58 protein-coding genes, 1 tRNA gene and 1 pseudogene are annotated in these 57,149 nt (G+C 53.7%); 36 read left to right on the top strand and 24 right to left on the bottom strand.

The features are described from left to right. Window positions 1-179 precede the first annotated feature (179 nt). From DHN12_RS21505 to DHN12_RS24525, 4 genes are all read left to right on the top strand, one after another. Complete coding sequence (locus DHN12_RS21505; protein WP_108862020.1) at window positions 180-695, top strand: integrase arm-type DNA-binding domain-containing protein; 516 nt, start codon at window positions 180-182, stop codon at window positions 693-695. Window positions 696-943: 248 nt separating this feature from the next. After that, window positions 944-1,798: a methyltransferase domain-containing protein gene (locus tag DHN12_RS21500; RefSeq protein ID WP_108862019.1), complete on the top strand. Its 855-nt coding sequence runs from the start codon at window positions 944-946 to the stop codon at window positions 1,796-1,798. 565 nt (window positions 1,799-2,363) lie between these two features. Continuing rightward, window positions 2,364-2,449: transfer RNA gene (locus tag DHN12_RS21495), tRNA-Leu, on the top strand. 484 nt (window positions 2,450-2,933) lie between these two features. After that, window positions 2,934-3,536 carry a hypothetical protein gene (locus DHN12_RS24525; protein WP_159090127.1) on the top strand — a complete coding sequence of 201 codons (603 nt, stop codon included), beginning with the start codon at window positions 2,934-2,936 and terminating at the stop codon, window positions 3,534-3,536. Here the strand turns inward: DHN12_RS24525 and ureG are convergent. From ureG to DHN12_RS21455, 9 genes are all read right to left on the bottom strand, one after another. Further along, the gene (ureG, locus tag DHN12_RS21490; RefSeq protein WP_108862018.1) at window positions 3,533-4,162 is read right to left on the bottom strand and encodes an urease accessory protein UreG; all 630 of its coding nucleotides are present in this window, start codon (window positions 4,160-4,162) and stop codon (window positions 3,533-3,535) included. The genes DHN12_RS24525 and ureG overlap by 4 nt on opposite strands. Continuing rightward, window positions 4,159-4,830, bottom strand: coding sequence for an urease accessory protein UreF (locus tag DHN12_RS21485; RefSeq protein ID WP_234416734.1), 672 nt, complete (start codon window positions 4,828-4,830; stop codon window positions 4,159-4,161). Before DHN12_RS21485 ends, ureG begins: the two co-directional genes overlap by 4 nt. After that, a complete protein-coding gene (gene ureE, locus DHN12_RS21480; RefSeq protein ID WP_108862016.1) occupies window positions 4,796-5,248 on the bottom strand; it encodes an urease accessory protein UreE in 453 nt (150 codons plus the stop codon). The genes DHN12_RS21485 and ureE overlap by 35 nt, the downstream gene beginning before the upstream one ends. Before the next feature lie 28 nt (window positions 5,249-5,276). Then, window positions 5,277-5,501, bottom strand: coding sequence for a hypothetical protein (locus DHN12_RS21475; RefSeq protein WP_108862015.1), 225 nt, complete (start codon window positions 5,499-5,501; stop codon window positions 5,277-5,279). 121 nt (window positions 5,502-5,622) lie between these two features. Further along, window positions 5,623-7,383, bottom strand: coding sequence for an urease subunit alpha (ureC, locus tag DHN12_RS21470; RefSeq protein WP_108862014.1), 1,761 nt, complete (start codon window positions 7,381-7,383; stop codon window positions 5,623-5,625). Continuing rightward, the gene (locus tag DHN12_RS21465; protein ID WP_108862013.1) at window positions 7,358-7,690 is read right to left on the bottom strand and encodes an urease subunit beta; all 333 of its coding nucleotides are present in this window, start codon (window positions 7,688-7,690) and stop codon (window positions 7,358-7,360) included. The genes ureC and DHN12_RS21465 overlap by 26 nt, the downstream gene beginning before the upstream one ends. Further along, window positions 7,687-7,848: a hypothetical protein gene (locus tag DHN12_RS24520; RefSeq protein ID WP_159090125.1), complete on the bottom strand. Its 162-nt coding sequence runs from the start codon at window positions 7,846-7,848 to the stop codon at window positions 7,687-7,689. Before DHN12_RS24520 ends, DHN12_RS21465 begins: the two co-directional genes overlap by 4 nt. Before the next feature lie 18 nt (window positions 7,849-7,866). Beyond that, complete coding sequence (locus DHN12_RS21460; protein WP_108862012.1) at window positions 7,867-8,169, bottom strand: urease subunit gamma; 303 nt, start codon at window positions 8,167-8,169, stop codon at window positions 7,867-7,869. Window position 8,170: 1 nt separating this feature from the next. Next, complete coding sequence (locus DHN12_RS21455; RefSeq protein WP_108862011.1) at window positions 8,171-8,986, bottom strand: urease accessory protein UreD; 816 nt, start codon at window positions 8,984-8,986, stop codon at window positions 8,171-8,173. 395 nt (window positions 8,987-9,381) lie between these two features. On the opposite strand from DHN12_RS21455, the gene urtA reads away from it, so the two are divergent. The 6 genes from urtA (at window position 9,382) to DHN12_RS21425 (ending at window position 16,289) form a co-directional block, all read left to right on the top strand. Further along, on the top strand, window positions 9,382-10,662 hold the full coding sequence (gene urtA / locus DHN12_RS21450) for an urea ABC transporter substrate-binding protein (protein WP_108862010.1): 1,281 nt from the start codon (window positions 9,382-9,384) through the stop codon (window positions 10,660-10,662). A 59-nt stretch (window positions 10,663-10,721) separates the two neighbouring features. After that, complete coding sequence (gene urtB / locus DHN12_RS21445; RefSeq protein WP_108862009.1) at window positions 10,722-12,674, top strand: urea ABC transporter permease subunit UrtB; 1,953 nt, start codon at window positions 10,722-10,724, stop codon at window positions 12,672-12,674. A 3-nt stretch (window positions 12,675-12,677) separates the two neighbouring features. Continuing rightward, window positions 12,678-13,907 carry an urea ABC transporter permease subunit UrtC gene (urtC, locus tag DHN12_RS21440; RefSeq protein ID WP_108862008.1) on the top strand — a complete coding sequence of 410 codons (1,230 nt, stop codon included), beginning with the start codon at window positions 12,678-12,680 and terminating at the stop codon, window positions 13,905-13,907. Beyond that, a complete protein-coding gene (gene urtD, locus DHN12_RS21435) occupies window positions 13,904-14,644 on the top strand; it encodes an urea ABC transporter ATP-binding protein UrtD (protein ID WP_108862007.1) in 741 nt (246 codons plus the stop codon). Before urtC ends, urtD begins: the two co-directional genes overlap by 4 nt. A gap of 3 nt (window positions 14,645-14,647) precedes the next feature. Next, window positions 14,648-15,343, top strand: a complete 696-nt coding sequence (gene urtE / locus DHN12_RS21430) for an urea ABC transporter ATP-binding subunit UrtE (protein ID WP_108862006.1) — start codon at window positions 14,648-14,650, stop codon at window positions 15,341-15,343. Window positions 15,344-15,770: 427 nt separating this feature from the next. Next, on the top strand, window positions 15,771-16,289 hold the full coding sequence (locus DHN12_RS21425) for a redoxin domain-containing protein (protein ID WP_108862005.1): 519 nt from the start codon (window positions 15,771-15,773) through the stop codon (window positions 16,287-16,289). Window positions 16,290-16,313: 24 nt separating this feature from the next. On the opposite strand, the gene DHN12_RS21420 is transcribed toward DHN12_RS21425, so the two are convergent. After that, window positions 16,314-16,982 carry a GntR family transcriptional regulator gene (locus DHN12_RS21420; protein ID WP_108862004.1) on the bottom strand — a complete coding sequence of 223 codons (669 nt, stop codon included), beginning with the start codon at window positions 16,980-16,982 and terminating at the stop codon, window positions 16,314-16,316. A gap of 322 nt (window positions 16,983-17,304) precedes the next feature. On the opposite strand from DHN12_RS21420, the gene DHN12_RS21415 reads away from it, so the two are divergent. The 14 genes from DHN12_RS21415 (at window position 17,305) to DHN12_RS21350 (ending at window position 29,712) form a co-directional block, all read left to right on the top strand. Continuing rightward, window positions 17,305-18,279, top strand: a complete 975-nt coding sequence (locus DHN12_RS21415) for a TRAP transporter substrate-binding protein (RefSeq protein ID WP_108862003.1) — start codon at window positions 17,305-17,307, stop codon at window positions 18,277-18,279. 76 nt (window positions 18,280-18,355) lie between these two features. Next, complete coding sequence (locus DHN12_RS21410) at window positions 18,356-18,889, top strand: TRAP transporter small permease (protein ID WP_108862002.1); 534 nt, start codon at window positions 18,356-18,358, stop codon at window positions 18,887-18,889. A gap of 2 nt (window positions 18,890-18,891) precedes the next feature. Then, the gene (locus tag DHN12_RS21405; RefSeq protein ID WP_058272447.1) at window positions 18,892-20,178 is read left to right on the top strand and encodes a TRAP transporter large permease; all 1,287 of its coding nucleotides are present in this window, start codon (window positions 18,892-18,894) and stop codon (window positions 20,176-20,178) included. 19 nt (window positions 20,179-20,197) lie between these two features. Beyond that, window positions 20,198-20,617: a heme-binding protein gene (locus tag DHN12_RS21400; protein ID WP_108862001.1), complete on the top strand. Its 420-nt coding sequence runs from the start codon at window positions 20,198-20,200 to the stop codon at window positions 20,615-20,617. A 25-nt stretch (window positions 20,618-20,642) separates the two neighbouring features. Continuing rightward, the gene (locus DHN12_RS21395; RefSeq protein WP_108862000.1) at window positions 20,643-21,515 is read left to right on the top strand and encodes an NAD(P)-dependent oxidoreductase; all 873 of its coding nucleotides are present in this window, start codon (window positions 20,643-20,645) and stop codon (window positions 21,513-21,515) included. Between the two features lie 66 nt (window positions 21,516-21,581). Then, window positions 21,582-22,325 (top strand): SDR family NAD(P)-dependent oxidoreductase, encoded by a 744-nt coding sequence (locus DHN12_RS21390; protein ID WP_108861999.1) that lies wholly within the window; start codon window positions 21,582-21,584, stop codon window positions 22,323-22,325. 72 nt (window positions 22,326-22,397) lie between these two features. Next, window positions 22,398-23,321: a sugar kinase gene (locus DHN12_RS21385; RefSeq protein WP_108861998.1), complete on the top strand. Its 924-nt coding sequence runs from the start codon at window positions 22,398-22,400 to the stop codon at window positions 23,319-23,321. 16 nt (window positions 23,322-23,337) lie between these two features. Then, window positions 23,338-24,081: a ribonuclease activity regulator RraA gene (locus DHN12_RS21380; RefSeq protein ID WP_108861997.1), complete on the top strand. Its 744-nt coding sequence runs from the start codon at window positions 23,338-23,340 to the stop codon at window positions 24,079-24,081. A 323-nt stretch (window positions 24,082-24,404) separates the two neighbouring features. Further along, complete coding sequence (gene eda / locus DHN12_RS21375) at window positions 24,405-25,058, top strand: bifunctional 4-hydroxy-2-oxoglutarate aldolase/2-dehydro-3-deoxy-phosphogluconate aldolase (protein ID WP_108861996.1); 654 nt, start codon at window positions 24,405-24,407, stop codon at window positions 25,056-25,058. Next, on the top strand, window positions 25,055-26,194 hold the full coding sequence (locus DHN12_RS21370; RefSeq protein WP_108861995.1) for a mandelate racemase/muconate lactonizing enzyme family protein: 1,140 nt from the start codon (window positions 25,055-25,057) through the stop codon (window positions 26,192-26,194). Before eda ends, DHN12_RS21370 begins: the two co-directional genes overlap by 4 nt. Further along, window positions 26,191-27,060 (top strand): amidohydrolase family protein, encoded by an 870-nt coding sequence (locus DHN12_RS21365; RefSeq protein WP_108861994.1) that lies wholly within the window; start codon window positions 26,191-26,193, stop codon window positions 27,058-27,060. Before DHN12_RS21370 ends, DHN12_RS21365 begins: the two co-directional genes overlap by 4 nt. Before the next feature lie 31 nt (window positions 27,061-27,091). Next, window positions 27,092-27,892, top strand: a complete 801-nt coding sequence (locus DHN12_RS21360) for an NAD(P)-dependent oxidoreductase (RefSeq protein WP_108861993.1) — start codon at window positions 27,092-27,094, stop codon at window positions 27,890-27,892. Between the two features lie 49 nt (window positions 27,893-27,941). Continuing rightward, the gene (locus DHN12_RS21355) at window positions 27,942-28,709 is read left to right on the top strand and encodes an HpcH/HpaI aldolase/citrate lyase family protein (protein WP_108861992.1); all 768 of its coding nucleotides are present in this window, start codon (window positions 27,942-27,944) and stop codon (window positions 28,707-28,709) included. Beyond that, a complete protein-coding gene (locus tag DHN12_RS21350; protein WP_108861991.1) occupies window positions 28,696-29,712 on the top strand; it encodes a YbfB/YjiJ family MFS transporter in 1,017 nt (338 codons plus the stop codon). Before DHN12_RS21355 ends, DHN12_RS21350 begins: the two co-directional genes overlap by 14 nt. A 109-nt stretch (window positions 29,713-29,821) precedes the next feature. Here the strand turns inward: DHN12_RS21350 and DHN12_RS21345 are convergent, their stop codons facing one another. The 4 genes from DHN12_RS21345 to DHN12_RS21330 all read right to left on the bottom strand — a co-directional run bounded on the left by DHN12_RS21345 (window position 29,822) and on the right by DHN12_RS21330 (window position 34,211). Then, window positions 29,822-31,474 (bottom strand): NAD-dependent malic enzyme, encoded by a 1,653-nt coding sequence (locus tag DHN12_RS21345; RefSeq protein WP_108861990.1) that lies wholly within the window; start codon window positions 31,472-31,474, stop codon window positions 29,822-29,824. 551 nt (window positions 31,475-32,025) lie between these two features. Beyond that, window positions 32,026-32,490, bottom strand: a complete 465-nt coding sequence (locus DHN12_RS21340) for a CoA-binding protein (RefSeq protein ID WP_108861989.1) — start codon at window positions 32,488-32,490, stop codon at window positions 32,026-32,028. 3 nt (window positions 32,491-32,493) lie between these two features. Beyond that, window positions 32,494-32,859, bottom strand: coding sequence for a 2Fe-2S iron-sulfur cluster-binding protein (locus tag DHN12_RS21335; protein ID WP_108861988.1), 366 nt, complete (start codon window positions 32,857-32,859; stop codon window positions 32,494-32,496). Next, window positions 32,856-34,211 (bottom strand): selenium-binding family protein, encoded by a 1,356-nt coding sequence (locus DHN12_RS21330; RefSeq protein WP_108861987.1) that lies wholly within the window; start codon window positions 34,209-34,211, stop codon window positions 32,856-32,858. The genes DHN12_RS21335 and DHN12_RS21330 overlap by 4 nt, the downstream gene beginning before the upstream one ends. Window positions 34,212-34,281: 70 nt before the next feature. On the opposite strand from DHN12_RS21330, the pseudogene DHN12_RS24930 reads away from it, so the two are divergent. The 5 genes and pseudogenes from DHN12_RS24930 to DHN12_RS21305 form a co-directional block, all read left to right on the top strand. After that, window positions 34,282-34,419 (top strand): annotated as a pseudogene (locus DHN12_RS24930) (helix-turn-helix domain-containing protein); the annotation flags it as partial. Window positions 34,420-34,464: 45 nt separating this feature from the next. Continuing rightward, a complete protein-coding gene (locus DHN12_RS21325; RefSeq protein ID WP_234416738.1) occupies window positions 34,465-35,043 on the top strand; it encodes an IclR family transcriptional regulator C-terminal domain-containing protein in 579 nt (192 codons plus the stop codon). 53 nt (window positions 35,044-35,096) lie between these two features. Further along, a complete protein-coding gene (locus DHN12_RS21320) occupies window positions 35,097-35,498 on the top strand; it encodes a putative quinol monooxygenase (RefSeq protein ID WP_108861985.1) in 402 nt (133 codons plus the stop codon). 228 nt (window positions 35,499-35,726) lie between these two features. Then, entirely contained in the window at window positions 35,727-36,224 is a 498-nt protein-coding gene (locus DHN12_RS21315) for a hypothetical protein (RefSeq protein WP_108861984.1), read from the top strand. Between the two features lie 568 nt (window positions 36,225-36,792). Beyond that, on the top strand, window positions 36,793-37,725 hold the full coding sequence (locus DHN12_RS21305) for an adenylate/guanylate cyclase domain-containing protein (RefSeq protein WP_159090123.1): 933 nt from the start codon (window positions 36,793-36,795) through the stop codon (window positions 37,723-37,725). Window positions 37,726-38,208: 483 nt separating this feature from the next. Here the strand turns inward: DHN12_RS21305 and DHN12_RS21300 are convergent, their stop codons facing one another. From DHN12_RS21300 to DHN12_RS21285, 4 genes are read right to left on the bottom strand one after another with little or no spacing between them, the layout of a single operon-like run. Further along, entirely contained in the window at window positions 38,209-40,008 is a 1,800-nt protein-coding gene (locus DHN12_RS21300; protein ID WP_159090121.1) for a DUF3604 domain-containing protein, read from the bottom strand. A gap of 5 nt (window positions 40,009-40,013) precedes the next feature. After that, the gene (locus tag DHN12_RS21295; protein WP_234416730.1) at window positions 40,014-41,924 is read right to left on the bottom strand and encodes a DUF3604 domain-containing protein; all 1,911 of its coding nucleotides are present in this window, start codon (window positions 41,922-41,924) and stop codon (window positions 40,014-40,016) included. Window positions 41,925-41,963: 39 nt separating this feature from the next. Further along, window positions 41,964-42,701: a hypothetical protein gene (locus DHN12_RS21290; protein ID WP_108861979.1), complete on the bottom strand. Its 738-nt coding sequence runs from the start codon at window positions 42,699-42,701 to the stop codon at window positions 41,964-41,966. Between the two features lie 26 nt (window positions 42,702-42,727). Further along, window positions 42,728-43,705: a transporter gene (locus DHN12_RS21285; RefSeq protein ID WP_159090119.1), complete on the bottom strand. Its 978-nt coding sequence runs from the start codon at window positions 43,703-43,705 to the stop codon at window positions 42,728-42,730. 203 nt (window positions 43,706-43,908) lie between these two features. Between DHN12_RS21285 and DHN12_RS21280 the strand changes: the two genes are divergently transcribed. The 3 genes from DHN12_RS21280 (at window position 43,909) to DHN12_RS21270 (ending at window position 45,374) form a co-directional block, all read left to right on the top strand. Next, complete coding sequence (locus tag DHN12_RS21280) at window positions 43,909-44,487, top strand: Crp/Fnr family transcriptional regulator (protein ID WP_159090117.1); 579 nt, start codon at window positions 43,909-43,911, stop codon at window positions 44,485-44,487. 258 nt (window positions 44,488-44,745) lie between these two features. Further along, on the top strand, window positions 44,746-44,955 hold the full coding sequence (locus DHN12_RS21275; RefSeq protein ID WP_159090115.1) for a hypothetical protein: 210 nt from the start codon (window positions 44,746-44,748) through the stop codon (window positions 44,953-44,955). 98 nt (window positions 44,956-45,053) lie between these two features. Continuing rightward, window positions 45,054-45,374 (top strand): hypothetical protein, encoded by a 321-nt coding sequence (locus DHN12_RS21270; RefSeq protein ID WP_108861975.1) that lies wholly within the window; start codon window positions 45,054-45,056, stop codon window positions 45,372-45,374. 56 nt (window positions 45,375-45,430) lie between these two features. Here DHN12_RS21270 and DHN12_RS21265 read toward each other — a convergent pair whose 3' ends face one another. From DHN12_RS21265 to DHN12_RS21250, 4 genes are all read right to left on the bottom strand, one after another. Next, window positions 45,431-46,441 (bottom strand): DUF2955 domain-containing protein, encoded by a 1,011-nt coding sequence (locus tag DHN12_RS21265; protein ID WP_108861974.1) that lies wholly within the window; start codon window positions 46,439-46,441, stop codon window positions 45,431-45,433. Then, window positions 46,431-47,495, bottom strand: a complete 1,065-nt coding sequence (locus DHN12_RS21260; protein WP_108861973.1) for an HlyD family secretion protein — start codon at window positions 47,493-47,495, stop codon at window positions 46,431-46,433. Before DHN12_RS21260 ends, DHN12_RS21265 begins: the two co-directional genes overlap by 11 nt. Then, the gene (locus DHN12_RS21255) at window positions 47,492-48,571 is read right to left on the bottom strand and encodes an AI-2E family transporter (RefSeq protein ID WP_108861972.1); all 1,080 of its coding nucleotides are present in this window, start codon (window positions 48,569-48,571) and stop codon (window positions 47,492-47,494) included. Before DHN12_RS21255 ends, DHN12_RS21260 begins: the two co-directional genes overlap by 4 nt. Window positions 48,572-48,747: 176 nt before the next feature. Further along, entirely contained in the window at window positions 48,748-49,017 is a 270-nt protein-coding gene (locus DHN12_RS21250; protein WP_234416729.1) for a potassium channel family protein, read from the bottom strand. 422 nt (window positions 49,018-49,439) lie between these two features. On the opposite strand from DHN12_RS21250, the gene DHN12_RS21245 reads away from it, so the two are divergent. Beyond that, window positions 49,440-52,088 carry an AsmA family protein gene (locus DHN12_RS21245; protein ID WP_108861971.1) on the top strand — a complete coding sequence of 883 codons (2,649 nt, stop codon included), beginning with the start codon at window positions 49,440-49,442 and terminating at the stop codon, window positions 52,086-52,088. A gap of 262 nt (window positions 52,089-52,350) precedes the next feature. Continuing rightward, window positions 52,351-52,677, top strand: coding sequence for a glutathione S-transferase family protein (locus DHN12_RS21240; protein WP_234416728.1), 327 nt, complete (start codon window positions 52,351-52,353; stop codon window positions 52,675-52,677). Here DHN12_RS21240 and DHN12_RS21235 read toward each other — a convergent pair. Then, window positions 52,651-53,595: a LysR substrate-binding domain-containing protein gene (locus tag DHN12_RS21235; protein WP_159090111.1), complete on the bottom strand. Its 945-nt coding sequence runs from the start codon at window positions 53,593-53,595 to the stop codon at window positions 52,651-52,653. The genes DHN12_RS21240 and DHN12_RS21235 overlap by 27 nt on opposite strands. 30 nt (window positions 53,596-53,625) lie before the next feature. Between DHN12_RS21235 and DHN12_RS21230 the strand changes: the two genes are divergently transcribed. Both DHN12_RS21230 and DHN12_RS21225 read left to right on the top strand, forming a co-directional pair. Then, window positions 53,626-55,194, top strand: coding sequence for a trimethylamine methyltransferase family protein (locus tag DHN12_RS21230; RefSeq protein WP_108861968.1), 1,569 nt, complete (start codon window positions 53,626-53,628; stop codon window positions 55,192-55,194). Between the two features lie 11 nt (window positions 55,195-55,205). Continuing rightward, window positions 55,206-56,297: an aminomethyltransferase family protein gene (locus tag DHN12_RS21225; RefSeq protein WP_108861967.1), complete on the top strand. Its 1,092-nt coding sequence runs from the start codon at window positions 55,206-55,208 to the stop codon at window positions 56,295-56,297. 526 nt (window positions 56,298-56,823) lie between these two features. Here DHN12_RS21225 and DHN12_RS21215 read toward each other — a convergent pair. Next, window positions 56,824-57,149: dienelactone hydrolase family protein (locus tag DHN12_RS21215; RefSeq protein ID WP_159090109.1), on the bottom strand; the 326-nt coding region annotated here is incomplete at its 5' end.

The raw sequence follows: 57,149 nt of genomic DNA, 5'->3' as shown, positions 1-57,149 counted from the left end.
TCTGTTAGGTTTTGGTGGAGCCTAGGTCCATCAAAACCTTCCTAGATCGAAGTCAGGCGCCTTTGTTTGCTGCCCGCTTCATGTGCCAGTCTTTCTCAGCCCCAAGGAAACTTGGGCTCCGCTAGCACGACCTCCTATGGGGGTGAGTTTGGGGTTCGCCAGTGAGAAAGTATGCAGGAATGACCAAGCTTACGGACTCAAAGATCAAGGCCGCGAAACCACGTGACAAGAAGTACCGGCTTGCCGATGGAGGTGGGCTTGCCATTATTGTTAACCCCGGTGGCAGCAAGATGTGGCTAGGGTGCTTCCGGCTCGACAAGGCAGCCAAAGAAATGACTTTGGGAACCTACCCCGCGACAGGCCTTAAAGATGTCCGTCAGCGTGTTGTGGAACAGAGGGGCCTGCTGCTGGCCGACATTGACCCGCAATTCGCAGCGATGCGCGAAGAGGTAAAGGAACGGTCTGCACTGTCGGACACCACCTTTGCCGGTGTAGCCCGCGCATGGCTGGATCGTGAGCGCGAACGCTGGGCTGAAAAGACCTTCGCACGCGCAAGACACAGGATCGAAAAAGATGCCATTCCTCTGCTGGGGTCTGTGCAGATAGCGAACATCACAGCGCCTGACATCAAGGCGGTCAAAGGCCCAGTTGAGCTCCTTGTGGCGCAAAACCCAAACTGGGGCCGCTGGAGTTGATCAAGCGGCACCCGAAGTAAAAACACTTGATCCAGTGGTTTAGTTGGGCGATATCGTCGACGAGTGGTAAGCTAATTGGAAAATTTCAGCTAACATGATCTTTCAGCGCTAGGCGTTTTGGTTACATACAGTTCTCGACGCGTTTTTTCGGCCATTTCTGGAGTATTGAGTTAGAAGAGCAGTTATTTGCAAAAGTTAGCAACACATAAAGATCCTCTTGTTAGTGAAGCGGCCTTAGGAGTGATACTATGACACCGGAGTATTTGGCGGTTCTAGAGCGGAAGCGCGGACGATTATTCTCGGACTGGAGTCCACTCGGTAAGCGTGGAGCAGAGATCGGACCACTCAATCGTCCAATCGTTAGGCGATCTGACAGCGATGTAATCTATGTCGATCATTGTTCTACAGATGAACTGCGCAAAAAATACCACAAAGAGGAAGACACCAAAGACTTGGAACACATCGACTTAGTTTGGAGTGATCAGCCTTTAAGCCGAATGCTTGGAGATCGCCAACCTCTGGACTTCGTTGTGGCTTCACATGTGATAGAACATGTTCCTGACCTCTGTGGTTGGCTTCATGAAATGCATGATTGCCTGTCAGTTGGGGGGGTGCTGTTACTGATAGTTCCAGATAAGCGCTTTACGTTCGACGTACATAGAGCCGTTTCTAATCCTCAAGAAGTAAGGGAAGCATATAAGGAACGGCGCAGGCGGCCAAGCAAGCGTTTGATTGCTGACCACTTTGCAAATGTCGTGTCTGCAGATACATGGCGTCTCTGGGATGACTATACAAGCATAGATAATCTAGAGTATTGCCACCCTCCAGAATTCATCGATGAAGGCCTTAGGGCTTTTGAAAGGGGACAATATGTTGATGTCCATTGCTGGGTGTTCACTCCTTGGCACTTTATGCGTTTGATGGGCCTTATTGTAAGTGAAACTGGCTTGTGTTTTGACTTGCGCTACTTCCTAACTACGCAGGACCACGATCTTGAGTTCTACGTTCAATTGGAGCGTACGAATTCACCGACTACGAACTGGAGTATTGAGGCCACTAGAGCACGACTCGATGCGCTATGGCCGTCACAACTCAATGCCTAGTCTACAACGCAGTCGAACTCTACGAGTCCTCCGTAACCTATGAGCTTCAAATTGCGCCAACCGCTCTCATCGACAAACGGATGAACAACAGCATCGCTGACTGACTTAAGCGTTTTAAACGTCTCTGTTTCAGCCAACTTTATCAAACAACCAAGGGCGCCGACGGACGCGGGGTATCAAAGCATACGTGTCGAACTTTGAGTTCTTGCGGGAGCAGTTCGCCTGTAAAGATGACAGGTTCGACCTTTAGTGGTCAGCTTCGGCCGATTGTGGTGCCAAAGACGTAAAGGGTGGAGCGCTCGATAATCTTTTGCATGAATTCGACCCAGTCCTCACTATATATCTGTTCGAAGTGAGTGGGGTAGGCTCAAACCAGATAGTGGAACGTGAAAGTTGTTAGCAAAACCCCCACTGTAATGGAACTTGCAAATTCTTTTTGCTTGTTCCTGAGAAACATCGAAATCCCGACGATTTGAAGTCGAAGTTTCCCGGGCAAAACGCATTGAATTCATGATCTGATGGCCTTACTGAGTTCCTACGGCCCAACAGAGGCCCGGCACGCTGAGCGGGCGTGATGGAATGGTAGACATATCAGACTTAAAATCTGAAGGGCGTATGCCCGTGTGGGTTCGAGTCCCACCGCCCGCACCAAAATATTTAATAATCTGATTTTAAACAATAAAAGAAAAAATTTGGGGGACTCGAGCTTACTTCTTAAGAGTTGTTTTTTGCAATTTTTCTCATCGATTACGCAAAAATTTACGCTCGCATTACGCACAAATTACGCATCAGGAAACGCGTTAGGTTTGTGTGTCGACTCAAAAGAGTCAGCACTTTGTGGTTAGGTTGGCCACCAAGCAGACCTTCCCTGCCTTTGCGGTGCATGGAGCTAGCAATTCAGCTATGCACAGGATGCGGAATTTGGATCAAGGATGCAGTGTTTTAGAGCCATGGATAGCAACTATGCGGGACAAAGGTACCGTTGCCCGATGCGGACCTTCAATTGCGACCTTTGCGATTCCAGTTTTGCAGAGAGGCTGTGTGAAAACTCTCAGAGGCCAGCGCAACTCGTCGATAATGTCCTCTTTGTGCATTCTCTCACGTTATCGAGAATCCATTTGCACAGATGCTGAAAATGAGTGAAACGAGAGAGAGGTTATGGGGCGGAGTTTCCACACAGCCTCCGGACAAAGTCGTGCGATGTAAATGCGGCATTGGTTATCGTAAGTCCCTGACTAAAATTTCTAACGCAGAGAATGCACCGCCGCGTTGCAGCGTGAAATCCCAAGAGCAGGCATTTAAGATAGTTTCTGTAGCTCATAAGAAAGCAACCCTGTCGCAGATGTCTGCTAGCCAACATATCTTGACCAAGTGCAATTCGATTTGTTTTGCTTCGGCCAATCTCAGGCAACCACCGACAACATTTTTGCACCCACGCCTAGTCTTCGCAAAAAAGTGCAATGTCAGGCCTCCTGTGCCGAATATGACATTACTCATTTTAAATCACGCCTTTTGCCCCATCGGCGTTCGCCACGTGGCAGATCAGCAGGAACAGGCGACTTCAGCGTCTGATCCGCAAATCAGCCCTGATTTTCCCAAAAGGAAGTCAGGATCAATGAAATCGGTTGGAGTGCTGGATAAAAGGAGTGAGGCAATGCTATTCGACAATAGTAGTGCGGCCCGCAGACGCAGCCGAGGATCGGTGCCGACAAGTTGGCATCTTCGTACTGAGAGCTAAGTCCCTTCTGAAACCATTAATCCCCCCTGTTTCACCAAGAGGTCAACAATTGCACCGACCCCTTTTTTGTGACGAAGGGACGAGAACAAAAAAGGCTGTCCTTTGCGCATCCTGGCTGCATCTCTTTCCATGACCTCCAGTGAAGCGCCAACATGCGGCGCCAGATCGGTTTTGTTTATGACCAGGATGTCGGATTTTGTTATTGCCGGCCCGCCTTTTCGCGGGATTTCCTCTCCAGCGGCGACGTCGATCACATAGATTGTAAGGTCTGCGAGTTCCGGGCTGAAAGTAGCCGACAGATTGTCGCCGCCGCTTTCGATCAGAACGATATCAAGATCGGGATGGCGTTCCTGCATTTCGGCGACAGCTGCAAGGTTTATCGATGCATCCTCGCGGATTGCTGTATGTGGGCAACCGCCCGTTTCGACGCCGATAATCCGATCTTGGGGAAGGACCTGCATGCGCACCAGCGCTTCGGCATCCTCCTGCGTATAAATGTCATTGGTGATGACGCCCACTGAACAAGCATCGCGCAGGGCTTCAGACAAGGCAGCGGTCAAAGTGGTCTTTCCGGCTCCAACCGGACCACCGATGCCAACGCGAAGAGGGCCGTTCATACTGCTCATGTTCGGAATATCCTTGAATACTGTATTTCGTGTCTCATCGACGCGATGTCCGTCAGGAACGCAGTCGAACTCAATTCTTCCAAGCCTGCCATTTGCGTCTTATCGGCGATATGAGCACATAGCGGTGTCAAATTACGGATCAGTTTCTGAGCGTCGGTTTGCCCCAAAGGTACAAGGCGCGTTGCGCAAGCGACCAAGTTGCTTGCGAATGCTTGTAGATACATCTTCGTCGTCAGCAGTAGGGGGAGGTTCTGCAGACGCGCGGCGTGGCCTACTGAAACTGGGTAGGAAAGCTGTTGGATGTCTAAATCCCAGACATCTCCTGTGACAGTCCCGAACGCCTGTCCCAGCAGTTCGGTTTCCATTTTCCTTTCGGATGACGCGCAGATAGCCCGTGCCTTGGCATCGATGCTGACAAGTTCATCTATGTCCTGCGCGTTGTATGCGGACACTACGAACAGAGCATCATTCCATCCAGATCCGTGTTCCAGCGCATCTGAAATCCAGGCTTCGGCGTCTTGGGAACTGGCGACCGCTCCTTCATCAATTGCAGCTTCCAACCCATGAGAATAAGCAAAGCCCCCCACAGGGTATGCCGGAGACAACCACTGGGTCAGCGTCAGGATATCGGCGTCAGTGGGCGTGGCCATGTGTCCTGCCGTGGCCATAGGCTCCGCCTTCGGGGGTGAACGGTTCGTGCACCTCGCGCACTGTGGCTCCGATTTTCAAAAGCATGTCTCGGATCACATGATCGACCTGGATCAGCAGACGATCCTTTTCGATCTGGCACGGCGTGTGGCGATTGCCGATGTGCCACGCCACGCGCGTCAGGTCCGGAGCGGAAACCTCTAGCAGTGCTTCAGGTGCAGCCTGTATTTCCACTTCGCGACCGTCGTCCAGAACCAACGTGCCACCGTGGTTCAACGAGGTCGTTTGCGACAGATCGACGAGGATTTGTTCGCCACTTTCACAGGTCAGAACCTTGCGACGCAAAAAACGATCGTCATAAGTCAGCGACAGGCAATCTGCAGAGTCGCTGTGCATGTGATCCGAGTAACGGCGTGCGGTGCAGAGCAGTGCGGTCATACCGTCGCCTCCTCTGGAGCAGAAATGGTCAGAGCCAGATTGAATCCGCAAACACCCGGTGCACGATCCGTTCGCGTGATAGGCCGCGTTTTGTCAGCTCTTCGTCGCTGAGCGATTGCAGGAATTCGACTTGCCGTACGCGCGATTGAGCTTCGGCCACACAGATCAGAGCCCTGTAGACTGATGCTGCGATGGACGCGACCAGACCGGGCAGCGAAAAGCGTGCGTGAGATTGTGTTGCTGAGTGTGCCATTTGGACCCTCGTAAACGTTGGTCCTCCCTTGGGCATTAATATCTGTCATATCGGCCTCACTTTGAAGTGGGTGTTTGGTCATTTCTGGGTTGCGCGCGGTGCAATGCAGCATAATTTTTAGTCAGAACATAAAGTATCGCTGTGCCATTGGCAGCACTTCGGCGGGTTGGCAGGTCAGCAATTCGCCATCTGCCCGGACTTCGTAGGTTTCTGGATCAACTTCGACATGAGGTGTCGCGTTGTTGAGCAGAAGATCCTGTTTGCCAATCTCTCGCGTGTTTTGGACAGCGACGGTCTGCTTTGCCAATCCAAGTGTATCACCGATCCCGTCCGCCAGCGCGGCTTGCGACACAAAGGTGATGGCCGAGTTTTCAACGGATCGACCATAGGCACCGAACATTGGCCGACTATAAACCGGCTGCGGGGTGGGAATCGAAGCATTCGGATCACCCATCTGTGCACAAACGATGGTGCCGCCCAGCAAAACCATCTCAGGCTTCACTCCAAAAAAGGCTGGGTCCCATAGGACCAGGTCGGCGCGTTTTCCTTCCTCGATACTGCCAATCTCGTGGCTGAGGCCATGAGCAACGGCAGGGTTAATCGTGTACTTGGCGATGTAACGGCGAACGCGCAGGTTGTCGTTGTCACCGGATTCCTCCGGCAGGCGGCCTCGCTGTTTCTTCATCTTGTCAGCCGTTTGCCAGGCGCGAATTAGAACTTCGCCAACGCGCCCCATCGCCTGACTGTCAGAAGCGATGATGCTGAAGGCGCCCATGTCGTGCAGGATATCTTCAGCCGCGATGGTTTCACGCCGGATGCGGCTTTCAGCAAAGGCCACGTCCTCGGGGATGGATTTGTCAAGGTGATGGCAGACCATCAGCATGTCGAGATGTTCCTCGACTGTGTTCACCGTAAAGGGCCGCGTCGGGTTGGTAGAGGAGGGTAGGACATGGTTCTCACCGCAGATTCTGATGATGTCGGGGGCGTGGCCGCCGCCCGCGCCTTCGGTATGGAAAGCGTGGATAGTACGCCCTTTTATCGCGGCAATTGTATTTTCAACAAACCCGGATTCGTTGAGCGTGTCGGTGTGGATCATCACCTGAACGTCCATCGCATCAGCGACCGAAAGGCAGCAATCGATGGCCGCAGGAGTCGTGCCCCAGTCCTCATGCAGTTTCAGGGCACAAGCCCCAGCTCTGACCTGTTCCTCCAGTGCAGCGGGAAGCGAAGCATTTCCCTTGCCCGCAAAAGCAAGATTCATGGGAAAAGCGTCCGCCGCCTGCAACATGCGTCCGATATGCCATGGGCCCGGGGTGCATGTGGTCGCCAGAGTGCCATGTGCCGGGCCGGTGCCACCACCAAGCATGGTCGTCAGGCCAGAATGCAGCGCGTCCTCTATCTGTTGAGGGCAGATGAAGTGAATGTGGCTGTCGAATCCGCCAGCCGTCAGGATGCGACCCTCGCCCGCGATGGCCTCTGTGCCGGGGCCAATGATGATGTCTACGCCGGGCTGCGTATCTGGATTTCCGGCTTTGCCGATCTTCGCGATGCGCCCGTCTTTCAGGCCCACATCCGCCTTGTAGATACCCGAGTGATCCACGATCAGAGCATTGGTGATCACCGTGTCCACGGCGCCTTCGGCACGCGTGGCCTGAGACTGCCCCATCCCATCTCGAATGACTTTGCCACCACCGAACTTGACCTCTTCACCATAGACATCTTCGCGATGGCCGGTTTCGCTGAAACGCGCAGTCGTTGCACGCTCCACGATAAAATCTTTCTCAACCTCGATGATCAGCTCGGTATCTGCCAATCGTACTTTGTCGCCGACCGTAGGGCCGAACATGGAGGCATAGTCACTCCGACTGATCTTGCCCGGCATCTTTCAAAGCCCCCATGATGTGCATATTGAAACCGTAGATGTGCCGGCGACCCTCAAATGGCACCAGTATAACTTCGCGAGTTTGCCCTGGCTCAAATCGCACCGCAGTGCCCGCCGGGATGTCCAGCCGCATACCCAAAGCTGCATACCGATCAAAATCCAGAGCCGGGTTTGCTTCGGAAAAATGGTAGTGGCTGCCGACCTGTATTGGTCGGTCGCCGGTATTGGCGACAATAACAAGACGGCTGCTGCGTCCTGCGTTCAGCGTCAGTGAGCCTTCGGCCGGAATGATCTCACCCGGGATCATTTCGGCAGCTTCAAAATCACGGTAATGGCGATGACCGCAATCAAAGCCAACCCAGCTGCGAGCGCGGCGTAATCACTGCCATGGGCGTGAACTTGGGTATCCGAATGGGCCATGGCCGGACCAGCCAGAATGAGAGCGGGAAACAGCATACGGTTCATGGAGAACTCCTTTGGAAATTAGCGAATGGGGTTGTGGACAGTCACAAGTTTTGTGCCATCCGGGAAAGTGGCTTCGACCTGTACCTCGTGGATCATCTCGGGCACGCCTTCCATGCATTGGTCACGGGATATCACTTCAGCCCCGGCTTGCATCATGTCGGCGACCGAACGGCCATCGCGCGCGCCTTCGACCACGGCGTCGGTGATCAAGGCGATAGCCTCGGGGTGGTTCAGCTTGACGCCACGGGACAGCCGTTTTCGAGCGACCTCGGCTGCCATTGCAACCAGCAATTTGTCTTTTTCACGAGGGGTCAGGTTCATGTCAGAGCATCCAGCATCGGGGCAGTGTGTCTTTGTTCAATCGGCGCAGAACTGGTATCAGCGTTCGGCGCAGAGCAAAGCTGTTGCTGGCCAGAATGCGAATGACCAATAGGTCTTTCCGGATCAGGGTTGCCCCGGCGATGTCCGGTAGTATTTCCCGGACAGGTTTCAGATGACCTTCGGCGGAACTCGACGCTAAGACGATTAGCGCCATCGCCCCTGCGCCGTTCGCAATATGCGGCTTGGACAAATGCGTATGCCAATCACCAGAGAACCTAATAGCATCGAGAAACACTGGCGTGTCTTCGCGCCGAATCTCGATCCGATCGCGCAAGCGGATGCCGGTCAGCGTCTCGCCCATGGCAACGCGCCCAAAGACAAGCGGCTCGACCATCAGCATTTCAGCATCAAGCCCCACGTCGATCCTGAGGCGTCGGTCCAAAGCACTGCAGTTGTACAGGATGGTTTCCTGCGGCAGCCAGTTCAGCCGGGCGCCATCCTCAACCGTCAAATGGTTTGTAATCTGGCCCCATTCTTTGGGCTGGGCTTTGTAGGCGCGCTCGCAGGCTTGTGTCGTCAAGGTCAGCGCCGTGCATTTTGCTGCCTTGCAAGAAAACCGGAATGAATCGCCTCCGGTCACGCCTCCGGCCGTGTTCAGAAGAACCGCATCAAGATCAGGTGTGATCGTTCTGGGGAACAGGCATTTAAAGGACCCGGACTGGCGAAATCTGTCCAGCACAGTTCTGTTGCCCAATTGCTTGGTGCTTAAGCTGACAGTGCCTGCAGCACGTGGCGGTACCGCGCTGTGCGTGGGCAATATGGCTGCAACTTGTGTAATAGGGCACCTTTAGCGCGTCGTTTGGTGCCTCCTGTTTCTCTGTTGAAGTGTCGGAACACTAATCTGCAGTGTCGGAATCTGCCTATTTCCACATCGTGTGTCTAAATTTTAGACAGCACCCTCCGACTTAGATGAAAAAATATGCGCTTCTCGCCGATTTTCCAAATTGGGCTAAAGGTAAGTTGCCAACCTTGCTGCAATGCAGAAACCGTATGGGTGCCACCGCGGAGATGACCCGGGGGTGTGTGACGGCTGCGCGAATTGGACCTCGAACACAACCGCCACACGGAACGCAACAACAGTTGCGGGGATCAGGTAGAAGAAGAGTGTGCCTTTGCGCAAGCCCTCTCTCCCGGCCCCGCCAGGAGGATTACATGAAATCGCTCAAATCCACGCTCGCCGGATCGGTTGTCTTTGCTGCCATAGCCACCGCTGCCTTATCTGCCGAAGACACGATCAAGGTAGGCGTGCTGCATTCGCTGTCGGGTACGATGGCAATCTCGGAGACTACTCTGAAAGACACCATGCTGATGCTGATCGACCAGCAAAACGCTAAAGGTGGTCTTTTGGGCAAGCAGCTTGAGGCCGTTGTTGTGGATCCCGCATCGGATTGGCCGCTGTTCGCGGAAAAAGCGCGTGAGCTGCTGACCGTCCACGAGGTGGATGTGATCTTTGGCAACTGGACTTCGGTCAGCCGCAAATCAGTACTGCCTGTGATCGAAGAGCTGAATGGTTTGCTGTTCTATCCGGTTCAGTATGAGGGCGAAGAAAGCTCTAAAAATGTCTTTTACACCGGTGCGGCCCCGAACCAGCAGGCGATCCCAGCGACCGATTATTTCCTGGAGGAACTGGGGGTTGAGAAGTTCGCTCTGCTCGGCACGGACTATGTCTATCCCAGGACCACCAACAATATTTTGGAAAGCTACCTTAAGCAAAAGGGTATCGCGGACGCGGATATCTTCGTCAACTACACCCCCTTTGGCCATTCTGACTGGTCCAAGATCGTATCTGACGTCGTTGCACTAGGCGAAGATGGTAAAAAGGTTGGTGTGATCTCGACCATCAACGGAGACGCCAACATTGGTTTCTATAAAGAACTGGCCGCAGCTGGCGTTTCGGCAGATGACATTCCTGTCGTGGCCTTTTCGGTTGGTGAGGAAGAACTGTCCGGTCTGGATACCGCGAACCTCGTCGGCCATTTGGCGGCTTGGAACTATTTCCAGTCGGCGGATACTGATGTGAATGCCGAATTTGTCGAAACTTGGAAAGCGACCATGGGTGACGAACGGGTGACCAACGATCCTATGGAGGCGCATTTTATCGGCTTCAACATGTGGGTGAATGCCGCGACCGAAGCCGGCTCGACCGAAGTAGACGCTGTGCGCGCCGCCATGTACGGGCAGGAATTCCCGAACCTGACCGGAGGTACTGCTGTGATGTTGCCGAACCACCATCTGGCTAAGCCGGTTCTGATTGGTGAGATTCAGGAAGACGGCCAGTTCGACATCATCAGCGAAACAGACGTTGTGCCGGGTGATGCATGGACCGACTTCCTGCCTGAATCCGCAGTGCTGAAATCGGATTGGAAAGATCTCGGCTGCGGTATGTACAACACTGAGACCGAGAGCTGCGTTCAGACTTTGTCGAATTACTAAATCGTACGCAAGGCGGGTGTGATCGCCCGCCTTGCCCAAAGACACGCGGGTTTCACCACATGTTAAGACTTTTCCTTGCGGGCCTGGCAATTCTCTTCGCCTGCCTGAACGCCAACGCGCAAGACGGTGGCCTGCAGCCGATCTTGCAGGATCATCAGGAGATCATTGTCAAAAGTTCGCGCAAGACGATCAAACCGGCGATTGATGCGCTTGCCGCCAGTGGGCTGCCGCAAGCGCAGGTGATGCTTGAGACATGGGTCGCCAAAGACATGTGGATGCGCAAGTCTGACGGTCTGTTCTTTGCCGGAAAAATGGCCGAAGGACGGTCGTACGAACTGACCGATTTCGACACAGGCAAAGTGGTCGGTACCTTTGAGAAATCAGACTTGAAGCAATTGAAACCCAACAGCGGTGTCCGCGCTATGATCGGGACAGCTCTGGTGCAGTTTCAGTTGACCGACCCGGATCGAAAGAAGCGCCTAGCCGCACTAAAATCCATTCAACGTGATCCCGAAGGCGCGCTGCTCGAACCTCTTCGTGCCTCGATCGAGGACGAGCCAGATGTGGATTTGAAGGCCCAGAAGCAACGGCTCGAACGGCTGCTAACTATTGGATATGACGAAGACGTTGCGGCCCGCGTGGCTGCAATTGAAGAAATGTCGAACGATCTGGGTGTCGACGTCCGCGCGGCGCTAAACCCGCTAGTGGCTACCTCACGGAAGACCGCTGCGGACCTGCCATCGGATGTTAACGTCGCCATCATTTTGGAACCTGGTTCAGAGGCCTTGTCGCGGGATGACGCATACCACCTGTTGGTCGCGAGTGACTTGGCTGCGCCCCATGTGTTGCCTGATGACATCCGCCTGGCTTTGGCTGCGAACATTGACGGTGGTCGCGTAGGGGGTGTCCCGGTCGCACAACTGAACAAGACTACTGCGCGCGCTCAAGCCTACAGCACTCTGGCCGAAGCCGGAATCGTGCCTGCGTTGGTAACTGAGGCCGATATCGACATGGCGCTGGGTGCGCATGTGTTCTTTGAGACTTATGCCGAGCCGTCCGTCGAAGTAACCGCCGCTGCCGAAAAAGCGCTAAAGAAGATCGAACGGAAAGTTGGCCTAAACCAAACGCTCGACCTGACGTTGGACGCGGTCTCTCTGGCCTCGATTTATTTCCTAGCCGCAATTGGTTTGGCCATCACTTTCGGAGTGATGGGTGTAATCAACATGGCCCATGGCGAATTCATCATGATGGGCGCCTATACGGGCTATGTCGTTCAGCAGTACGTCCCCGACCATACGGTATCGATCATCGTTGCCATCCCAATGGCCTTCGCCGTCACGTTTGCCATGGGCGTCGCCATGGAGCGCCTGGTGATCCGTTGGCTTTATGCCCGCCCGTTGGAAACACTGCTGGCGACCTTTGGTATCTCGATTGCCTTGCAGCAACTGGCAAAGAACATCTTTGGTACACAGGCCCGCCCTCTGACTGCTCCGGGTTGGCTGGACGGTGCCTGGGTGATGAACGATGTGGTTTCGATCAGCTATATCCGCATTGCGATCTTCGTGCTGGCGCTGATTTTTCTGGGGATGTTCCTTTACATCATGAAACGGACAAGGCTGGGGCTTGAGATGCGTGCGGTCACGCAGAACCCGCGCATGGCCGGATCAATGGGTATCAACCCGGGGCGGGTGAATATGCTGACCTTCGGTCTCGGCTCCGGCATTGCTGGGATCGCGGGTGTGGCCATTGGCCTATTCGCCAAAGTCACATCGGATCTGGGCAACGACTACATCGTGCAAAGTTTCATGACCGTGGTTGTCGGTGGTGTTGGCAACATCTGGGGCGCGCTGGCAGGCGCGGGGATGATCGGGTTCCTGCAAAAAGGGATCGAGTGGATGAACCCGTCGAATACCCTCGCGGCGCAAACCTACATGATCATCTTCATTATCATTTTCATCCAATTTCGACCACGAGGCATTATTGCCCTCAAAGGTCGCGCGGCGGGGGATTGAGTTATGGAACGTAGTTTTGTTGCTAAGAACCCATCTGTGCTGGTCTTCCTGACCATCCTGTCGCTGTTTACGCTGGGTGTAACTGTCCTGTCCGAAGGGTTCGGGATCGGTGTGATCTCAACCAGTTTCGTCAAAACGCTGGGCAAGACCCTGTGCCTGTGTTTGATCGCTGTCGCGATGGATCTGGTTTGGGGTTTCACCGGCATTCTATCACTAGGCCATTTCGCTTTCTTCGGGCTCGGTGGCTATATGATCGGCATGTGGCTGATGTACGAACGCACTCGGCTGATCGTGGTCGAGTCATTGTCACAAGCCGACATCCCGCCAACGCCTGCCGAAGTTGTGGACGCCATCGGCACTCAGATTTTCGGCGTAGTCGGATCATCCGAATTCCCGCTGATCTGGTCGTTTTCGCACAGCTTGACGCTGCAGTTGATACTGGTCGTTGTGGTGCCTGGCCTGCTGGCACTGATCTTTGGTTGGCTGGCCTTCCGCAGTCGAGTGACTGGCGTCTATCTGTCGATCCTGACGCAAGCAATGACGCTGGCTCTGGCTTTGTATCTGTTTCAGAACGACAGCGGTTTGCGCGGCAACAATGGCCTGTCCGGCTTGCAGAACCTGCCCGGTGTCACTGTCTCTCAAGACGTTGTTTCGCTCTGGTTCCTATGGGCTTCGGCTTTGGCGTTGGGACTGGGTTACATGCTGGCGGCATGGATCGTGTCGGGCAAGTTCGGCTCAGTCCTGCGCGGCATTCGAGACAACGAGGCGCGAGTTCGGTTCCTCGGCTATTCGGTCGAAGCCTACAAGTTGGCTGTCTTCACCCTGACGGCTTGCATCGCCGCAATCGCGGGCGCGCTCTATTACCCGCAGGCTGGCATTATCAACCCCGAGGAGATGGCTCCCATCGCCTCAATCTATCTAGCCGTCTGGGTCGCCATCGGCGGGCGGGGCCGCTTGTACGGCGCGGTGATTGGTGCAGCTTTTGTCAGCCTGCTGAGCACTTGGTTCACGGGCGGGCAAGCCCCGGATATCCCGCTTGGCTTTTACACGATCAAATGGGTCGACTGGTGGCAAGTGCTGCTGGGGGTGTCGTTTGTGCTGGTTACGCTGTTTGCTCCGCAAGGTATCGGAGGGTTGTTCGACTTGTATTCCAACCAGCGTCATCCCGATCGGCATGGTGCCAATCTGGGACCCGATGAAGGCGCTTTGCGTGAGAAAGAGGCCAGCCTATGAGCACCTTGTTAGAAGTAAGTGGCGTATCGGTTACCTTCGACGGGTTCCGCGCTATCAACAACTTGTCCTTCCAGATTGGTGACGCGGAGCTACGTTCCGTGATTGGCCCGAATGGGGCCGGCAAGACTACGTTTATGGACATCATCACCGGCAAGACCCGACCAGATGAGGGGCGGGTCATATGGGGTGAAAAGTCCGTATCTTTGTTGGATATGACCGAGGCAAAAATCGCGCAGGCGGGAATCGGGCGGAAGTTTCAGAAGCCCACGGTTTTCGAGGATCAGTCCGTGCGCGATAATCTACTAATGGCGCTAAAGAAAAATCGTGGCTGGGTTGGTGTGCTGCTTTACCGTCCGTCCAAAAGTGATTTGCAGAAGGTCGAGGACCTAGCCACCGAAATTGGGCTTTATCTGGAACTGAGCCGGAAGTCAGGTGAACTGAGCCACGGGCAGAAGCAATGGTTGGAAATTGGCATGCTACTTGCGCAGGACCCACGTCTGCTATTGGTTGACGAACCCGCCGCAGGCATGACCCCGCAAGAGCGCGAACATACCACAGACTTGCTGGTTCAAGCTGCAAGGACCCGCGCGGTTGTGGTCGTTGAACATGACATGGAATTTGTCAGGCGCCTGAACTGCAAAGTAACGGTTTTGCATGAAGGATCCGTATTAGCCGAGGGCAGTCTTGATCACGTGACATCAAATCAGGACGTCATCGATGTCTATCTGGGGCGCTAGAAAATGTTGAAGCTGACCGATCTGACTTTGCACTATGGGCACTCGCAAATCCTCAATGGGATTTCCATGGAAGCTTTACAGGGTGAAGTAACGTGCGTCATGGGGACCAACGGTGTCGGAAAAACCAGTCTGATGAAGGCAATCTCAGGAGCGCATCCCCGTTCCGGTGGCGAACTGGAGCTTGACGGAAAGCAGATGGGTATCTTGCCTGCTCATCAGATGGCCTGGAAAGGTGTGGCATATGTCCCTCAAGGTCGCGAAATATTCCCATTGCTCACGGTTCGAGAAAATCTGGAAACAGGCTTCTCCTGTCTGCCTGCCAGCGAACATTTCGTTCCAGATGATATTTTTGATATGTTCCCGGTCCTCAAAAAAATGCAAAACCGGCGCGGGGGCGACCTTTCAGGCGGGCAGCAGCAACAGTTAGCCATCGCGCGTGCACTAATCACAAGACCGCGCCTGCTGCTGCTGGATGAGCCAACCGAAGGTATTCAGCCGAACATAATCCAACAGATTGGCGAAGTGATCCGGCACCTCAGAAAGACGAGCGGAATGGCAATTGTCTTAGTCGAGCAGTATTTCGACTTCGCCTTTGATCTTGCTGACAGGTTTGTCGTGTTGCGACGTGGAGAAGTCCTGGTCAAAGGCACACGAGATGCCCTGACGCGTGATCAAGTGTTGCAGGCCGTAACAGTTTAGCACTGTTCTGTGTAGTTGGCTTCGGTATAGGTGAATCAAGCCCAAATCATGTCCTGCATTAAAGCTCGGGACATGGTTTGATCCTCCAAAAAACGTTCCATTTAAAGATTGCCTGTTTTCGAAACACTGTCGTTCGGTACCTCTTATCTCGATATGTGCTCACCGTTGGTTGCTGCGCGATGTTCCTGCTGAAACAGAAGTCAGACCGCAATCTCGGTGACGATTCAGCTTGGGGCGGAGACATCGGATTCATACGGCGGGTAGGTATCGGAGATTCCTCGTTAACCAACGGCGATCTTAGACCGGGCGTGCCTTTCAAGCACCGAATGATACCGCGATCTGGGTTTCAATCGTTGCCTTGACGTGACATGAAAAAAGCTAACGGTATCTGCGCCAAGCCTTGATTTACGGAGCAAAGGAACAACTTATGACCTCAGCCAAACCAAATGTCGGCGCGCAAATCGAGCAAATGTGTTTCTCAAAGCTGGGGTCTGCGGACAAGGTTGCGATCGGTCAACAAAAAGACCGCTGGACCATGCTGTTTGTCTATCGAGGCAAGCATTGTCCGCGCTGCAAGCGCTTCTTGAACAAGTTGAATGCGGCTCTGCCGGCATGGGCTGACGTTATGGACGTTATTGTTGTCTCTGCCGACACCAAAGAAAAAGCCGCGGCAGACAAAGCAGAATTTGGTTGGGATTTTGATCTTTGTTATGGAATGACCGAAGCGCAAATGCGCTCGCTTGGTCTATATGTGTCATCACCTCTGTCTGATGCAGAAACGACGGGTCTATTCGCCGAACCTGGTGCGTTTGGTATCCGTCCGAACGGGACGCTGATGCTGGTCGATATCTCAAACGGCCCGGCGGCACGCCCCGATTTGGAAGAGCTTTTGGACGGCATGAAATTCAATATCGATAATGACCGTCCGGAACGAGGAACAGCCTGAGACCACCAGATCGCATGGCCTCGGTTACTCAAAGTAGCCTGGGTGCGTCTTGTGGATGAAGTCGATGGTTTCGTCGAGGCGGGACAGGTGTTTTCTGACAGCGGCTTGCGCTTGGTCATTGTCTCCTGCCGCCATGGCCTGTGCAATCTCTCGGTGATCGGCGAGGATGGCGTCTGCGGCACTGCCCTTTTCAAGGCTGAGCATACAAAGCCGGTCAACCTTTTGCTTTGATTCCAGCATCACGTCAAATGCCATAGGATTGCCGCTGAGCACGTAGATCAGTTTGTGAAAATCATAGTCCAGCGCGTGAAACGCAGATAGATCACCGTCATTGATCGCCTGCTCTTGTAAGGCGAGGTTTTCTGCAAGCTTTGCTTCACGTGTTGCGTCCCAGACTTCCATTGCTCGATGGATGATCTCCAGCTCCACCGCCATTCGAACCAATCGAGCGAGAGCCACACGCTCCATAGAAAATCCTCGAACTACGGTCGCCTTTTGTGGTCGTATTAAGAGCAGATCTTCGTTGCCGAGCCTTGTGAATGCGTTGCGAACAGGTTGGCGTGATACGCCGAATCGGCTGGCTACCTCAGTTTCGGATAGTTTTGTACCGGGAAGAATTTCAAGCGAAACGATCTCGTCGTGTAGCGCTTCATAGACCGCATCGGTTGTGGTTCGTCTGACAATATTTTCCACGGTATGTTGCTCGCGCCCTCTATCTTAGTCACGTTTCAATTTAATGGTCCACTGTTAGAGCATTGAAATAAAATAATTATTCTACTTTATTTTGCTTGAGTGAACCAATGTAGGCCTGTCACCTATCAAATGCCCTGCGCTTTCGACTGTCAAGCAATCTGACATACTAAAAGCCTACAGTTGACATAACTTGGATACTAGTGTCCCTTTAGGGGCAGCAGCGATTCTGGTTCTTGGGGGAAATCGAAAGCTACGTGGCTTACGGTCTCTGAAATTCCATGAAAGCCAAATCCTGTCCAAAATTAATCGGGGAGGAGAACCCATGACTTTCACGAAATCGTTCTTTGCAACTGCGACCGCTGTGGCATTCATCGCAACGTCAGCTTCAGCCGAAAACTGGCGGGCCTGGAACATCCACAACGACGGCCATCCCAACACGGCTGCGATGGACAAGTTTGCTGAACTGGTTGACGCTGCTACAGACGGCGAGGTTACCGTCGATGTATTCCACGGTGGTGTTCTTGGTTCCCAACCGGATGCCCTTGAACAGGTTCGTATCGGCGCAATCGAGGTCGGTAACTTCAACCTCGGTCCCATTGGCCCAATGGTGAAAGAAGCTAATCTTGTATCGCTTCCTTTCATCTTCAAAGATGTGCCGCACATGTTCCGTGTGCTGGATGGCGACGCCGGTGAAGTTGTTTCAGCTGCGATGGGTGAAGCAGGTGTTCTGCCACTGGCATGGTTTGATGCCGGTGCGCGTTCATTCTACAGCCAAAAGCCGATCAATACTCCCGCAGATGTCGAAGGTCTGAAAATCCGTGTGATGAACAACGATCTTTATACATCGATGATTTCAGCTATGGGCGGGAACCCGTCTCCAATGGCTTTCTCCGAAGTTCAGCAAGCTCTGAAAACCGGCGTCGTTGATGGTGCGGAAAACAACTTCCCGTCATTCAAAAATGTCGGCCACTTTGAAGTGACCACAAATTATTCTTTATCCGAGCACCTGATTATTCCCGAGTGCATCTGCGTGAACACGGCCAAATTCAATGCGCTGTCTCCTGAACTGCAGGCCGCTGTGCGCGGTGCAGCAGAAGAAGCCGCATTGGTCCAGCGTGAGCTTTGGGCAATCGGCTCTGAGCAAGCGCGTAAAGATGTCGAAGCGGCTGGTATCACAGTCAATGAAATCGCTGACAAAGGCCCATTCCAGTCCGCAATGGATTCGGTTTATGCAGACTACTTGGCTGCAAATCCTGACATGAAAGCGTTGGTAGAAATGGCGCAAGCCACTGAATAAGTTGTCGTAACAGTCCAACTTTGAGCGCCCGGCTCCACCAATTGGATGCCGGGCGTTTTGTCTCAGAGGAAATCCAATGCAAGAGCCCGATACCCCACCTGCCGCCATGCGCAACATGGACAGGATTCTTGATCTGCTCGCACGAGGTTGCATGTTGCTGTCTGGCGTTGCCATTGTTGTAATGACGGCGATCTTTGCCTGGCTGGTATTTGGCCGCTACGTTCTGAACAACACGCCCACTTGGGTCGAGCAGGTTTCACTGCTGTTGGTCATGGTCATCGCGTTTCTCGGTGCGGCTGCGGGCGTGCACAATCACACGCACCTCTCTGTTGTCGTGTTCCGCAATATAGTTCCGCCCTTTGTGCGTACGGTTTTCGTCGTGGTCTCTGATGTCCTGATGGCAGGTTTCGGTGGCATGATGTTTTGGTACGGAATCGAGTTGACCAAATTCAAATGGAACACCCTGATCCCGCTCATCCAATGGTCAGAGGGCTTGCGCTCCTTGCCACTGACGATCAGCGGCGCGTTGGTGTTTCTTTTTTCCACTGGCCATCTGATCCGCCTGTTTCTGGGCCGAGACGAACGCCAAGACAACATAGATCAGGGATAGTCATGGGACTCATGATTCTGTTGGGAGTTTTTGCCCTATGTGTCATCATAGGCGCGCCAGTGGCATACGCCCTTGGTATCGCTGCATTGGCTTCCTTTTGGTTTGAAGGATTGCCGCTGTTTGTTGGATTCCAGCGTATCGTGTCGGGGATTAACGTTTTTTCCCTAATGGCGATCCCGTTCTTCATCTTTGCGGGCGAGCTTATGTTTCACGGTGGTATCGCGATCCGGTTGGTTCGGTTTGCGCAGGCCGCCGTAGGCGCTGTGCGCGGTGGGCTTGGCATCGTCAATGTCTTCTCGTCCATGTTGTTTGGTGGCATTTCCGGATCTGCAATTGCTGATATCTCGGCGCTTGGGTCGATCCTGATCCCGGTGATGAAAGACAAAGGTTATGATGCCGACTACGCGGTGAACGTTACAGTGACGTCATCAATTGCCGGGATCATTATTCCGCCCAGCCACAACATGATCATTTTTGCCCTTGCAACAGGCGGTGCAGTTTCAATCTCAAAGCTGTTCCTGGCCGGTGTTGTGCCCGGTGTCCTTATGTGTTGCTGCCTTGCGATTGCCGCCTATGTCGTGGCGGTCAAGCGCGGCTATCAGGCCGAACAGTTTCCGGGTTGGACCGCACTGGCCATCGCCTTTGTGGGTTCGATTCCGGGTTTATTGACGGCCGTGATCATTGTCGGAGGGGTCTTGTCAGGCGTCTTTACGGTGACTGAATCCGGCGCGTTCGGGGCAATGTATGCCTTTGTCGTGACACTTGTTGTCTATCGTAGCCTTTCCTGGGAAAACTTCAAAACCGCCGTTATCTCTTCGGTGCGCACAACTTCTATGGTGATGATCCTGATCGCCTGTGCCGGTGCCTTTGCCTATATGCTGACGTTCAACCGGGTGCCGACGAAAACGGTCGAATTCCTATTGGGTATCACAGAAAACCCGATCCTAATCTTGTTGATGATCAACGCCGTGCTGTTGCTCTTGGGGATGATCATGGACATGGCCGCGCTCATCCTTATCTGCACGCCGATCTTCTTGCCGGTGATGAACATGCTGGGTATCGACCCGCTGCAGTTCGGTATGATCCTTTTGGTGAACCTAGGTCTTGGTCTTTGCACACCACCTGTCGGAACCTGTCTCTTTGTGGGGTGTGCTGTCGGAAAACTACCGATGGAGAAGGCGGTCAAAACGATTTGGCCTTTCTACCTCGCAATTTTTGCAGCGCTCATGCTGATCACTTTCGTACCGGCAATTTCATTGACGCTGCCGAACCTGATCATTGGCCCGTAAATCAAAGGAGAATTTGGCGATGCTGACAATAAAACGCCTGGACATCGATGACGCGGGCAAATTGATCGCAGGAGCGCGAGCAAAAGCGCAGGAAATCGGCGTGCCGATGTGTATTGCCGTCACAGACGAAAGCGGCAACCTCATCGCGTTTGAGCGGATGGACGGCGGCAAGATCACCAGCATCAACCTAGCAATCGACAAGAGCTTCACCGCAACCGGAATCCAAAAAGGTACGGACGCTCTTGGTGAAGCTAATCAGCCGGGTATGGCCGCACATGGAATATCTTCATCGTTGGGAGGGCGCATGGTGACCGTTGCAGGTGGCCTCCCTGTGGCGGTTGACGGGCAGGTGGTTGGCGGGATCGGAGTGAGCTCGGGCTCACCAGCCCAGGACCTCGAAGTCGCGCAGGCAGCGGTTACGGCGCTCTGCGAAGTCTAATCAGAAAGAGTGTAAGGAGTCAGATATGACAAAACCCGTCATCGGTTTCATTGGCCTCGGTCTCATGGGCGGCAACATGGCAGAATGCCTGCAAAACAACGGTTTCGATCTGGTTGTCATGGGTCGCAACAGGGAAGCAGTGGCCGCCACAGTCAACCGCGGCGCTGTGGAGGTAAAGACACCACGAGAGCTTGCTGCGAGCTGCGATATCGTGATGCTTTGCGTAACGACATCGGAAGTCGTCGAAAGCCTGATCTATGGCGATGACGGCATCCTGGCAGGCATCAAAGAAGGTGCTGTGGTCATTGACTTTGGTACATCCATCCCGGCGTCCACACGCAAAATTGGCGCTGATTTGGCCGCAAAAGGTGCCGGTATGGTTGACGCACCGCTGGGACGCACGCCCGCGCACGCCAAGGACGGTTTACTGAACATCATGGCAGCGGGGGATATCGACGCCTTTGAAAAGGTGAAACCTGTCCTGGATATACTGGGGGAAAATGTGTTTCACCTCGGCGAACTGGGTGCTGGCCACGTGACCAAGCTCATCAACAATTTCATGGGCATGACCACTGCTTGCACAATGAGCCAGGCGTTTGCCGTGGCTGATCGCGCGGGGATCAACAAGCAACAACTATTCGATATCATGTCAGCTGGTCCGTCCAATTCGCCATTCATGGGTTTTTGCAAGAATTACGCGGTGGATGGCGTCAGTGATCTCGGATTCTCAATCAACAATGCCAACAAGGATCTTGGGTACTTTCTGAAGATGACCGCAGATATGGGCACGCGGGCCGAGATTGCCGAAGGCACTGCGCACAACTTACAGGCCGCGGTCGACGCAGGCATTGGGGATGGCAACGTGCCGGAAATTTTCGACTATTTCGTCAAGCTCTAACGCTGGGCACAGCAAGAACCCAAGATAGCAAATTTCGAAGCACTATTTGGACGGGAAAGAACGATCATGAAACTTCAGGGTAAATCCGCAATTATCACTGGTGGCGGCCGCGATATCGGGCGCGCTTGTGCTGTCAAGCTCGCCTCCGAAGGCGCATTTGTGGCCGTTAATTACTTCGCCAGCAGTGCAGGGGCGGAGGCAACTGTAGCTGAGATCGTAGCGAACGGCGGCAAGGCGTTTGCAGTTCAGGGCGACTTGAACAAACCCGAAGACGTTGGCGCGCTTGTTGCCCAAACGGTCGAAACTTATGGCAGTCTGGACATTCTGGTGAACAATGCCGGGGGCTTAATTGCGCGCAAGAAAATCGCGGAAATGTCGCTTGAGCATTGGCAGGCAGTCATGGATCTCAACCTGACCAGCACTTTTCTTATGGTCAAAACGGCGCTGCTGCATATGAAATCCGGGGCGATTGTAAACATCGCCAGTCAGGCGGGTCGCGACGGCGGCGGCCCGGGTGCGTCGGCTTACGCAACATCAAAAGGTGCTGTGATGACACTTACCCGCAGTCTCGCAAAGGAACTGGGCCCTGACATTCGTGTCAATGCAATCTGCCCGGGAATGATCGACACGGATTTCCATAACATCCACACTCCCGACGCAGGCCGTCGCGGGTTAGAAGCAGCTGCGCCGCTCAAGCGGCAAGGCCAGTCTCAGGACGTTGCGAACCTCGTGGCGTTTCTGGCAAGCAAGGACGCGGCTTATCTGACCGGGACCAATGTCGATATCAATGGTGGGATGCTGTTCTCGTGACCACTGCAGAACAGGTTACCTAATTGTCGAACGCTACCGTTTGTCAAACTTCGAAGTACTGGAAACCGGAATATGCGAATTCTCGCGATAGGTGAATGCATGGCCGAAATGGCCCCAATTGACGCGCCAAGCACGTATCAAATGGGGTTCGCCGGAGACACGTTCAATACAGCTTGGTATCTGGCCCAACTAAAACCCGAAACACCCTTGTCCTATTATACAGCCGTCGGAGATGACGCCATCTCATCTCGGATGCTGAGTGTCATGAGCGAAAGTGGGGTCAACACCCAGCATGTGAGGATCGTGCCAAACCGTTCTGTGGGGCTGTATCTTATCACGTTGGACAACGGGGAACGTAGTTTTACCTATTGGCGCGGCCAGTCGGCCGCACGCCTGTTGGCCCAAGACAAGCAAGCGCTTGCCCACGCCATGAAGCAATCAGATCTCATCTATTTCTCTGGCATAACTCTGGCAATCTTGAACCCAGAAGGGCGCGCCGCTTTGCTCGACGTTGCTAGGTCAGCGCGGCGTGCCGGAAAACGGATTGCCTTCGACCCCAATCTGCGCCCGCATCTTTGGGATAGTCAGTCTGAGATGACCGAGAACATCATGCAGGCGGCCGCCGTTAGCGATATCGCCTTGCCATCGTTCGAGGACGAAGCACGTTGGTTCAGCGACATGAACCCTGCGGCAACTATGCAGCGCTATGCAAAGGCCGGTGCAGAAACAATTGTTGTCAAGAATGGCGCAGAAACGGTCCTTTATCGTACCTGCGGCGCAGAGGGCTCTGTCCATGTTCCGCCTCTGGCTTCGGTTGTGGATACGACTGCTGCCGGCGACAGTTTCAACGCTGGCATTCTGGCGGGGCTGGCAACAGATACACCCTTACCTGACAGCATAGCGCTGGCCTGCAAACTGGCAGGGCATGTCGTGCAAGGCAAAGGTGCACTTGTTCCCATCAAACAAAGCCTGCTCGACAGTTGCCCACAGCCTTAGCAGAAGGATCCAGCCCATGCCGAACCCTCAGCCTGCCGAAACGATCAAACTGCATCCGGATACGCTTGATCGCCTGTCAAAGGTCAGCACGGCAACCGTGGCCACGCTGCTTTACAAACGCGGTTATCAAAATGCCTACGTTCAAGGTGTTGCTCCTTTGGGCCATGGCAAGCCGTCGCTTGTTGGCCCGGCCTTTACGCTGCGTTACATTCCTACGCGGCCTGATACCGACCCGATCGAGGCGTTTCGTGAGCCAGATCACCCGCAGCGCGTGGCCGTGGAAACATGTCCTGAACGCGCGGTATTGGTCATGGATTGTCGGCAGGACGCCACGGCGGCCTCGGCGGGTTCGATTCTTTTGACGCGACTGGAAATGCGCGGCGCAGCGGGCGTTGTCACGGATGGTGGCATTCGCGACGTTGATGGTGCCGCAGCACTTGAGATGCCAGTCTTTGCTGCCAAACCGTCTGCCCCAACCAACCTGACGAAACATCATGCGGTCGATATAGGTTTGCCAATCGGATGTGGCGGCGTGGCGGTCTATCCCGGTGACATCGTTCTGGGTGACAGCGATGGTGTCATGATTATCCCACGTCACCTCGCCGATGACATTGCGATCGAGGCAGGCCCAATGGAGCTGTTCGAACGCTTCGTTCTGGAAGAGGTACGCAAAAACACCCCCGTGATCGGACTCTATCCTGCAACCGACCCAGACGTTCTTGAACGATATGAGGTCTGGCGCGCGCGGCTCTCTGACTGATGTCTGAATCGCTGCCATGTATTGTCCAATACTGGGACGAACTCATTTCCCTTCAGGACTCACTTACTAAGAGGACCATCGCCTTGGGTTTAAAGAACAGCAGGGAACTAGGGCAGAAACGGATCGACAGACAAGTTCAAACCGCCGCGCTTGACAGCTTTGGGAGCATTTAACGCTATAGAATCCGGCTTACTTGACAACTCGGCGACCGCCGCCAAGATTTTAGCTGTCTCGTTTGGCTTAGAAAACGCGCTGTGCAACTCGTTCCGCTTCACAGTCGGATCGGTTACACGATGCACCCACCAAAAGGATGATCGATCCAGATGACTATTTCTCCAAAGGCAGCGAGTTTACGGGCCCGAGAAATCTGCGCACTCGCGCCAATTGTGCCGGTTTTGGTGGTTGATGATGTCGCAACAGCCCGACCATTGGCCGAAGCGCTTATCGCAGGCGGTTTGCCCTCGCTCGAGGTCACGTTGCGCACCCCTGCCGCTATCGAGGTCATTCGGGTCATGAGCGACGTCCCGGGTGGACATGTGGGGGCGGGCACACTGATAACCCCCGAAGATGTTCGGACTGCCAAAGAGGCGGGCGCTACCTTCGGTGTCTCTCCGGGTGCAACCGATGAACTTCTTGCGGCTTGTGAAGCCGAAGGATTGCCGCTCCTGCCCGGGGCCGCGACTGCGTCTGAGGCGATGCGCCTTTTGGCGCGCGGCTATGACATGCTCAAGTTCTTTCCAGCTGAGGCCTCGGGCGGGGTATCGGCACTCAAGGCCATTGGCGGGCCTTTGCCGCAGGTTTCCTTCTGCCCTACGGGTGGGGTCAGCTCGGCCAATGCAGGCTCATTTCTGGCGCAGCAGAACGTGGTTTGTGCTGGAGGCAGTTGGGTGGCGCCCAAAGATCTTATCGCCGTGGGCGATTGGGCGGGTATCGAAACTCTGGCTCGGGACGCGGCCCATTTGGAGGTGTGTAAATGAAGATTTCCGAGGTTTATACACATCTTCTTGACTACAAGCCTGAGACCGCCTTCGAGAGTGCAGCAACTCGTTTCACGCGGCGCCAACACGTTTTGGTCGAGATTATCTGTGACGACGGCACAACGGGTTGGGGAGAATGCTTGGGGCCAGCGCAGCCAAACGCGGCTATCGTAAAGGCCTATGCGCCCTATTTGATTGGCCGCAATCCGCTGGATACGGAAGTTCTCTGGCAAGGTCTGTATAATCTCCTACGAGACCAAGGGCAGCGCGGTCTCACAATGACCGCACTTTCAGGAATTGATGTCGCTTTGTGGGATATCAAGGGTCACCACTTTGGCGTTCCGGTTTCGGTGCTTCTTGGGGGACGTGTTCGAGACACAGTAAGGGCATATGCGACCGGTTCATTTCGGCGCGACGGGGTCGATCGTATTTCGGACAATGCCGAGGAATGCGAAGCCCATGTCGCTGCAGGGTTCCACGCAGTTAAAATCAAGATTGGCTTTGGGGTGGAAGAAGATCTTGCAGTCATCAAGGCGGTGCGTGAAGCGATCGGAAGGCATACTCGTCTGATGATCGACGCAAATCACGGTTACTCGATCCAAGAAGCGATCACTCTGGGCAACCGTGCGGCAGAGTTCGATATCGATTGGTTCGAGGAACCAGTCCTTCCGGAACAACTTGACGCGTACCGTCGCGTACGCGCTGGTCAGCCTATTCCGGTTGCTGGTGGCGAGACTTGGCATGGCAGGTTCGCGTTCCGCGAGCCCCTGGAAACGGGATGTATCGATATCGCCCAGCCAGACTTGTGTGGCACTGGCGGTTTTTCGGAGATGCGCCGGGTCGTTGATATGGCCGCTCTACATGGCGTACGTGTTGTTCCGCATGTTTGGGGAACGGCAGTGCAAATCGCCGCTAGCCTTCAGTTTGTTTCAGCCCTGCTGCCTGACCCACCACGGCGTGATCCAATCGAGCCGATTTTTGAGTTTGATCGGACGCATAACCCATTCAGGCAGGCGATAATCAAGCACTCGATCGATCATGAAAACGGTGTGGTCGCAATTCCGGACAAACCGGGTCTGGGTATTGAGATCAATCGTGATGCATTGGCAGAGTTCGCCATGGGAGAACCCGAATGATCGAACGCAGCTTCTCTGGCCGTGACCCTGAGATCAAGCTGCCTGCAGGCGCCATTGATACACACCTTCACGTCTATCTTTCCGGGTTTCCAGCACTGCCAGGAGGTCCTGGTCTACCAGAGGGCCAGCCTGGGTTATCAGAGTACAGACAAGTAATGGGCTGGCTTGGCATTGACAGGTTTGTCATCACACAAGGAAATGCGCATCAGACCAACAATGCGAATTTGCTGGCTGCGCTCAAAGAAACCAGGGACGTGGCACGTGGCGTGGCCGCCATTGACGGTGAAACCTCTGATGCAGAGCTGGAAATCCTCAAGGATGGAGGTGTCGTTGGGACGCGTATCGTGGATCTTCCAGGGGGAGCGGTTGGGCTCAGTCAGCTCGAAGAGGTTGACGCCCGTGCATTTGCTGCGGGCTGGATGATTGCTATTCAGTTCGATGGCTCGGACATTTCGGACCATGTTGATAGGCTCTCAAAACTGCGATCCAGATGGGTGCTTGACCACCATGGCAAATTTTTGAGGGGCGTCGCGCCAGATGGCCATGAAGTGGCAATGCTCAAACGCCTTGTCGACGGCGGCAGATGTTGGTTCAAGTTTGCCGGTTGCTATGAGTCCTCCTTTGAAGGTGGACCCGATTATTCAGACGTAGCCGAGGTTTCGAAGGTCATGGCAACCCATGCCCCCGAGCGCATTGTATGGGGGACAAACTTTCCTCACAACACAGCGACAAGAACCACAGACTACCCTAACGACGCCGCATTGCTCGATACTGTTCTAAACTGGTTTCCTGATGACCGCGCGCGTCACCTCGCTCTCATAGAAAACGCCGAAAAACTCTACGGCTTCCAATCTGTAGCGAAGTAAACGCTGCCTGCTAAAAAGTGAGTTATACAAAGTGCTAAACAAACTTTTGATAACGGGTGCTGATGGCAACCTCGGGTCGGTTTGTCGGTCTCGTTTGCAGGGCCTCGCCACAACAATTCGCCTTGGCGCGCGAGAGGATGTGGGCCCTGCCGGTGAAAATGAAGAAATTGTGTATTGTGACTTGGGCGACAAAGATGCGGTTGAGGCCATGGTCGAAGGGTGCGATGGGATTGTTCACATGGGGGGGCAATCGATCGAAGCACCCTGGGAAACTATAAAACAATCCAATATCGACGGTGTATTCAATCTCTATGAAGCGGCCCGAAAATCGTCGGTAACGCCGAGGATACTTTTTGCCAGTTCAAATCACGCGATTGGCTTTCATGAACAGACAACGCGGCTTGATGCCAATGCACAGGTAAGGCCCGATAGTCTTTATGGAGTGTCAAAAGTCTTCGGAGAAGCTCTCGCACGGCTTTACTTCGAGAAATTCAATATAGAGACAGCAATTGTCCGCATTGGTTCATCGTTTCCGGAACCAAAGAACCATCGCATGCTTGCAACGTGGTTGAGTTACGATGATCTGAAATCTCTTATCGAGAGTGTTTTCACTATTCCGCGTTTGGGATGCCCGATTATCTACGGTGCCTCGAACAACGACGCATCCTGGTGGGACAATCGTGAGACACGCTTTTTGGGATGGAAGCCAAAAGACAACTCCGAGGTGTTTCGCGCACGTATTGATGCCGAATGCACACAACCTGAGATCGACGAAGTATCCGCAGTTTATCAGGGCGGGGAATTTTGTGGTCAGGGCATTCTTGAGGAATAGAGCCAATACGATCAGGCCATATGTGTGGATACTCTGAAAAGGTAAACCGATGCGACCAAACAAAATTAGAGAGCATTGGGCCGCTGGGCGGCCTGTAGTCAACGGATGGCTGTCGATCCCAAGCGGTTTCTCAGCCGAAACCATGGCGCATCAAGGATGGGACACACTTACTGTTGATATCCAACATGGCGTAATCGACTACCAGAAGGCGGTCGAGATGTTCACTGCGATTTCGACAACCGATACCGTCCCAGTAACGCGCGTGCCGTGGCTCGAGCCCGGTATTTTGATGAAAGTGCTAGATGCCGGGGCTTACGGTGTTATTTGTCCAATGATTAATAGCCGCGAAGATGCTGAGAACCTTGTGGCCTGGACGCACTACCCTCCCAAAGGAACAAGGAGCTTTGGGCCGATCCGGGGCCTCTTGTACGGTGGTTCAGACTACCCAGAGCATGCCAATGACACGATTGTCGTCTTCGCAATGATTGAGACGCTGCAAGGTCTCGACAACCTTGAAGAAATACTGTCGGTTCCGGGTCTTGACGCCGTCTACATTGGACCTTCCGATCTTTCCCTAGCACTGGGTTGTCGACCGTCATTCGATGACGTCGAAGCTCCTGTGGCCGAGGCCATTGAAATGACAGCCGCCAAGGCAAAAGAATATGGGAAATTTGCAGGTTGCCATAACGGGACACCGCAATACGCCTTGAAACGCATTGAAATGGGGTTCCAGTTTGTCACAATAGCTTCGGACGCCCGCTTGATGGCAGCTGCTTCAAAAGACGCTTTGGCCCAGGTGCGCGATGGCCTGCCATAGTGTGTTAGTGGTGAATTTTGGGAGGCGCGTTTTCAATGCGTCAAGGCAGCCAAGCTTCGGTTGGCAAGCTGCGACCGCATTGTGCCTTTTGGCGACCGGGTTTGATGAGAGCCTCGTGTTTCAAACTGCTTGTCGTACTTTGGTTGGGTTGTTTGGTGCTCTTTCCTTTGTGTCAGGCGGCGTACTTGCGGCATCGCTGTTCCAGAGTAGCGCCCGAAAGAATGCGCTGGCCATCGCCTTATACTTTGGCGGTGGCGGCGGATTTGGTATCGCGTTATGCGGCGCAACCCTTCCGAGTATGTTGGACGTATTCGGACCACAATATTGGGACTGGGCGTGGATCGGGGTCGGGTTGGCAGCCCTGGTCATTTGCCCGTTTTCGGTTTGGGCTTCCACAAAATTGAACGAAACCGAACACGACGCCGCACTTCCTTCCATCCCACCGGTGCGCAGAATGCTTGGCCAACTTGGTGGGTATGCGCTGTTCGGATTGGGCTACATTGTGTACGTCACTTTTATCTCGGTCTGGATGAAAGAGCAGCACTCAAGCGTCCTGTTGACCACCGCAACATGGATGGTTCTTGGGGTCAGTATTATGGCGTCTCCTTTTGTTTGGCGCGGGGTCTTGGCCCGCTTTTCATCCGGAACGCCGTTGGCGCTGATCCTTACCGGGGTCGCATTTGGATCAGCTCTGCCAATCCTGGTTCCATCCGGATATGGACTGATTTTGTCGGCACTGGTGTTCGGGCTATCGGTCTTTATGCCACCCACTGCAGCCACCAGCTTTGTCCGTCAGAACGTGGATCAGCAGGATTGGGGTGCAACCATAAGCTTTTTCACAGTTGTTTTCGCCATTTCACAGACATTGGGTCCAATCAGGGCTGGTATCATCGGCGACTTAACCGGTGAAATAGGAGATAGCCTCGTCGTGGCCTCTGCGGTCCTGCTGGTGGGTGCCCTTTGTGCTGCGATGCAAAAGCCGCTCAGGCGTGAGGCGGCGTAACCATCGTAATCAGATCCATGCTCAAATGCCGCGCCTCATTCCCTGAATGGATTCAGTGGGTTCTGAATACGCAATGAGAGACCTAGCGGTCACTCCAGCCTGATCTGCTTTAGGCAACCTCCTCATAATGCGGGGTCCAGAACTTCGCATCTATTGCCGCTTTCAAGTCATCCCCCGTGGATTTAGGCGCAACCCCATCCAACTGCGCCTGTTGACCAACGGCAAGTGCGATAGCTTTGCTGACCTCGCGAATGTCCCCCACATTGGGCAGCAAGCTGGCTGTGCGATCGGATTTCGCAGGTGACAATGTGGCGAGCGCCTCGGCGGCGGCCATGAACATTCCGTCCGTGACGCGGCGCGCGCCTGATGCCAGCACGCCCAACCCCATACCGGGGAAAATGTAGGAGTTGTTGCACTGCGCGACATGATGCGTCTTGCCGTTGTAGACAACAGGATCAAACGGGCTTCCGGTGGCAACCAATGCATGACCATCGGACCAGCGGATAATATCCGCAGGCACGGCCTCAATTCGCGATGTCGGGTTCGACAGCGGCAATACGACAGGATGATCTGTGTGAGCCGCCATTGCCCGAATGATCTCTTCAGAGAACAAGCCTGCCTGACCGCTGACACCAACCAATATATTGGGTTTGGCTTGGTTAACCACATCCAGCAGTGAAATTTTACCATCGGACCAACTCTCCACTTTGGTGAGGGGTTGGACAATTTGCGTTTGGAACGGCAGAAGGTCCGTCATCGCATCGGTTAACAACCCGTTCCGGTCCACCATGTAGATGCGTTCGCGCGCCTCGGTCTCGGGTAATCCTTGGCGAACCATGAGTTGGACCAGTTGCTCAGCGATACCCACTCCCGCTGATCCCGCTCCAAGAAACGCGATGGTAGCGTCCTTTAGCGGAATGCCGGTGACATTTGAGGCAGCCAGCAAAGTGCCCGCCGTTACCGCCGCCGTGCCCTGAATATCATCATTGAATGTACAGAGCTGATCGCGATACCGCGCAAGCAGGGGTGCCGCATGTTGCTGAGCAAAATCCTCGAATTGCAGCAACACATCCGGCCACTTGCGCTTTACCGCCTGTACAAAAAGATCAACAAAGTCAAAGTACTCATCCCCGCTGACGCGTTCATTCCGCCATCCGATATAGAGTGGATCTTCCAACCGTTCTTTATTGTTGGTGCCGACGTCCAGTACCACCGGGAGCGTTACAGACGGGTTGATTCCGCCCGCAGCAGTATAAAGCGAGAGCTTTCCGATCGGAATTCCCATGCCGCCCGCGCCTTGATCGCCCAAACCCAAAATCCGCTCTCCATCGGTGGCGACTATGGCCTCGACAGAGGGCAGGACGGCATTCTCAAGTATGTCATCGATCCGGTCACGCTCGGGGTAGGAAATGATCAATCCGCGTGGGTGATCGTAGATCTCACTGAACCTCTTGCAGGCGTCACCCACTACGGGTGTGTAAATAATCGGCATCATCTCGGTTAGATGCCGCACCAATAGAGCGTAAAACAGAACTTCGTTGTCATCCTGCAGGCCACGCAGATAGACATGCTTGTCCAGCGACGTCTCCTCACGTTCAAAGGCGGCATAGACACGGTCAACCTGGGTTTCGAGCGTTTCGATGTGTGGCGGAAGAAGACCCAACAATCCAAGCTTTTCTCGTTCGTGTAGAGAAAAGGCAGTACCCTTGTTCAGCAGCGGGTTTGTCACATAGTGCAAATTTGCAGGATCAGTATCGGCCATTGGATGCCCTTTCGGATCGGCACGCACAGGTTGCACGCATCTGTCTGGTAAGGTCAGCATTATACGACAAAAAATGCAACGAGCTTGCGACTGGAACTTTTCCGCAATGGGCCAATACACTCGCGCGCGATGGCGTGCCCAAGTAATTCGCGGCCCATACCGGTCACTCGATTGAGCATCTGGATGCTGCGGTCGCACCCGCATTTCCGACATTCGCTGCCAGCGCTCAGTATCAGCATTGGTCGAGATCTGGATCGAGGAGACGCTGTGTGAAATCTCTCAGAGGCCGGAGCAACTCGTCGAAAATACCTTCTTTGTGCATTCTCTCGCGCTATTGAGAATCCTTTTGCACAGATGCGGAAAATGAGTGAAGCGAGAGAGAGGTTATGAGACGGAGTTTCGACGCAGCCTCCGGACAAAGCAGCCATTTTGAGGTTGAGCACGAAAACCCCAATGTGGACGTAGAGAACGTCTTTTTTGACCCTTCGGAGAAGAATTGTCCTGGCGCCCCCTGTTTGGCCATTCAATAAACCGTATTCTATTGGTATCCGTCATATCTTCAGATCGAGGCGGGGCTTCCAAAACGGCCGGAAGAGCTCAATCTTCGGGCATCGGTTCATCACAACTTTGAGGCCCGCATCCTCGGCGAGCTGTGCTGCTTTGTCGTCGTAGACGCCGATCTGTCCCCAAAGAACTTTGGCTCCGATCGCGATGGCCTTCTCGGCAAAGCCAAAGAGTTCTTCCTTGGGGCGGAAGACATCCACCATATCAACGGATTTGTCGATTTCTTCCAGTGAATGATAGACCTTCAGGCCCCTGATTTCCTTGACGTTCGGGTTAGGGTTCACCGGCAGAATGTCGTAGCCAATTTCGCTGAGCTGCCGCAGAACGCCATAGCTGAATTTTGTTCTGTCGGCGCTTGCGCCCACCATTGCTATGGTTTTGACCGACTTCAGGATATCGGCGAGATACTTGGGGTCGTAATCATACATACGGTCGATATCTGCTTCGGGCATCGGTTAACCTTCCTTCGGCGTCGCAATGTCTGCCTTGAGTTCGTGGGGTTTGAGCGGATCGAGGAACGGATTGCGGTAAAGTTTGTCATGGCTCTCAACTCCGATCTCCAAGGTGATGTCGGACGTCGCGCGTGCCACGCAAAGGATCACGTAGCCGTTCGCGATCTGCCTGTTGTTGAGCGCAACCTGTCGGCGCTGATCCACTGTGCCTGTTTTAAGCTTCGCGGCGCAGGTAATGCAGCCGCCGTATTTGCAGCCGAAGGGCAGATCAACACCCTGTTCGCGTAACGTGTCCAGAAGTGGGCGTCGTGCGTCCACCTCATATGTCGCGCCATCCCTGTTGGCGATCGTCACAGTATGCGTTGTCATAGCCAAATGTCGCTTGTGCAATCACCGCCTGGATACCGGCTCTCGTGGCAGCGCGAGGGGCCATTTGGCTCTTTCCCAAAGTCCACGATAAAGTCTTCGTTGATCTTCATGCCGCCATTTTCAGGATCGCAATCTATCATGACCATTACTCCGCCCTTTTCGCGGATCTCGGGATAGAACTGGTTGTCCCAAGTCGAAAACAGCGAGGTGGTGACATAGAGCCTGCGTCCGTCGAGAGAGAGTTGGAACATCTGTGGACCGCCAGCGACCTCAACCCCATTAACGGCTGGCGCCTTGCCCAAAAGCCCCCCCATGTATACTTGGCCGGTCAGCTTGGGATTATGCGGGTCGGTGATGTCGTATTGGCGCATGTCGCCATGAAGCCAATTGTTGAGATAGAGGTATTTGTCGTCCATCGAGATCAGGATCGCCGACATCACTCCTGGCAGCGGGATCGGCCACTCCGGGTGCATCTCGTTATCGACGTCGATGATCTTTTCCCACTTCCACGCGTCGTCGCTGTCTTTCCACCAGTGAATGACGTTGGTCGACAGCGCGGCCCCACAAAACCCATGCGTGCTGTCGGGGTCGTGGTGGAACTTGACCTCCAACGGCAACAGCCCGTCTTCGCCTAGATAGAAGCTTTCGACTGGTTCGCGTTTTTCGAAATCCCAGAAATGCAACTCGCGTCCGTATTTCAGATGGCCAACTTCTTCCAAATCGAAGCCCGGCATAAAGGTGTTGGGCGCGGCCCATTCGGAACTCACCATCACGTTGTGGCGGGGCTGGTACCAGAAATCATAACCGAACTTGATGCCGGCCATCGAGTTCTCCCAGCGGCCGACGATGTTGAATTCTTTATCGAGATGCAGATAGCCGCCCGGAGCTTCGCCCTTGGCATCTCCAAGGAAGGAAATGATGATCTCTGAACCCAGACAATGCACTGTATGCGGCCCTGACAGATCGGCCTTGGCCTTAATCTCGGCCCCGTCGATAACCTTGTGCAGCCGCGGTGCGCGTGGGTCAGTGGCCGTATCAACGATATGTAGGTTGTTGGAACGCACGCCAGGCAGGATCAGGTATTTTCGCGACATTGAGCCGTCGTCGTGGCAGGACGAACAGGCATTCCAGCCCATGTGATGAAGCTCATCCCCGATCCCCGGCATTTCCAGCCGGTGGATCACCTGAGAATAAGTTGGGCTTTCCGGGTCTACATCCACTGTCCCAAGATAGTCGGGCTTCTGAATGCCCGTGCCTGTATAAATCGCAATCGTGTAAAGAAGCTTCTCACGCGGGGCCTGGATTGCCTCTTGCGGGCTGGCGTAGCCCGGTCCGCAACATGCACCATCCATCGTTGAACCCTCCCTTGATCGCGATAATTGTATCGTATATCGAAAATGCTATTATCGTATAGTGAGAAAAATGCATCTAGAACGTTTAGCACTGATATTGGAAATCGTAGGTCAAAAAGGGCGTGCGACAGTCGCGGAGATTTGTGCGCAATCCGATCTCCCCAAGCCAACGGCCTATAGACTGGTTCAGGATCTTGTTTCGTCCGGACTGTTGCAGACATCTGCGCGTGGGGAGTTTGCCATTGGAACCCGATTGAAGCGTATCACCCGGAGTGATCATTCTGATCCTGCGCTTCTGGAAGTGATTGCGCCGGTCCTGGCCAAGGGCGCGAGAGACTACGGGGCTGCGTTCTTTCTTTCCCGACTGCGCGGCAACTGGGTCGAGATCATTCACGTGGCCACGCCAGAAACGGGCGTGTCTTATCTTCACCCAGGTGTGGGCAAACGGCCCATGCACGCGTGCTCTTGCGCCAAGGCAATTGCCGCCGTTTCTCCAGAGCTGCTGTCTCATGACGAACTGAACGGGCAGCTCAAACGGTACACCGAGCGCACCATTACCAGCCGAAAAGAACTGGCAAAAGAACTCGATGCCATTCGGGCCAAAGGATACGCCGAATGTGTCGAGGAGCTGGAAAGAGGTATAAGTTCTGTTGCAACAACACTGGGCAAAACAGGTGTTGGTTCGACGTTGTCCATTGGCGCCACAGCTTCCGTTCGCGTGTTTACCCCTCCAATGCGGGTCAAAATCGGCCAAGCACTCATCGAAATGTCGCATGAGTTATCATCTGCATTAGGATGGGATGGTGCAGACGCGAATATTAAGTCCGCCTAGGTTAGCGTTGGCTAAAGCAGTGGAGAAGGTTCACGTCATCAGGCGGCGTCGAAATGTTTGATGCCATTAGGCGGGTTTACGGGCGGTCAAGGAGGCTAAGTATGGACGATGGAATGCACGGCGGGTTCTTCGCAGTTAATGTCAAACCTGAGCACCGGCAGTCTTTTTTGAGCGCCAGCATCTTCCAAGCGCAAAGTGTTATCAGCGAAGAGGCGGAGGTTTTTCAGTTTCAGATCATGGTGGACATGGCAAACCCCAATCGGTTCTATTTCTACGAAGTGTTCCGGGACGAAGCAGCCGTTCAGGATCACTGGGACTCTGAAGCTTTTGAGAACTGGTTGAACATTGTCCAAACGATGCTGGATGGCGACATTGAAATTATTGCTCGGATGCGCTCGCTTTTCCCAACAACAAAAGGCTTCGAGGCCCAAAAACCGAGCCTGCTGCAGTGGTGAAACTGACCGGACCTTTGAAATTTTGGTCTCGGTGAGAAAGCGACCGGTTGTGGCGCTCGGCGGCTTTGGGCTCAATGCGGTCATCTGGCGACTTTAGTAGGACATTTAGCCGGTTCTGTGGACTTCAAGGCCTGCCGGCGGTCAAAGCTACTATCCAACGTGTCATTGGCGAGGAGGTGCCACGCGTGTTAACAAGCGAGTTGGATATTGTCTCAAGGCCGACTAAACATGCGAAAGCGCTTCTTTCTGGGCCTAGTCTTTCTGATCATATTAACGTCACCTGTTTGGTTCTTCGTACTTAGAAATGAAGCAATTGCTTTCCAGCTAAAAGCCGAGCTTGGCAATGCTTCTTTGCCAGATGGTGCAGAAGTCATATCTTTGTCCAGTCGTGTCTATAACTCGGGCAATAGTGATGGATGCGATTTTCAAGCCATTGCTGTAGTTAAGTATTTTGGAAAGGTTGATGCTCTACACTCCACATACATGGACTTGATTGGAACGATGTCCGATGAGGAGCCTTATTTGGGACAGAATGATAACCCTGCACGCTGGGGTGCTAAGTTAACTGACTTATTCACGGAAATAAGCATAACGCCCAACATGGACAATGCTACACACTATCTTGTCTCGGCCACGACTTACGCTCGCGATGTAAGCCCCGATTTTCGGTGTTGGTTAACACTATTGATTCATCGCAGAACCGATGCTTATGGAACTAAGACTTGAGCACGAAGGACTCATTGCCGGCCTCGGAGCAAGTGAGGCATCTCGCCGAGCGGGCTGGCCGCCGAACAGCAAGGATGGCCCAGATCGGACTCTCGGCGCAGCTACTGGATGCTGGAGCAGCAGCCCGTATTCTCTCCATTCGCCGAATACGCAAAACCCGAAGCTGCTTCTGTTCACAGTCTGCGGGACGAACCGGTCATTCAAGGGATAGCCGGGCAATTCGAGTTAGCGAAGAATGAAGAAACCGATCGAATGGTAGGTTGGATGCAGGAGCCTCGGCAGATAGTGTGGTAATCATTGAGATCGACACCCAGTCTGATGCCGAGCAGAGGTTGCCGTGACGAACAAATTAGAAAGCATGAATGCCGAAGTCGCGATCTTGCGTGAGCGAGAAGCGGCCATGGGCGAAATTCTGCAGGCAATCAGCAGGGCGTGAACAGATCCCGCGCCTGTTTTTGAGACAATCTTGAAATAAGCAACACGCCTTTCGAGTGCGCCTCAGGCCAATCTGTGCATTCCCAATGAAACGCGCAGTCATTGGAAGCTGGTTACGCTTCACGGTGACGGATTGCGCCATCTGTCGGTGGGAAAGACAACCCGTCTCGCGGACAGCAAACTGGTGCCAGCAGTTTCAATGCGGATATCTGCTGTCGTCAACATTGAGGACTTAGCAGCTACCGATCTTAACCTTCAGGGCGATCCCGGCCGGGTCGCGATGGTCGAAGAGGAAGGCATGCGGACCATTCTAGGTGTTCCGCTTCTTCTTGAAGGCCAAGCGATCGGGTGTATCACACTCGTCCGCCGGGAGGTGAAGGCCTTTACACAGGACGAAGTAGATCTGCTCGAAACCTTCGCGGCCCAGGCGGTCATCGCCATTGAAAACGTTCGCCAGTTCAAGGCGTTGGAAACACTCAACGCCGAATTGAATGAGCGTGTGGAGTCTCAGGTAGGCGAAATCGAGCGCATGGGCCGTCTGAAACGGTTTCTCCCGTCCGCCGTCGCCGATGCGGTGGTTACTTCGGGTGATGATGGCATGTTGTCTTCCCATCGCGCGCTCGTGGCAACCCTGCTCTGCGACTTGCGAGGTTTCACCGCATTTTGTGAAAGTGCTGAGCCAGAAGAAGCCATTGAAGTCCTCCAAACCTATCATCAGGAGATGAGTGAGTTGATCGACCAGTTTGGCGGCGGTGTCGATCAGCGGGCAGGTGACGGCATTATGGTTATCTTCAACGATCCGATTCCGGTTGATGATCCGGCAGGCGACGCGGTGCGCCTGGCACTGGCCATGGGAGATAAAATGCTAGAGCTCTGCGGCAAATGGAAAAAGCTGGGCCATCGGGTTGGTTTTGGAGTTGGCATCTCGTTTGGCTACGCCACGGTCGGTATCGTCGGTTCAGCGGGACGATTTGATTACACTGCCTCAGGTACCTTGATCAACATGGCCGCGCGGCTTTGCGACATGGCCACCCACAATGAGATACTGATTTCTCCCCGAACCTAGGCAGTCGTTGAAGGCGTTGTAGAGGCGGTAAGCCAGGGAGAGGTGGAGATGAAGGGCATCAGGGAACCGGTTGAGGTCTTCGCTGTTGTTTCAGAGTAGCTTCCGACGAGCTGCCAGTTGCGAATTCGACTAATTTTTGCGTGAACCTTAAGCAGGGCATTTCAGGCCCTACCGCATCGAGCTCTCACCCGTCGGTAGATCGGCTGCTCCATGTTCACCCGTTGGTTCTTGCTGTCCAAGCGTGCACGGCCCAAATCGGACAACCAATCGAGGCTCTCGTTGCTGCGACGGGACAGTCAGAGGAGACATCTGTCTGCAAGCATAATATCTCAAGGGCGGCAAATTCACACAGCGCGGAAAAAAACAACCGTTAGTTGCGAGCTTCATGCATTGCCGGTAACAGCTACCGCACTGCTTCAGGACTTGGGCCCGGCGTTGCTTTCCGCTTGTTGTACGACTTGAAAACGCGACTGTTACTTAATCTCATGGCTCTGATTGTCCGGCGGGCGTATACCAGATCGGCGAGCCCCAGGCGCGTTCCTGAATTGTGGCAGGGACTTCTTCCAACAAAGGAAGGCCGGAACGAACGGCATCATACGTCGACCACCTAGGCGTCGGAATTTCGATCGCACGTGCATAATAGAACGCTCCTTGCTCTGGGTCGAAACCGGCGTCAGCCCAACTGCCCATCAATGTTGGGGCACCAATTTCGTTCGTATACAGCGCAGTTGTCAGATCGACAGTATTGCCCACCGAAGGAAGTTTGCCATCTGCGGCGATCTCGCGATCGCCGGACCAGGCCACGTCAATGATCTCTTCGTGGATCTCGCCCGTTGCGTCGACCCAGCCCTTGATGATCTGGATGCGATCCAGATTGGCGCCATCCGGGTCTTTTTGCGCATATACGGTGAAAGTGGGCGCTTTGTCTCCTATCAAATCACCACCCATCGGCACTCCGTTTTCATAGCCATCTTCCACCATTGCAACGGGATCGGTCGGATCGTCCGCAAGGTCCGAGCCACCGAACATCCGCACTTTGACCCGAGGCCCGGAAGTGGCGAAAGTTTCACGCCGTTTCATCGCGTCCCAGATCGAGGCTCGGGTGTTTTCTTCGGCCCAGACACCAGCAAGTGAACCAATCGAAAGGTCGATCCCGTCGATCCAACCACCAACCCCGCCCTTGCGACGTCGATCAACACTACCATCTTCGGGACCGTGACCGCCGATAAAGTCATCTTCGGCCAGATCAGACATCAGACCGTTATGGTTGTCAGTGCCGCCGATGAACCCGTATTTGTAGGGATTTACGCCCAACTCCTGTTGGGCCGCCAGTCCCAGCTTTAACCCTTCGCGCACAAAGTCGCGCTTGTGGAAATACCGGTTTGAGTTTTTCTGGATGGAATTTGCGTTTTCGAAACCGGCGAACTCATCCGCCTGCCAGAATGCTTCGTGTACCTCAGAATTACCCTTGATCTGCATCATTTCGATCAGCGGCTCCCAAGCCTGCCGGGTGCTGGCCCAGTCCTTGTCCGGTGCTTCGCCAAAACTGTTGAATTCGGGAAACATCTGCTGCTTTGACGCGTTCGAATTATGCGGGATCGCCAAAAGGGTTGATCCATTGTCTTGTGCGTTTTGCAGCCAGTCCCAGAGGTCTTCGACCTTGTTGGAATCATAGCTGGACATCGGAAGGTCCGGGACCACGCTATCGCGGAAAATCACGTTGCGATGCATGTTGCCACCGTTCGGCGCTGCGGACCATTCAAAGGCAATCAAGGCGGTAAAACTGCCCGGATCATTGTGCTCCTCGGCGGCATCGATGATGATCTGCCAACCGGATTTGGTGGTCTCAGGCCCCTGATAGAAAGGTGGGTGGATAGGATTTTCACCGCGATTGTTGGCGATGACGTACTTGTAGAACCAATCCTGTTTGTCTTTCAGCGTTTCCAAGCTGCGTAGTTGTTGCAGATCTTCTTGCTCGTATCCTGGTGCCTCGGGGAATATCGTCGAATACATCTCGCCCAGATATTCCACGTGATCGCTGACCGCCGCAAAATCGAGCGGGCGCGACAATTGTTTGTGACGCCCATTTACCAAGACTGGTTCGCCCTTGGCAAAGCGCAGGCTGTCAGACGGCATCAGCCGTGCACCACCTATATATGCATCCAGCGACAGTGCCGTATGCATATGGGTCTCGCCAAAGTATGCGTTACGCATTGGGTTGGGTTCCGCCAACGCCATAGTCGAAAGCGCCAAGGTGGATGTCGCAATAATAAGTGTTTTCATCGGCTTCATCCTTCAGGTGTGTTCCAGATCGGCGAGGTGTAGGCGCGCTCTTGCGTGATCATCTTGACCTCATCGGGCATGTCGACATCAAAGCGAACCGCATCATAGGCGGTCCAGCGTGGCGTCGGGATTTCGATAACACGGGCATAGTAGAATGCGTGCTGCGAGGGGTCGAACTCCGGATCAGTCCACACGGTACCCAGTTCGGCCCGGCCAATATCATTGGTCCAGCTTGGGATGCTCAGATCGACGGTATTTCCGACGGCTGGTAACTTGCCGTCATCACCGGGTGTGCGATCACCGGCCCAAACCACGTCGTGGATTTTTTCATGGGTCTCGCCGTTTGCATCAACCCAGCCCTTGATAATCTGGATGCGGTCCAGGTTAGCGCCAATCGGATCACGCAGGGCGTAAACAAGGAAAGACGGTGCATCGCTACCCGCCAGATCGCCCCCCATCGGGACACCCTTGGAATAGCCGATCCGGGCCAACTCGCGGTGTTTGATGTCGTCGGCCACGAAGTCTCCGCCAAAGAACCGCACTGTGATGCGTGGGCCCGTCGTCGCATAGACCTCGCGCCGTTCCATCGCGTCAAAGATACCTGCCCGGGTGTTTTCAGTGGCCCAGACGGCCGTCGGACCCGGAGTGGCATATTGCCAACCCTTATAGGAAATTCCCAAATCCGCATTGCCCTTGGCCACCGAGGTGGCGCGGGTTTTTGACGGCTCCATCCAAGTAAAGGCGCCAAAGAAGTTGTTGTCGAGCTGCGTGGTCAGCCCGGTGTGGATATCCGAACCACCCACAAAGCCCAGCTTGAAGGGGTTGATCCCATCGGATTGCTCAAAAGCCAGACCATTTTTTAGCGTATTGCGCACCATTTCCGTGGCGAGCATCTCAGGCGTTTTGGCTTCGGAGACATCCAGATTGGCCCAATCCCACCGTTCGTATTCGGCAAACTCATCTGTCGGGGACAGCATCGGATGGGTTTCGCTGTCTCCTTTAGTCTGGCCAATTTCAACCAGCTTTTCCCATTGCTGCCGGATTTGCAGATACTCTCGATCGAAAGGCGCATTGTCGTTCAACGTGTCATTCAGCGCAAACATGATGCCGTTGCTGAGGTTCGGATTGTGCGGAATAGCAAGCACGTCCCCCCCGGTCTTGTCCTCATAGCTTTGCATCCATTTCCACAAATCGCGGGGATCCGGGCTGCCCATTGGAGGTGCCATCAGGAATGGAACCACTTGCAACGCCCTCTCAGGTCCATCGCGAAAGATGACATTGCGATGCAGGTTGTTGCCTTCGGTCAACGAGGTCCATTCATAAGCGATCATCGCAGTAAAGACATGCGGGTCGTTGAATTCCTCTGCGGCCTGTACCAGATCGCGCCAGGTATTGTCATAGCCTGGCATCCCGGGTTGATACAGCAACGTTTGGCTCAGCGTGCCCTGACTGAATTGCGCGATCAGGTCGATGCTGGCCTGTTTGGCGTCGTCACCGCCCTTCGCGAACGCCTCGTGAAACTTCTTGCCCTGCGCATCCGCCATGATGTTTGGCGCACCTTTTTTGATGTCGGTAATCACCCCCATGCCATCGGTGTGTTCAGTCAGCATGTAAAAGTCGAAAGGACGCTCAAGCATGACGGGTTGTCCCGTGTTCGACGTCACCTGCTCGCCCCGGGCGAACCGGTACATGTCTCGCGGCATCAAAGTCGTGCCGCCGCCACCTGCATCCGCGGACAATGCCGAATGGACATGCGTATCACCGAACAGGACCCTGGTCGGAAATCCCCGGTTGGCATTGGGAGAATAAGGCTGCCCCTTGAGGTCACCAGCCGCGTTGTCGGCCGAGGCCGTATCCTGCGCCAGCGCGGGTAACGTAAGTGACACCGCAAGTGCAGTTGCCAGAGTCAAATGCATGGTCATCTCAAACCCTTTCGTTCAAATATCCGCCCATCGTCATTTCGGCACCAACAGCTTTGCTGTCAGGCCGATCGTGTCTTGTGGCCCGGTGCCGGTATCATAGAAATTACGCTCATAACTCAGCTGCCACTGAACCGGGACACCGCCGAGTTTGGTCAACTTCAAGACTTTCAGCCCAATCGGCAGGCTGGTGAATTCTGATCGGTCCCAATCGTAAACAACAGCCATGTCAGATGTGCCGACCGACCAGCTCTGACCAAGCGTGTAACTGACGATGGGTTGCAGAGTCGAAATGTTAACGTCCGGTCGCGTGTTGTCGCCGGCTACGGTCAGAATGTTCTGATTGAATAGCCCTGCAAGCCCCCACCCGGGCCGCGCCACGAAACCAAGCGCTGGCCCCAACCCCCATTTTTCGGCGCTGACACCATCAGCACCCGTTGGCAGCAGGGCCACGACACCGATCCCATAACGGCCCCACGAACGGCCAAAGGCTGCCAGATTGAATAGGGTGGCATCGCCGATCCCGGTGTCGCCATTTGAGTTATACTTAACCGAGGGAAATGTCAGGCGGGCAATATTACTGATCCCCCCCAACTGAAACGGAATGGCGGCGCGAAACTGGGTAACGTTCAGTGCCCCGTTCGCATTATGCAAAGAAGGTGAATAGAAATTCTGCAGTTGAAACGACATCAAGGACGCGGTCGGGTCGCTGGCTTGGCTGGCCAATGTCTGATTGTCCTGCTGTGCAATCGCAGAGGCCGGAATGACCGCCATCAGAACAATAGACGGAACACACCTCATCAGAACACCAGTCCAATGGTCATCCAGACCTTGTCGCTTTCAAATCGACGCTTGGCTTCGAATTCCTTGATATATTTCGCCTTGATAGAAACTGGCGTCTGACCGATCTGGGTTGACCAACTAACAATAGGGCCGAGACCATACACGCTGGCCTGCAAGCTGTCGGCTCCGAGCAATTGCTTGATCCCATCCGCCCCGCTGCCGCTGTCATCGCCGATTTGATGGTAGGCATATCCCGTTACCCCAAGGGCAAGTTTGTAGGGCAAATGCCGCATGACCGTGCCTTCAAAATGCGCCTCGGGCGCGGTCTGATAGTCGGTGGCGTCGTTCTCGGCGCTGAAGGTGACGCCGAACGATCCTGAATACTCCCATCCTGTGGTCGGATCGAACCAGGTCATCGACAGGGTTGGGTCAAATGCAAATCGGTTTTTTCCGGCATTCAGGGCGTCAATCGACCGGTTTGCGACGTTGATCTGCGTCGTCTGATAGTGGCCAGTGGGCAGAAAGAACTGTAAAGCCAATGTCGTATGTAGCTTGCCTTTGCTCCAATTAAAGAGAGGCGAAAGAACGATATCACCAAAGGCATGTTCGCCGTCATCGTTGAGGGTTCCGGAAAACCCCGAGCTGAGGTCGCCAGAATACTGCCCGTTTGCCGAAACGTAGGGCAAATTGAAATTGAGACCCAATCGCGTATTGCCCCACTGCGCGTCAAAAACATTTGTGAAATTGAATTTATAGGTAAACACTTCGACATCAGGGTCCGTCACGACCACACCGCCCGAAGCCATGCTGGGAGCAGTGCCGCTGAAATACACGAAATCATTATTTAGGTACGTTCCGGGAGGCGGAAGGATGCCCGACATGCTGTCACGGCTGCCAAGAAGGTAGGTCTCGATGCCTCCCTCTGCGGCTTGCACCTTTTGCGCAGACAAGAAAACCGAAGCAGACAACGCAAATAGCACTACCTTTGTCTTCAAATTCACTCTCCCGGATACAGAGCGCTTGTTCGCACGCTTTCAGATATGATAATCCAAAGCGCGTGCGGAGATTGTCTTAAATTGGATATTTGATGCAGAAACCACCCAGAACAAACGAGATTCAGGCCTTAATGACGGCATCTCCCTGGCTTCGTGCGATAGATACACGTCTGGCTAACGGCCTGGTAAATTCAGGTCGGAGTGTGAGTGTCGAAAGTGGCGCGGGCATTTATGCACTCTCTGATCACGATCAATCCATTTTTGCCGTGGTGTCAGGCGCTGTTGGAATTCAGTTGGACGATGGCCAATCCGGGATCGTGTTGGGCCATGTGTTCGGGCCCGGTGCCTGGTTTGGAGAGGCGGCGGCAATCACCGGTTTGCCCCGTCAGATTGGCGCGATTGCTCTGACGGATTGCCAGCTGTTTCGGGTCCCGTACGAGGCTTTGATCCAACTAGAGCAGGACGACCAACCGATATGGCGTGCACTTGGGGCACTGGCCGTCACAAATGGCGCACTTGCCATTCGCGTTGCCCGTGATCTTATGCTGGCGGATTCCAAACTGCGCAGCCTTACAATCCTGACCAGGATATCCGACGCGTTTGCGCCGACCCGCGCCATTCCCCTAACCCAACAGCATTTGGCTGAGATTTGTCGCTTGTCCCGAAGTGCCTTCGCCAAGCTGGTGGCAGAGATGGAGGCCGACGGATTGGTTCAGCGAAAATACGGCTCACTTGTGGTCGTTCCGCAAGGATGGTGCCCAAGCACAAGAGCACTTTTCTGATTTTGTGATCAGTTTCGTAGCAACCAACAAACTTACCAAATTCCGGAATACACAAGCCATTTTTCAAAGAGCCGCTGTTTCATTTCATTCTTCTTGGGCTGGCAATATTTGGCTGGTTTTCATTCCTGCATCCCGAGCTGATCTGAGCCAGATCGTTATTGATGACGTGGATATTGATCGGTGAATCCAACAATTTCAGACAACCTCGCAGCAACCTCCAACCTTGGATGAACTGAATTCGCTTTCAAACGGGTTGGTGTGCGAGGAATTCTTGTGCGTGAGGCGCAAACACTGGGCCTTGATTGTGGCGATAGTGACATTCGTAGCAGATTGGCGCAGAAGACGAACTTTTTGACACTGTCGGTGGCGCAATCGACGGAACCGGACGATGCGGCACTGAAAGTGATCCTTAACAAGAACTCTGAGCGTTTCCTGAGTCCAGTGGCAATTGCGTTTCAACAGATCTGACGACGGAAAATACGCAACTTCACCTATGGGACAGCACGCGTTTTGACTGCCCTTGGCGTCAGAACGCTTCATTTACCGAACTGCCCCATACCTATCTGTTGGGTGACGCGATTTCCGAGTATCCGCGCTCTGACACCACATTCATAGTTGTTCAGGCTGAAGTGAATCATGCGAACGACCCTGTCGACGAGACCGCATGGATTCAGAACATGGTTGACGAGTATCCGGATGGCAATCGGATCTCGGGGTTTGTAGCCTATGCGGATCTTATTGACGCTAACATAGCGCTCACTGTTGAACGGCATTCACGACACGCAGTTTTCAAGGGCGTCCGACAAGAGATCTGGTGGGAAGAACTCCCGTCGCGCCCGGATAAGCGTACAAACCTGACGCCTTTCGGTGCAATTATACTAAGTTGAATTGGTCAAATTGAGAGTTCTGCCGGTTTCAGCGCCAACCTTTCTCGCAAAACAGTTCATTGAGGTGCCTGGCGTTCTTTTTCCGGCCAGAATTCATCCACCACGACATATGCAACGATTACAAAAAATGCGGCGCTGGCAACTTGTAAAACTCGAGTGATGCTCTTGACGTCAGCCTCGTCTGAAAATGGCGCAACCGACCCGCCATATACGATCAGGGCCGTTGTAATAGCAGAGCCGGCAGCGGCGGCGAGTGGGGCTTGAGATTTTCCAAGTGCTCCGAGAGTCAGGCAAAAGAAAAAACACAGCAGAATGGGCGTCAAAATAACCGGAGCTATTACGTTTATTTCATAGCATATGATGGAAACTGCCGCCCCAAGGAGGTTTGCCGTCAGCATGGCTTTTGCAACGGTTTTACCTGCGGCAGGCATTGCCGCGAGTTGCTGGCTCAGCAGCGCGACGAAGAACAGAACCAGCAATGCAGACGCTCCGGAAATAAAGAACGCCATAGCAAACGGCACTGTGACAAGAGACATCCTGACAATTCGGCGATGTGGGTCGAAACTCGCCTGCGAAACAGCTTTCTTTTGAGCCGCCGTTTGAGGTTCAGCGGGTATCAACACGAACATCAACGTCGATACGAAGCCTGCAAATAGCAGGTTCAACGGTATCCAATACACGAGCACCAAAGCCAGGTCCTGTGATTGCAGAACCAGGTTCGGAATCATCAATGCGCCCATGAGCGCTATGACACCCGGTAAAACTCCGGCGCCTGAAACGGACCATATGAAAGACAGGATTATTCCAATGGCCACCAGCATAAGAAATACAAGCGGATATGGTGAGAAGATTGACGACAACAGAAACGAAATGAACATCAATCCAATAGAGAAAACAAACAGCTTAGCAAATGCTGCCAGAGGCAATGCGGCAGGTGCTTGTAGGAAAAGGGCGGCGAACACCGCCCCAATGACGGCGAGGGGCCACCCAAGAAACAGGCCCAATGAAAAGACGCCGGTAACACCCAGCGCAAGCCGGGTGACAGAGCGTTGGTCCTCAGTACGCATAGGACAGAATTGAAACCACGCGGATGTAGGTTCGACCTACAAGGTTCAGCAACGAGTTGTCACTTAGGTACATGATCACATCGGCTTGCCCATTCAGCTGGAAGCGAAGGTCATCTTCGGTGCTTCCTGCTTCATAGCCAGGTAAAACGATCCTGACCGGGAATCTCTCAGGCTCGCGCAAAAAACCTTTAGTGCTTGGCGGGCTCGCCAATTGCCCGGGCACATCACCGCCACTTAGGGAAACAGCCGCACTAAAGCTCTCAATGACACCCGGAATAATCTGACCTGGATGCATGTCCAACACTACATCAACCGGAGAACCTATCGAGGCTCTTCCTAGGTTGTTCTCGGAAAAAAACGCCTCGATCCAAACGTCAGTTGCGTCCAGAAACGTCAACAGATCCTGGCCGGACCGCGCATATGTTCCGGGGGCTATCAGCAAGTTAGAGATGACACCTGTCGCCGGAGCTCGTAGTACAGTCCACTCAAGGTTTAGCTCTGCATCCGCAAGGGCCGCCAATGCCCGCTGGATTTTCGGGTTTTCAATCCCGTCGTCACCAAGCCTCTGTTTTGCTTTTTCAAGATCCGCAATTGCGTTCTCATAGTTTGCCTCGGACTCTGCCAGTTGCCCTCGCGCATCATCGGCCTTTGAGACAGCAATCAACCCTTTCTTTTCGAGCGCAAATACGCGTTCCGTTTGAATGCGCATCGTATCCAGATCGCTCTGCGCCCTTGCTAGTTTGGCCTGTGCCGCTCTTACCTCTGCCGAAGATGCGCCCACTTCTTGAGTGGCTGCTTCAAGGTCAGCTTCCGCCTTGTCGCGCTGAATCTCGTAGGGTCGCGCGTCGATCCGGACAAGGACATCTCCGGCCGAGACTATCTGGCCATTTTCGACCAGTACGTCAGTCACAGTGCCTGTCACCTGCGGGACAATCTGGGTCGCCACGGCTTTTACTCTGGCGTTCCCGGTAAATGGCGTTTTCCGATCAGCGACCAAATACCAGACAAGAAAAATCAGAATGACAGCCAAGGTTGTCCATATCGTCTTCCTCATTTCGCCGCACCCTCAGCAACGCCCTCGGCTTCGGGCGAAGTATCAATCCACACTTTGAACAGCTCATAGAAAACAGCGAAGAGAACCGGCCCCATAAAGACGCCGATCAAACCGTACGCCATCATACCTCCGAGAACACCGATGAGGATGACCAACATGGGGGTCTCAAGGCCTTTTGAGATGAAAACGGGTCTTAGGAAACTGTCCATTATCATGACTGGAACGGCCAAAACGGTGAAGATCAAAGCAGTTCCGCCGGACATGGAACTCCATGCGTAAATAATTACCGGTATAAGAACCAATCCGGGCCCGATTTGGATAATCGAGAGTATCAGGCAGATAAATGCCAGCGTGGCGGCCGAAGAAATCCCAAACAAAGCCAATAGTATCCAAACGCAGACCGCCTGAATGGCTGCTACACCAATCACGCCTTTTGTCACATTCCGAATCGTTGCGCCTGCCAGTGTTACGAATTCACCGCCGCGCGGTGCGAAGACACGATTGGCAAAGCGCTGAAGACCCTGGACCAAATTTGGACCGGGACTGAACAACGCTCCCATAATCAACACGGACAAAGCTAAGCCAAGAAGTCCGATGCCGATGCCCAACACCTTTCCGAACAGCGATTTGGTGATCTCAAGGATTTGCGTGCCATACTTCGCAAGCGCGCCGTCAAGATTGCGCTCAAACAATCCCCAGACATCGGCTATTTTGTCTCCCACCAAGGGCAACTCCTTGAGACCCTCGGGCGCAGGTGGGACTTTCAACTCACCTTTGTCTGCTTGTTCCGCGAATTCAGACCCAAGTTCTGCAGCACCAGACACCGCGGTAGCGACTGGCCCGAGGGTCAGAACAAGACCCAACAAAACCAAGATCGTCGTGGCAAGTTTTTTCCGCCCTCCCAGCTTGGACTGAAGCCAATCAAATGCCGGGTAAAGCGCCACACAGAGGATCGTTGCCCAGATAACCACACTTGCAAGCGGGGCCACCATGACCAGGGCGCTATAGAGGAACAGTCCGAGAAAGAGCAATCGTATTGCCAGATCGACAATCTTCGCGTCCTGAGTCTTTTCCATTCCATCCCTCCATGTGTTTTTCGAATGTTACACTCAAAAAACATAATATGTATATTTTTTTGAATTTTAGTGATCATCTATCAGCTTGAAGACACAAATGAATCCGGGCCACGGCTTGAGGGGCCCAGTCAAACCAATGCCTGGGCATGAACTCGATTTGGCCAAATTGGGATAATCTACTTGTCCGCTTTTTTGTCGTCCTGGGACAAGATTGTATCCGCCACTGTGGTCGCCGCGGTCACGAAGACACCGAGGCCCACGACGATGTAAATCATTGTGAAGATCTTCCCTGCCGCGGTTTCAGGTGAGAAGTCACCAAACCCCACGGTCGAAATCGTCACGACAGAAAAGTAGATTGAGTCGAGCCAACTCCAACCTTCGACAAAGTGGTAAAAGACCGAGGCCCATAAAATCATTCCAACTGTGAAGGCAAGAATGCCTTTCACTCTACCGTCTTTGAAAGCGACGCCTATCCCACGTGTTATTCTGGTTAGTGAATTCATCATGTCCTCATCGTTTGATGAATTCACACATAGCAGTAATTAGATAAATATGGAAAACCGGAGGCACTTGGCTGCCTGTCGGTTGAAACTTACGTCGTGCCGCCATGGTCAAAGCTCATGCAGCGCATCCGTTTTCGCTAGTAAAACTTACTTCAAGCCAGCTGTTTAGAAACCGGGCGTGGAGAACTAGCCGAACGTTTGTCATTTACCCGCTTCTTAGCGGTTCGAGCAAATCGTTGAGAATACCGGCTATACGGTCAAGATCATTCAGAGTTCAGAACAGTTGCCGACCATATATTCCATTAACTTAATGATTAAATGGTCTAGGCTGCCCATTGGATGAATCAGAGTTTTAGGAGAAGAACGTGCGATACGTTGCAAAAGGTATATTGATTTGTTGCGCTGTCGTGTTTGTCGCTGTGTTAGCAGCTTGGCTTTTACTGTCTTCTGCGTTGTTTTCCTCGGTCAGGACTACTTTCGTCGAAAATCTGATCTCCAAGAAACTTGGCCAAGAGGTTAGAATTGAAGATGAAGTGCGTCTGGGTATTGGCCGGCAATTGCAGGTGTCAGCGGCAGGGCTGGAATTACCCGGTTCTCCGAATGCTGATGTGAAACTTGCAGCAATCGATGAGATCGAGTTTGAAGTTTCCGCGCGCGACCTTTGGAACAGTAAACTGTCACTGAGTGGTCTTTCGCTCTCAGGTGTTCATCTGAACCTAATCACAGACAAAGACGGCTTCGGAAACTGGCAGTCCATTTCCCAAACGGAAGCCGAAGCCGGGAAACCTGCAAATTCCCCGACGCCGCTGTTAGCCGGAATTCTAACGGACCGCAAAATTGATCTGACTGATATCGCCATTCTTTATCAGAACGATTTAAACGGACTTGAGTTAGATCTGCAGCTTCCTGAACTGCTCTTAAAGCGTGATACGGAAACCGATGTTGCGACCGCAGTTGGGGCCGGTTCGTTAAACGGAGAGAGTTTTGATCTGAACGCGACATTCCCCGCAGAAGACCCGTTTCAGTTGGCGATGAATTTCGAACAGATTTCGATTGTCGCCGAGGAAGTCCCTCAAGAAAACGGTCTGCAAGTGGCAACGACCGTGGAGATTGCCGAACTTGGCCAACTTCTCGATATTCTGAAGCTTAATCGCGTTTTGGAAGGTACAGGGAATATTGGTGCAACGTTCAAATCAGTCGACGGTGTAGCACGAATTGACGACCTATCTGTATTGGCTGAATTGGAAGGCGGACAAAGCCTTTCGTTGACAGGGCAGATTGGGGAATTGGGAAATCCGGAAGACGTATCGTTGACAACCCGCATTCGGTTATACCCAGAAGATGCTGAACCAGCCCCAGCCGCCTCGCGATATGATCTTAAACTTATCGCAGTCGACATGGTTATCGACAGCGTGCCTGGGCAGGCGCCGCAGCGACAAATGGTCATTAAGACCAACGGTTTCACGTTGGACACGTCCGGCGAAGGCCCGCCCCCGATTAAGTTCTCCGAGCTTTCCAGAACACCAGAAGGCGCTTTGAGGGTCGGAAGCATCAACCTGAGAATTGGGAACCCCGCCGATCCGTTTGTCATTTTGAACGGTTCGGTCGATGACGCGCTTCAGTTGCAAGGCATATCAGCAGAAGGCCTAATGGATATACCGGCAAGCAGTTTGATCTCGCCAGAATTGGCGGGACCAGACGACCAGCTTGGCAGGTTTTCTGGTGACTTCCATTTGAACGGAGACATCAATCAGCTTTCGCTGACGAATTTGGATGGAAAGACAAGCGATACGGACGTCTGGAACCTTGAGGTGCATGGCACTGTCAAGAATGTACTTAAATTCGAGGACCTGGATTTGGCAATTGATGTCGCAGTCCCATCCGGGGCGGACCTTTTGGAGGCGCTATCGCTTGAACGTGTGGAAACCGGGCAGGCTCGCCTTGAAATCAACCTCGTTAGCGAAGGCACCGATTGGAACGCGAGTGCCAATGTTGAGGTTGCTGAATCTGTCCTGGAAATTGTCGCCGATCTTGATGATGCAACAAGTGACCCTGTGCTGAAGGGTTCCATTGAGAGTGACCTAATAAAGATAGATCAAATTCGAACTATCATTCAGGCCGCTGCACAGTTGCGGAAGCTAGGCGGTGCGGAGTCCAACGAGGAAGACGTCAATCATGAAGCAGATGACACTGGCCCTTTAACAGATGTGACGCTTAAACCAATTGGGCGTTCAGTTCTCTTGTCCGGTATGGATATGGATGTCGACATTGACCTTCGGCACATAGAAGGTGCCAAAGGAATTAGCAGTTTGCAGAGCGAACTGACGCTCGACAAAAATGAGCTTAAAGCTGGGCCTTTGAAATTTGAATACGGAGGCGCTCATTTCGACGTCACCGTGCAAATGGATCTATCAAACGACGCGCGTCTGCTCACGCTGACCGGCAAGGCAGGCGGCTGGCAGCTGGATGATATTCTTCATGGTCTGAAATTCAAAAAAGGCGCAAGCGGTACGATCTATGCAGATTTTTCGGTGACCGGTGGAACCGATTCAGCCAAGCATTTTGCCGACACCATGAGTGGCAACGCAACAGTTTCAATGCGTGACGGTTCGATCGAGACACAGCTCTTAGATCTGGCAGGGCTAGGGGTGCTACCTTGGGTGTTTACCAAAGAAAAACAAAAGGTTGCCCCAATCGTATGCTTGCGCGCGCCGATTAGTATCTCAAACGGAAGTATTTCGACGAAACAAACCACATTGGAGACAGATCATGTCCAAGTTGTCGTCTTTGGCGGCGTCGATGTGGCCGGCAAGGTTTTGGATTTAAATCTACAGCCCCGCAAGATTGGCGAACCTCTTTCGAAAAGCCCCTGGCCAGTGACTTTGAAAGGCCCACTAGCTAAGCCGAAAATCAAGGTCAAAGACGGCCCGAAGCGACTGAAACGATCAGATGGTGCAGACAAAATGCCTGCCAAAAGAAAACTCTGCGTCCCGGATATTTTGCAACTGCAGTAGTGGTGGGGTAAGTTGGTTCAGGAACAATTCTAGAGTTCAAGAAAGATGACAATGCTCCCTAAAAGGGATTTCTGCTTTGGGCTCTCTCCTGATATTTTTCATACTTTAGGTGAACGGCTGCTTTTGTAGAGTGCAGTCGATGCGATGGAAAACCTTTGAGTCGCAGGTGGCAATGTTTGTGTGCCCCAGAGTATTACGATAACTCTAAATCAATGGCTTAGCGGTAAGCGAATGGCAAAACTATGTGTCGCCCGACAAATTGTTGAACGTCATCTTTCTGGAAGAGGCAGGTGTCCCCTACGACCTGACACACATCGACTTTTCCAAGCAGGAACTAAAGGCGCCGGATTATCTGGCGCTAAAACCGAACGGAAAGATCCCAACCATCGAAGACCGTTCGGAAGGGCGCGTGATTTTCGAATCCGGTGCGATCCTGTGGCATCTTGCCGAGAATTATGGAAAATACCTGCCGTCGGACCCGGTCAAACGGTCCGAGGTTATGCAATGGATACAGTTTCAGGTTGATCACGTGGAACCGATGATGGGACAAAGGGCATTTCCTTTAGGTTTGGCTCTGAACCCAATCTGAGAATGCCCGCACTGCTCCAATTGGAGCGGCTCTGTGCGGTTGAACTAAGAAATACCCGTATTCAGGCAGAACGGTTTCCGATAACCTAAACAGCCTTTCCGCATTCAAATCGTCCCCAACCAAGTCATCCATCAATGCGATGCCCTGTCCGTCGATGACCGCTTGCACCCGGACATTCGGGTCAGGAACGATCAGCACATCTCTCCTTGATTGCCGAGGAAGCTTTGCGACGTTCAGCCAATCTGACCAGGCGCTGCTGTCATCACGATCTCTCAACAACGTAAGTTGCGATATTGCCGCTTCTAGTCCTAACTCATTCACCAGGTCGGCTGCCGCCCGATTACCTACTGGATAGGGCCGTAAGTGCATGAACGGTGTAACGGTGCCGTCACTCCAATTCCCGTTGCCCCACCTGATTGCCAAGTCAACTTCCTGCATCTCTGCCTGCGAAAACTCAATCATCGGCTGAATGCGAAGCTGCACGTCCGGATGGTTTTGCATGAATGACATGAGGCGTGGCGACAGCCAGCGCGCAGCGAAATAGGTCGAGACACCAACAGTCAAAGAACGCGATGAAATCCCTTTCAGCGCCTGAATTTCGGTTTCGATTTCCTCGTATCGGGCCTGGCAGATTGCGAGCAATTTCAGTCCTTCACCAGTGAGTATGACACCGCGCGTTGTGCGCTGAAACAAAGCCATCCCCAGATCGGTCTCAAGCGTTTTGATCTGATAACTGATCGCACCCTTTGTCATATTGAGCGCCGACGCCGCCGTCGAAAAGCTGGAATAGCGGGCGATCTCGGCAAATAGCCTGAGCAAGTCGTGGTGATGAAAGCGGGCAGTCATGAGTATAGCGTATAAAATTTTTGAACATTGAGAAAAGAAATTTTCGATTTTCAAGCAAATTTTTATGCCCAAAGTTTATATTTAGTTGCGTGAAACGAAGAGATGACGTTGGAGCCTTTGAACGCTGTAGCAGACACATTAACACCGGCAGGGCACCGCAGACGCGTGCGCCGACGCCGCTTGTCCCGCGACAATAAGCCCTCTGAGGGCACGCCGTTCACCGGGCGCAAGATACCTGCATACGATCTTCTGAGCGACACGGCACTGACCCGGATCGAAGATCAAGCCGATTGGATTTTGAACAATATTGGTGTCGAGTTCCGGGGAGATCGTACGGCGCTGGATCACTTCGCTCAAACCGGTGTACGCATCGATGGCGAACGTGTACGGTTTGAACCGGGTCACGTCCGTGCGCTTTGCGCTACATCCCCTAGTGAATTTCAGTTGCATGGCCGAGACCCGGTCAAAACAGTGACACTTGGCGGCGACAACGTTGTGCTGATGCCTGGATACGGCTCTCCCTTTGTCAGCGATCTGGTGAACGGCCGGCGCTATTCGACGCTGGAGGACTTCCGCAATTTCGTCAAACTGGCCTACACTGCGCCTGCCTTGCACCATTCCGGCGGCACGGTAGTCGAGCCGACAGATGTACCGGTGAACAAACGACATCTGGACATGATGCTGGCGCATCTGACGCTGTCGACCAAGCCCTTTATGGGCTCTGTCACAGCACCCGAGCGTGCGCGGGATAGTATCGAGATGGCACGCTTGGTCTTTGGGCGCGACTTCATTGAGCGCCACGCGGTGATGCAGGCCAATATCAACGTCAATTCGCCGCTGGTTTATGATGATACCATGTCGTCGGCTCTGCGGATCTATGCGGAGGCCGGCCAATGTGTTTGTGTCTCCCCTGCCATTTTCGCGGGCGCCATGGGCCCGCTTTCGCCGGCGGCGGTGGCGGCGCAAACTCTGGCGGAAGCGATGGTTGGCATCGCGCTTGCGCAACTGGTGCATCCTGGCTGTCCAGTGGTGTTCGGCTCGTTCCACTCCACAATGAACTTGCGCACAGGTGCGCTGACCTTTGGATCGCCAGAGGCGAACATTACCACGATGGCGATTACACAATTGGGACGAAGGCTTGGCGTGCCTGTGCGTTCCGGCGGCGGACAGATCACCGCCTCAAATGCGCCCGACGGGCAAGCGTTGCAGGATAGCACCGGTGCAATGTGGTCCACGCTTTTGTCCGGGGCGCATCAGGTTTGGCATGCGGCGGGCTGGCTCGAAGGTGGGCTTGTGATGTCCTACGAGAAATTCATCATGGATCTCGACCACTGTGGCGCGATGCTGAAACTGTTGCAGGGCTTCGAAACGGATGACGAGGCCTTTGGTCGTGATGCCTATTTTGAAACGGGCCCTGGCGAAAATTTCCTGTCGACCAGTCACACGCTGCGGCACTATGCGACGGCGAATTTTGAGCCACAGATTTCTGACGCCGGTCCATTCGAGACCTGGTCCGAAAATGGTGCTCTTACAGCAGATCAACGCGCCACCGGGCGGTGGCGTCAGATGTTGAACGACTATCAATGCCCCGAAATGGAACCCGGAATCCAAGCCGCGCTTGAAGACTTCGTGTCAGATCGCAAAGCGCGAATGCCGGACGAATGGTACTAGAAAGGACTAACATGACCAAGGAACTCAGCCGCACGTCTGCCCTTGCCTCACGCCACACCGCGCTTGGGTCGGGACTGGAGGATTGGAATGGCATGGGCACGGCCTGGACCTATGACACTGACCCCAATGATGAACATGATGCAGTCCGTGAACGCGCTGGCATGTTTGATATGTCTCCTTTGAAGAAGGTGTTCGTGCGTGGTCCTGACGCCCTTGCCGTGCTTAACCACCTAACCACACGGGATCTGTCAAAACTCGCACCGGGGAAGGCAGCATATCTCTGCGTTTTGACTGACAGCGGCGGGATCGCCGATGATGCAATCGTGTCCAACAACGGCGACAACGAGTGGATGATCGTACATGGTTCCGGTGACACCTTGGCGCTCTTGGAAGCTTCGGCGGCAGGACGTGACGTCCAGGTCGAATTTACCGACGACTTGCATGACCTGTCCTTGCAGGGGCCAGCCTCGCTGGGTATCCTCAACGCTCATGTCAACATCGATCTGGCCAAACTGGGCTACTTTGAACATGCGCCTGGTGTGCTCTTTGGTCATCCCTGCCGTATTTCGCGTACCGGGTATTCGGGCGAACGCGGCTACGAGATTTTTGCGGGTGGTGCGGTGATCACCGACATCTGGGACAAACTGGCGGATGCAGGCGTCATGCCCTGTTCTTTCACTGCTCTTGACAAGGTGCGTATCGAAGCCGGGCTGCTGTTTTATGGCTACGACATGACCGATGAAAACTCCCCGTGGGAGGTTGGCCTCGGCTTCACTGTCAGCAGGACAAAGGGCGACTTCCGAGGCAAATCGATGGTCATGGCCTCAAAAGGTGCCGAAAAAGTCAACAATGTCTGTCTGGACATCGATCACTCCGACATGGTCGAAGGTGGGGAGAGACTGTCCCTGGACGGCGAAGATATTGGGGTTATCAACAGCCCCTGTTACTCTCGCCGCCTGAACAAATCGCTTGCGCTTGCGCATGTTCATCCAGGGCTTGAAATCGGGTCCACTCTAAAGGTCTCAGGAAATGAATTCGCCACAAACGCAACAATTGTGTCCAGCCCAATTTACGACCCCGAAAAAGCTCGCACACATAGTTAGGGAGGTCGTGGCATGCAGCGAAGGTTCCTGTGTTCCAGAAACATTTCGCTGCCTGAACAAAGCCGAGGGTCACCTGAGTTGGCTGCGTCGCAACTTCTAAAGAGGCGATAGCTGCATCTGGCAAGACACACTTAAGTGTTCGATCCCAAGGTTAGATGGTGCGATCCATTCGATGGCATGGAAGGATGCCTTATAGGACAGATACATCACAGCTGCGCCACGACAACGCACGCCATCCGAGCAACAATACAGCGATCGCAAGCTTCGAACGCGGAGCTGAGCCGCGAACTTGGCATCAACGTGAAAACCGTTTCTAAATGGCGAAAGCGCCAAACGGCTGAGGACCGGAAGACAGGACCAATAATGTTGCCTTCATTGCTTCCACGCGATCTGCAGTCCAAGGGTCCTAACGGTCTCTCTGATCACGAAATTCATAAAGCTCGGACTTCGCGGGGTTTATTCTCGGAGAACTGTGGGCGTCCGCAAAGCGATAGCAATGCAAGGTTGTCTTTGCAGCTCACCGCAGTTACTTCAGATAGGTATTAAACCATTCAATTGTGCGGTCCCAGGCCAGGTTTGCCATCTCCTCGTCATAGCGTGGCGTGCTGTCATTATGGAAACCGTGGTTGGCGTTTTCGTAGATATAGGCCTCATAAATCTTATCGTTGGCTTTTAGAGCAGCCTCAAAATCTGGCCAGCCCGCGTTAATGCGTTCGTCAAGCTCTCCCATCTGAATAAGCAAAGGCGCCTGGATTTTGGCCACATCCTCGGCCGCTGGCTGGCGCCCGTAGAACGGGACACCAGCGGTCAGTTCGGGATAGGTCACGGCAATTGCGCTGACCACACCGCCGC

This window comes from Ruegeria sp. Alg231-54 (assembly GCF_900143525.1).
GTDB lineage: Bacteria > Pseudomonadota > Alphaproteobacteria > Rhodobacterales > Rhodobacteraceae > Ruegeria.
The sequence above is the reverse complement of the archived record's forward strand: the minus strand, read 5'-3'. Positions and strand labels throughout refer to the sequence as shown.

Excerpts from the sequence above, each read along its gene's own strand:
- DHN12_RS21295 (WP_234416730.1), bottom strand. The coding sequence starts at position 41,924 with ATGCATTTGACTCTGGCAACTGCACTTGCGGTGTCACTTACGTTACCC.
- DHN12_RS21465 (WP_108862013.1), bottom strand. The coding sequence starts at position 7,690 with ATGATCCCGGGTGAGATCATTCCGGCCGAAGGCTCACTGACGCTGAAC.
- DHN12_RS21345 (WP_108861990.1), bottom strand. The coding sequence starts at position 31,474 with ATGGCCGATACTGATCCTGCAAATTTGCACTATGTGACAAACCCGCTG.
- DHN12_RS21415 (WP_108862003.1), top strand. The coding sequence starts at position 17,305 with ATGACTTTCACGAAATCGTTCTTTGCAACTGCGACCGCTGTGGCATTC.
- urtD (WP_108862007.1), top strand. The coding sequence starts at position 13,904 with ATGAGCACCTTGTTAGAAGTAAGTGGCGTATCGGTTACCTTCGACGGG.
- DHN12_RS21380 (WP_108861997.1), top strand. The coding sequence starts at position 23,338 with ATGCCGAACCCTCAGCCTGCCGAAACGATCAAACTGCATCCGGATACG.
- DHN12_RS21255 (WP_108861972.1), bottom strand. The coding sequence starts at position 48,571 with ATGGAAAAGACTCAGGACGCGAAGATTGTCGATCTGGCAATACGATTG.
- DHN12_RS21400 (WP_108862001.1), top strand. The coding sequence starts at position 20,198 with ATGCTGACAATAAAACGCCTGGACATCGATGACGCGGGCAAATTGATC.
- DHN12_RS21485 (WP_234416734.1), bottom strand. The coding sequence starts at position 4,830 with ATGGCCACGGCAGGACACATGGCCACGCCCACTGACGCCGATATCCTG.
- DHN12_RS21355 (WP_108861992.1), top strand. The coding sequence starts at position 27,942 with ATGCGACCAAACAAAATTAGAGAGCATTGGGCCGCTGGGCGGCCTGTA.
- DHN12_RS21390 (WP_108861999.1), top strand. The coding sequence starts at position 21,582 with ATGAAACTTCAGGGTAAATCCGCAATTATCACTGGTGGCGGCCGCGAT.
- DHN12_RS21405 (WP_058272447.1), top strand. The coding sequence starts at position 18,892 with ATGGGACTCATGATTCTGTTGGGAGTTTTTGCCCTATGTGTCATCATA.
- DHN12_RS21265 (WP_108861974.1), bottom strand. The coding sequence starts at position 46,441 with ATGCGTACTGAGGACCAACGCTCTGTCACCCGGCTTGCGCTGGGTGTT.
- DHN12_RS21350 (WP_108861991.1), top strand. The coding sequence starts at position 28,696 with ATGGCCTGCCATAGTGTGTTAGTGGTGAATTTTGGGAGGCGCGTTTTC.
- DHN12_RS21365 (WP_108861994.1), top strand. The coding sequence starts at position 26,191 with ATGATCGAACGCAGCTTCTCTGGCCGTGACCCTGAGATCAAGCTGCCT.
- DHN12_RS21300 (WP_159090121.1), bottom strand. The coding sequence starts at position 40,008 with ATGAAAACACTTATTATTGCGACATCCACCTTGGCGCTTTCGACTATG.
- DHN12_RS21320 (WP_108861985.1), top strand. The coding sequence starts at position 35,097 with ATGTTTGATGCCATTAGGCGGGTTTACGGGCGGTCAAGGAGGCTAAGT.
- DHN12_RS21425 (WP_108862005.1), top strand. The coding sequence starts at position 15,771 with ATGACCTCAGCCAAACCAAATGTCGGCGCGCAAATCGAGCAAATGTGT.
- DHN12_RS21505 (WP_108862020.1), top strand. The coding sequence starts at position 180 with ATGACCAAGCTTACGGACTCAAAGATCAAGGCCGCGAAACCACGTGAC.
- DHN12_RS21370 (WP_108861995.1), top strand. The coding sequence starts at position 25,055 with ATGAAGATTTCCGAGGTTTATACACATCTTCTTGACTACAAGCCTGAG.
- DHN12_RS21395 (WP_108862000.1), top strand. The coding sequence starts at position 20,643 with ATGACAAAACCCGTCATCGGTTTCATTGGCCTCGGTCTCATGGGCGGC.
- ureC (WP_108862014.1), bottom strand. The coding sequence starts at position 7,383 with ATGCCGGGCAAGATCAGTCGGAGTGACTATGCCTCCATGTTCGGCCCT.
- DHN12_RS21340 (WP_108861989.1), bottom strand. The coding sequence starts at position 32,490 with ATGCCCGAAGCAGATATCGACCGTATGTATGATTACGACCCCAAGTAT.
- DHN12_RS21290 (WP_108861979.1), bottom strand. The coding sequence starts at position 42,701 with ATGGCGGTCATTCCGGCCTCTGCGATTGCACAGCAGGACAATCAGACA.
- DHN12_RS24520 (WP_159090125.1), bottom strand. The coding sequence starts at position 7,848 with ATGAACCGTATGCTGTTTCCCGCTCTCATTCTGGCTGGTCCGGCCATG.
- DHN12_RS21335 (WP_108861988.1), bottom strand. The coding sequence starts at position 32,859 with ATGACAACGCATACTGTGACGATCGCCAACAGGGATGGCGCGACATAT.
- ureE (WP_108862016.1), bottom strand. The coding sequence starts at position 5,248 with ATGACCGCACTGCTCTGCACCGCACGCCGTTACTCGGATCACATGCAC.
- DHN12_RS21500 (WP_108862019.1), top strand. The coding sequence starts at position 944 with ATGACACCGGAGTATTTGGCGGTTCTAGAGCGGAAGCGCGGACGATTA.
- eda (WP_108861996.1), top strand. The coding sequence starts at position 24,405 with ATGACTATTTCTCCAAAGGCAGCGAGTTTACGGGCCCGAGAAATCTGC.
- DHN12_RS21385 (WP_108861998.1), top strand. The coding sequence starts at position 22,398 with ATGCGAATTCTCGCGATAGGTGAATGCATGGCCGAAATGGCCCCAATT.
- DHN12_RS21315 (WP_108861984.1), top strand. The coding sequence starts at position 35,727 with ATGCGAAAGCGCTTCTTTCTGGGCCTAGTCTTTCTGATCATATTAACG.
- urtB (WP_108862009.1), top strand. The coding sequence starts at position 10,722 with ATGTTAAGACTTTTCCTTGCGGGCCTGGCAATTCTCTTCGCCTGCCTG.
- DHN12_RS24525 (WP_159090127.1), top strand. The coding sequence starts at position 2,934 with ATGAGTGAAACGAGAGAGAGGTTATGGGGCGGAGTTTCCACACAGCCT.
- DHN12_RS21475 (WP_108862015.1), bottom strand. The coding sequence starts at position 5,501 with ATGGCACACTCAGCAACACAATCTCACGCACGCTTTTCGCTGCCCGGT.
- urtA (WP_108862010.1), top strand. The coding sequence starts at position 9,382 with ATGAAATCGCTCAAATCCACGCTCGCCGGATCGGTTGTCTTTGCTGCC.
- ureG (WP_108862018.1), bottom strand. The coding sequence starts at position 4,162 with ATGAGCAGTATGAACGGCCCTCTTCGCGTTGGCATCGGTGGTCCGGTT.
- DHN12_RS21410 (WP_108862002.1), top strand. The coding sequence starts at position 18,356 with ATGCAAGAGCCCGATACCCCACCTGCCGCCATGCGCAACATGGACAGG.
- DHN12_RS21260 (WP_108861973.1), bottom strand. The coding sequence starts at position 47,495 with ATGAGGAAGACGATATGGACAACCTTGGCTGTCATTCTGATTTTTCTT.
- urtC (WP_108862008.1), top strand. The coding sequence starts at position 12,678 with ATGGAACGTAGTTTTGTTGCTAAGAACCCATCTGTGCTGGTCTTCCTG.
- DHN12_RS21330 (WP_108861987.1), bottom strand. The coding sequence starts at position 34,211 with ATGGATGGTGCATGTTGCGGACCGGGCTACGCCAGCCCGCAAGAGGCA.
- DHN12_RS21460 (WP_108862012.1), bottom strand. The coding sequence starts at position 8,169 with ATGAACCTGACCCCTCGTGAAAAAGACAAATTGCTGGTTGCAATGGCA.
- DHN12_RS21225 (WP_108861967.1), top strand. The coding sequence starts at position 55,206 with ATGACCAAGGAACTCAGCCGCACGTCTGCCCTTGCCTCACGCCACACC.
- DHN12_RS21230 (WP_108861968.1), top strand. The coding sequence starts at position 53,626 with ATGACGTTGGAGCCTTTGAACGCTGTAGCAGACACATTAACACCGGCA.
- urtE (WP_108862006.1), top strand. The coding sequence starts at position 14,648 with ATGTTGAAGCTGACCGATCTGACTTTGCACTATGGGCACTCGCAAATC.